Source organism: Streptomyces sp. NPDC001508 (genome assembly GCF_040298665.1).
Taxonomy (GTDB): Bacteria; Actinomycetota; Actinomycetes; order Streptomycetales; family Streptomycetaceae; genus Streptomyces.
Genome location: NZ_JBEPAP010000071.1, coordinates 1 through 49528 on the forward strand (window position 1 = coordinate 1; position 49528 = coordinate 49528).

Genomic DNA, 49528 nt, shown 5'->3' on the forward strand with positions numbered 1-49528 from the left:
CCCCTCGTCCCCATGGGGAATTACGTGACCGCGGGGGTGGGGAATTACGTGACGCAGAACCCGCCCCACCTGGGGAATTTCGTGATCGCCCACAGTCTCCACACCTGAGCCGTGCAGCAGGCGCCGGGTGACCTCCGCCTCGCCCAGTTCCTGCCGACGCTCCATATAGTCGTCAGCTGAGGCAAGAGGTGCAAGACCGAGCAGAGGGGCGCACCATCGCCTGATCGCCAGTCCCACCTGGGAGTCGAATTGGGTCATCCAGTCAGGCACCGGCCGATCCGACTCCGACAGCATCCCCTCAAACTGCCGACGGTCCGGCTCATGGCGCAATGTGCCATGCACGTGATGATCGATCAGCGGGATGGCCTCGATACCGGCCGCCAGCTCTTCGGCAAGCCGGCTGTCGTCGTGCGTCTGCTCAGTAGACATCGGCGATCCTCTCGCATCGTGCGGACAGTTCCAGATTGTCTACCTCTGCGGCGTCGGCTCGCCGCACGGCGAGATGCAGGTCAACCAGCTCCGGTGCGAACCACGACCGGGCTACGTCGTCTTCTTGCAACGCATCCAGAGCTGCCTGCGTGGAAGTGGGCAGAAGGGGGACATCGGCGTCGGTCATCGCCTCCGGCCATACACGGGGCGGGGGATAGTTCGCCTCGATTCCCTGCAGCCCGGCGGCGACCAGCGCACCGAGGGCCAGCCAGGGATTGGCGGTGGCGTCCGCTGCCCGGTATTCGAGGTTGAATTGGCGCTCGATGGGCGTCTTGGACAGGGAGGTGGTGGGACAGATACGTACGAGCGCTTCTCTGTTGCGCTCTGCCAGGTAACTTCCCGCCACGCTCCAGCGGTCCGGGGCCAGCCGGATGTAGGAAACGGGCGACGGCGCGGTCCAGGCGGCCACGGCGGAGGAGTGCTGCAGGATGCCGGCCGCGAAACGGGCGCCTACCTCTGACAGTCCGCCGGGACGGTTGGCGTCGTAGAGGACTGGCTCACCGTGTTCGTCGAGCAGGCTGAAGTGGATGTGCACGCCGTTGCCGGTTCCGCTCGGGTCGGTGACGGGAGCGAACGTGACCGGGATACCTCGTCGCCTGGCCAGGTCCCGCACGATCTCGCGCAGCAGTACCGCCCGGTCGGCAGCCTTGAGGGCATCGGTCGGCTTGAGAGTGATCTCGTACTGGCCTGCGCCGTACTCTGGCAGCCAGTTCTCCGGTTCCAGACCTGCTGCAGTCAGCAGGCGGACCAGGTCCGTTCCGAACGGTTCGGCGGCCCTGAGCCGGCCGAAGGTGAAAGGTGCGTCGGATGTCACGCCGGGCAGCATGAATTCATGCTCGAAGGAGGCCGTGAGCGTCAGGCCTGTGCGTTCGTGCAGTCGCTGGAGCACGGACTTCAGTGCACCGCGCGGACAGTAGCGCCACGGTGTCCCGTCCAGTTCTACCTGGTCGGCCAGGTAGAGGCGGATCGCGGGGGCGGCCTCGTCCGCTGGGAGATCAGCGGCGGAGCCGGGGTCCGGCAGCAGGCGCAGGTCGCCTCGAGTGCCGAAGGGATTGCCGGAAAGGATGCCGCCTGAGGAGGTGAGAGCCAGATTGGCCGGCGTCCACCCGACTCCGGTAGTCAGGGCTGAGTCGAGGGGCGTGATCGGCGTGATCGGCAGCGCTTTTCCCCGGGTGATGCCGACCAGATCGTTGGTGGCTATGAAGACGAGGTCCGGTTCTGGCATTCGGTTCTCCAGGAATGGTGAGGGTGATGCTCTCTTGACGTGAATATGTGTGGCCGCTTGCAAGCTGTTGCTGCGCAGGCCGCTTCAGGATGGGCTCGAGTCGAGTGCCGCTGCGGGCCTGGACGGCTCAATTCCGAGTTCGGCATGCAGGGAAGCGCGCATGCGGCGCAGGGCGGCCTTCGCGGACAGGGCGACAACCAGTCCGGACGGCGATGTTCTGCGCGCCCAGGTCGGCGATCGTACGCGCGATGGCGTCGGCGTCGTGCACGGGGACGCGGGCTGTCTCGGGCACGAGCGAGTCGGTGCCGTATCCCTCGCGGTTGAAGTCGAGGCCGGCGATGCTGGTGCCGTAGGCGTGCAGTCCGTGGTAGGCGTGCTCACGGCTGAGGATGATGGTCTTGGTGGGGCGTCCTTCGCGCTGCCAGTGGCGGCGGGCGAGCTTGCAGGCGACGTCGATGGCGTCCGAGCCGCCGGAGTTGAGGATGACTTTGGGATCGTCGATGGGCGACAGACCGGCCAGGCGCTCAGCCAGGGTGAGGGCCTGGTCGTTGGCGAACCTGGCGAAGATGTGGTAGGTCTCCAGCTTCAGCATCTGAGCGTGCGCGGCTTCAGCGAGTGCGGGATGACCATGGCCGATGTTCGCGTGCCACAGACCTGCGGTGCCGTCGAAGAGGCGGCGGCCGTCGGTGGTGTGAAGGTAGGAGCCTTCGCCGCGCTCGATGACCAGCTGCCGTCCCAGGACGGACGGCATGTGGGCCTGGGCGGACCACAGGGCCGGTCCGTCAAGGACGGTCGGGGTAGTAGACATGGTGCGTCCCTTCGTGGGCGATACGTTCAGGTCAGCGAGCGGTGTAGCCGCCGTCGATCGGGAGGCAGGCGCCGGTGATGTAATTCGCTTCCTCCGAGGCCAAGAAGCTGACCGCGGCGGCCACGTCGCCTGGTGCGGCGAGACGTCCGAGAGGGATGTCGGCTACAACATCGCGTTCGGTCTGCTCTGGATCCGCCTGGTCGTTCACCCAGGCGTCGTACAGGGGGGTTCGGGTCATACCGGGTGCCACGGCGTTGACACGAATGTTGCGGTCGGCGAGCTCGACAGCGGCGGCCGTGGTGAGCGCATTGATGGCGCCCTTGGTGGCGCTGTAGATACTCATGGTGGGAACGCCGATGGAGGCCAGGCGGGAGCTGATGTTGATGATGGCGCCGCCGTGGTGCATGCGCTTGGCGCCTTCCTGAAGGACGGCGATGGCAGCGAGGGTATTCACCTCGAAAACCTGCCGGATATCCTTGAGAGGGACGTCGAGCAGGTCGCCGGTGTGATCCTGAGCGGCGTTGTTGACGACGACATCAAGTCGCCCATAGGTGTCTATGGCGGCGTCCGTCAGGGCGGCAGGTGCTCCGTCGGCGGTCAGATCGAGTGCGATGAAAGTGGCGTGAGCACCGAGCTGCGCACGGACCTGCCGGCCACGTTCTTCGTCGCGGCCCGTGATGACGACATTGAAGCCGTCAGCGTGCAGGCGGCGGGCGATGTCATGACCGATACCGGAGGTGGAGCCGGTGACGATGGCGGTGCGGCGGGTCATCGGGCAGCTCCGATCGCGTCGACAGCACGCTTGAGCCGGGCGACACCCTCGTCGATGCGCTCAGGCGTGGAGGTGGCGAAGCACAGGCGAAGTGCGTCATGGAAGTTGTCGGCGGTAGAGAAAGCCGGGCCGGGAATGTACGCAACGCCCTCTGCCAACGCGGTTTCGAACAGCGCCTGGGTGTCGACCACCTTGCCAGCGAAGGTCACCCACAAGAAGAACCCACCGTCGGGATCGGTGACACGGACCGCGTCGCCGAAGTGGTGCTGCAGGGCAGTACGCATCGCGTCCTTGCGCTCGCGATAAAGTCCGCGCACACGCTCGAGATGAGGCTGAAGGTGTCCGCCGGCAAGAAAGTCGGTGACGGTCCGCTGGGCGGGCACGCTCGTGCAGGTGTCCATGGCCTGTTTGGCGTTGATGAGCAGGGACTGCAGGCCCGGGTCCGCATCAACCCAGCCGATACGCAGGCCAGGAGCGAGAATCTTGGAGAAGGTCCGCACCGAGAAGATCAAGCGATTGCCAGGGTCCAGCTGGCTCAGCGCGGGGATCGGGCGGTTCTCGAAGCGCAGCAAGCCGTAAGGGTCGTCGTCGATGATGACCGAACCCCACTGGCCGGCGAGGTCAAGAAGCAGCTCGCGGCGTCGCTGCGACAGGGTGACACCAGAAGGGTTCTGGAAGTTCGGGATGGTGTAGATCGCCTTGGGCGTTCGGCCGGCCTGTGCGACAAGGTCCGGCAGAGCCTCCACAACCAGCCCGTTGTCGTCCAAAGGCGCCTCGATCAGTTGGGCGCCGTACGACAGAGCGGTCGCATTGCCATTGGTGTAGGTAGGGCCTTCAACGATGACGAGGTCACCGGGATCGACGAAGAGCTTGCAGGCCAGATCGAGGCCCTGCATGCCGCCGGTGGTCACCGTGATCCGGTCGGCCGTGGTGGCGATGCCATGGTCGGTCTGGAGCTTGATGATCTGCTCGACGAGGTCGGGCTCGCCTTCGGTGGAGCCATAGCTGTACTTGCCGGGAACCGAGTGCGCGGAGTAGCGGTCGAGGAGCTCCACAGGCATGAGGTCATCGCTGGGGGCGCCCATGGCGAAGCGGACGATGTCGTGGGTCTGGCGTGCAAGCAGAGACGTCGAGGAGTCGATGATCGACCCGATGAGGTCGGATGCCCGATGGGCAAGGGGAAGCTGGCCCTGCGCCATGGTGTCCTCCGTTCAGGGTTGTTGCGCCTCACGGTAGGTTCGACCACGCTTCAGGAAAAGCGACGATTAGTTACCATGGAATGTAAGTACAACTGACAGGTCGGGCCGGCTTGCGAGCGCCGGCCCTGGACGCGCCGCCGCCCCTCGGCCGACCACAGCACGATCCGTGCGCGAAGCGCCACGACAGTCGGCACATCCCGCGAACCCGCCAACTTCCGCAACTCGGCCATCTGTTCAGGGGAGAGATCCAGACCGGAATGAAGGATCACAGACGCCCCGGATTCCCTAAAAAGAATCACAAGACACTAGTTGTCGACGGGACGGAAGAGTGACTCGGGATGCTGTTTTGTCGCTGGGGCTGTGGCGAACGCAGAACTTCCTTGCGGCATCCGGGCATCAGCGCGGCGTAGTTGCCGCTTCGGTATTTCCTGATCCACCGGTTCGGCCTTAACCGTGCCGGACAACACCCTGATACGGCGATTCGTGAACTGCCCCCTCGCCAGTCGCCGGCGGCGGGGACCCGGCAATCAGGGACTGGCTGTGGACAGTGTTGCCATGACCTCGCGGAGGACAGCCTGACAGGCGAGAATCACTGGTCGCCCCTGGCTTCCTTGCCGCGAGATGGCGTGGATTCCACGCGTCAAATCGTCACTGAACACCGTACTTGTGCGCAGATCATTGCTGGTTTCTTTCACGACCAGGCCAGGCAGAAATGCGGCAGCCAGGCCAGCCTCGACCATCCGCAGATGAAACAACAAGTCCGCGGACTGGTAGCGCACTTTGGGCTCAAAACCCATCTCGCGACACAGTCGCTGAGCCCAAGCGAAAGAAGCTGTGCCGCTGGGCTCCATCACCCAGGAGACCTCACCAAGATCGGCCACGCTGTCGGTGGTCCCGCCTGCCGGCAGGTATACGCGTACGGGATCGCTGCACAGCAGTTCTGCGTGCAGAGCCGACCCCACCGAGAGGGGGATGCTCGGATACTCATCGGCCACCAGCAAATCGACTCGGTTCCCAGCCAGACGTGCCAGCCCCTCCTCTGGCTCGAACTGCTCAACCTCGACATCCAGCTCGGGATACAGCTGTCGCAGCCTGAGCAGCGCTTCAGGCATCACGGTCCGTATCACGGTGCTGAACGCGGCAATTCTGACAGAGCCACGGACCTCCGCGTGCGCTGAGGCCAGGTCCGACTCGGCACGCTCCAGAATGGTCAGTACCGCCTCGGTGTGCCGGACCAGTTGCTCAGCGGCGTCTGTGAGGCGCACGCCACGTCCTGACCGTTCCAGCAGGACGACACCTGTCTCCTTTTCCAGCAGGCCCATCTGCTGGGAGATTGCCGAATGACTGTAGGAGAGGTTGCGTGCCGCAGCGCTCATGCTGCCTCGGGTCTTGATCTCTCGAAGCAGCATGAGGCGATGCAAGTCCAACATGGTTGCCTCCCGGCTCTCGCCGCCTGCGGCGCACACCCCGCCGGCGGACGGTTGCGAGCAGGATAGCCAGGTCTGCTCCCGCCAAGCGGGACCAGATCATCGATGCCTTGGCTGCTCCGGACGATGAGACGTGCAAGGGGCACGGACGGTGAGGGCTCAGCTCAGGGCACAGCGACTGCGGCGTGCGGTCCCGCATCAACTCTTGATGCGTACAAATGTACTATTTTAGCGCACACGTGTACTCGTTTTGCTCACGAGACGGCCTGCCGCAAGAAAGGCGAAGCCTCTTCGTGAGGAGCCTGCGTGGGCGGTCGTGATGTTCCGCTGCTTCTCGGGCGGAGCCGCACAGCAGGCGAGCGGCGAGCGACCTGCCTCGACTGCCGTGACCGTCATCTGCCATGACCATGCCGTCGAGGTGATCAGCCACGTGGTTGGGCGGACCGTCTGTGCCTTGGGCCTGTCGGGTGCGGGTTTACCGCTGGCCCGGATCTGCTGGAGGTGCCGGCGCACAGTCCGCTCACTGCCGGTGAAGCCGAGTTCGGCGATCTCCGCGTGCAGCCGTGCTGCGTCCGTGCATCCCTCGTTGCAACGCCGGTGGAGATAGGGCGAGTGGGCATGGCCTCGGCGTAGGCACTGGCCCGGTCCCGGCAGACGATCTCCGCTCTGGGGTGTGCGCGGAGCCATGCGGTGAGGGTGGCCGCGGTGCGGCCGGGCAGGACCTCGACGCGTTCTCCGGTCTCCATGGCCAAGATGATCGTTCCGTAGACGTGCCCCTTCTTCAGGGCGAGATCATCGACGCCCAGCACAGGCGGTGCTGTGCCGACATGCTTGTCCGGAAGCCTGTGTACGAGCCTGAGCAGGGAGTTCGCACTCGTCGGGATGGACAGGTGCGCGGCCGGCCGGGCGCCCGGACGTTCAGCAAGCGCCAGCGCGGTCTGCTCCAGCGAGCAGCGCAGCAGCGGTGTGCGTCGCGCGAACCGCTCGGTCAGCCCGTCCACCTGCTCGACGAACATGGCGGCACCTCCTGGTTCGCCTCGGCTTGATCGGCGAGCGCTTTGGGGGAGAGCCGGGGAATTGCAAGCTCAGTCTGTCTGAGAGGTTGATTCTCCGATACTGGGAAGCTAGTTTCCGACCATGGATCAGCTCCTGGTCTTCTCAGTGAGTGCTGCCGCCGGCTCTGCTTTGCTCGGCAACGGACTCGTGCGCCCCGGCACCATGGCTGGCGACTTCAACGTCGGCACAACCAGAATGCTCGCGACCTTCGCATGCCGGCAGCTTGCCGTCGTCCGGGACTGCCCGGTGCCGGTGGCCCTCTCCGTTTCTTCGGCCGTCCGGCGTCGCGCGGGGCGCCTGACCACGTCCGTGACGGCCACAGATGCACCCGGAATCAGGGCTTCCGAAGCCGCATAGAACGGAGTCAGCATGTTTCGCGTGTCAAGACCCGCAGCATTACGCATGCCCAAAGCGCCGGCGGCCTTCGACCGCCTGCGAGCCAAGGTGATCATGGTTGTCGCCCTGTGCCTGCCCGCCAGCCTCTGCCTGACCACCTCTGCGAACGCGGTGGCAGGGACGAGCAGTGGCGCCCCGGACTGGTGGTCGTACACTCGACCTGCGACGTACCAGCAGGTCGTCAGTCACATCGGTGTACCGATGCGGGACGGCACCCTCATCGGCTGCGACCTCTCCCTGCCCGGAACCTCATCCACGGATCCCGCTCCCGGCCACTTCCCGTCCATCCTCAGCAACTTCACGCCGTACTACGCGATTCGCGACACCTTCGACAGCGGCACGGCCGCGATGTTCGCGACCCATGGCTACGCGGTACAGAACCGCAGCTCCCCGAGACCAACTGCGACCAGCACAAGGCGGAGTCCGTGCTGATGGCCCACCAGCGCACCGACCACGCTGCGAGACACGACGGCTGGAGCACACCCCCGGACACCGGCATGAGTTCAGTGCGACGAGGAGAAGCAGTGACCTACACAGTCGACAAGAACGTGATGGTCCCCATGAGGGACGGCGTGACGCTGGCGACGGACCTGTACTTGCCCGACAGCGGACCCGCGCCGGCGCTGCTTGTGAGATTGCCCTACGGCAAGGACATGCTCGTCACGTTCGGCCAGCCGCTGCTGCCAAGCCCGCTGGCGTTCGTCGAGGCCGGCTACGCCGTGGTGTGGCAGGACTGCCGTGGCACATGGGGGTCGGACGGTACTTTCCGCCTTCAGGTCGATGACGCGGCCGATGGCGTCGACACCGTGCAGTGGATCCGTCAGCAGCCTTGGTGCGACGGAAAAGTAGGGTCCTATGGTGCGTCATACCTCGGCATGACCCAGTGGTCGACAGCGTCACAACACCCTGACGGCCTGAATGCCATTGCGCCCACGACCGCCCCCATCGACTTCCATCACACTCGGTACAGCCGGGGCGGCGCGATGTTCTGGCACACCACCCTCACGTGGAGCGCGAGCATGACCCAACTGCTCGCTTTGAGGTCCCTCCAACGGGGTGCGGGAGATTCGGCCGCCCTCATCCAGGCAGCAGACCTGGTTGCCGACCCTCAGCCTCATCTGCTCAAGCTGCCGGTCGGCGACCAGCCGCTCCTCAACGAACTCTCGCCGTGGTGGAGGGAGTCTTTGGCACACCCCGTGCAAGACACCTACTGGGCCGAGGTCTCCCCGAGCGAACGGATCACCGACATCACCACCCCGGCCCTGCACGTCGGGGGCTGGTTCGACTTCTTCGTGCCCGAGACAACCAAGGCTTTCATCCGCATGCGCGCCGAAGCCGCTAGCCCCGCGGCCAGGCAGAACCAGCGGCTCATCATCGGCCCGTGGGACCACCGCAACCAGGAAGGCTTCTACCGTGACCGGGCCTTCGGCCTGCGCGCGAACGCCTTGGCGGCAGATATCACTGGCGCTCACCTGCGGTTCTTCAACCACCATCTGCGCGGTGACACGGCCGCCGACGCGGGCGACGCTCCTGTACGGATCTTCGTGATGGGCATCGACCGATGGCGCGACGAACCGGACTGGCCACTGCCCGATACCCGTTACGTCGACTACTTCCTCAAGAGTTCGGGCCACGCCAATACTTCCTCAGGCGACGGCGTTCTCAGCCTCGACGCACCCGCTAGCGAGGGCGTAGACACTTACCGCTACAACCCTGTTGACCCCGTGCCCAGCATCGGTGGCCGGAGCCTCCCGCCTGGTGGCGTCGCCGGAGCCGCACTCAACGCCGGACCTCTCGACCAGAGTTCCGTCGAGATCCGCGAGGACGTTCTGTGTTTCACCACGCATGTCTTTGGCGAGCCACTCGAAGTGACAGGAGAAGTGTCTCTGGTCCTGCACGTGTCTTCCTCCGCACGCGACACAGACTTCACCGCCAAACTTCTCGACGTGTTTCCCGACGGCCGAGCCCTTTACCTCACCGACGGCATCCTACGCGCCCGCTATCGCGCTTCTCTCACCGCGCCAGATCTCCTCGAACCTGACCAGAGCCATGAGCTGACAGTCGACCTCGGTCCTACCGCCAACGTCTTCCTCCCCGGCCACCGCATCCGCCTGGAGATCTCCAGCAGCAACTTTCCTCACTACGACCGCAATACCAACACCGGCGGCGACATCACCCATGGCTCCGACGAACCCCGCATCGCCGTCAACCGGATCTTCCACGGTCCTCAGCATCCCAGCCGACTCATCCTCCCGGTCATCCAGCGCTCGTGACGAGGTGACTGCATCTGCGGCTCACCGTCTGCCACCTGTCGGCACTCCTACCTAAGGATCACACTATGCAGCTCACAGGGCGTTCCGCCGTCATCGCCGGAGGCGCGGGCGGGCTCGGCGGCGCAACCGTCCGCCGACTCAAGGCACAGGGGGTCGGCGTCGTCATACTGGACCCGGACAGCGACAGAGCCGCCGCGCTCGTGGCCGAACTGGGTGATCGGGTAGCTGTCGTCGCCGGCGACTCCAACGACGACGATGCCGTGACCGCCGCCATTTCCGTCGCTCAGTCGCTCGGCGTGTTCTCCATCGCGGTCAGCGCCACCGGGGTGATCATTCCCAGCCTGCGGCTCGTGAACGAGGACGGGTCGGTAATGGAGAAAGAAATTCTGCGCGCGAACTTCGAACTGCATGTACTCGGCCCCTTCAACCTTGCCCGGCTTTCGGCGGCGGCATTCGCTGCCAACATTCCAGATGACGACGGACAGCGCGGCGTGATCGTGCAGACCGCCTCCATCAGCGCCTTCGACGGCCAGGCCACCATGGTCCCCTACGCTGCGGCCAAGGGCGCGGTCGTCGGGATGATACTGCCCATGGCACGCGACCTTGCACCGATGGGTGTCCGGGTCTGTGCCATCGCGCCGGGCGCCATCGCCACGCCCCGTCTGTCCTCTCCCCGGGCCCAACAGATTCTCATGGGGGACATCGTTTTCCCGAAACGGTTGGGAAAATCGGAGGAATACGCTTTGCTCGCCGAGGCGATCATTCGCAACCCCTACCTGAACGCGGAAGTAATCCGCCTTGACGGTGCTGCACGTCTGTCCCCGGAGTTCGCCGCACGGTCAGGAGAGAATTCATGAACACGCACAGCGGCAAGGTCGAGCGTTATCAGCGCATCCTCGCCGAAGAGCTGTAACCGGTGGATGCCGTGGGCAGCGAAAAACGCGCAGGCCAGCCCGCCGTACGCGGCGGCACCCGCCCTGAGCGGCAGGCGCGGGGTCCCCTGCCAAGCCGTATCGAGGACCCGCCCTCCCGATTTCCGCCGGTCGCCGGGGCTGGTGTGCCGTCTCGGTGGGGTACTCGGGCTGGTCAAGGCGGAGATCGGTAGGCAGGAGCGACACCGGGGGCGAGCCGGGTTCAGGGCTGTGTTTCTCCGGCGCGGACCAGGCCGCTCTCGTAGGCGATGACGACGAGTTGGGCGCGGTCTCGTGCGCCGAGTTTGGCCATGGCACGGTTTGTGCGGGTCTTGACGGTGACGGGTGTGACGAAGAGCCGTTCGGCGATCTCGGTGTTGGACAGGCCGGTGGCCACGAGGGTCATCACCTCGCGTTCCCGGGGGGTGAGAGTGACCAGGCGGCCGGAGTCGGCGAGTACACCCGGGGACGGCTGAGCGAGGAACCGGGCGATCAGCTTCTTGGTCGCGACAGGAGAGAGCAGCGCCTCGTCCGCCGCGACGAGCCGGACGGCGTCGAGGAGTTGGGCGGGTTCGATGCCCTTACCGAGGAAGCCGCTCGCGCCCGCCCGGAGCGCCTCGACGACGAACTCGTCGACCTCGAAGGTGGTGAGGACGAGCACCTTCACTCCGGCCAGGTCCTCGTCCTGCCCGATCAGCCGGGTGGCCTCGATGCCGTCGACGCCGGGCATGCGGATGTCCATCACCACGACGTCGGCCCGCTCCGACCGGGCCAGTCGTACGGCTTCGTGGCCGTCGGACGCCTCGGCGACGACCTCCATGTCGGGTTGCGCGTCGATGAGCAGCCGGAAGGTGCCGCGCAGCAGGGCCTGGTCGTCGGCGAGCAGAACACGGATCGTCATGGGCGGCGGTTTCCTCACGGGTGGGTCAGACGGTGGTGGAGACGAGGGTGAGCGGCAGTTCGGCGCTGACTAGGAAGCCGCCCTCGGGGCGCGGACCGGCGGTGACGGTTCCTCCGATGGCGGTGGCGCGCTCGCGCATGCCGATGAGGCCGTGGCCGGTACCAGGTCCCTTCGCGGTGTGCGGCGGACCGTCGTCCGTGACGGTGACGCGCAGGGTTGTCGCGCCGTAGTCCAGGGTCACTTCGGCGTGCGCCCCGGAGGCGTGTTTGTGGGTGTTGGTGAGGGCTTCCTGGATGATGCGGTAGGCCGTCAGTTCGGTGGAGGGCGCCAGCGGCCGACGTACGCCCGTGCGGGCCACCGTCACGGACGTACCGCTGCCGCGCACGCTGCTGATCAGGGTGTCCAGGTCGGCCAGTGCGGGGGATGGGGGCCCGGGAGTCGGGCGCGTCGTCGGGCTGGCGCAGCAGGCCGACGGTGGCCCGCAGTTCGTCAAGGGCGGCACGGCTGTTGTCCTTGATGTGGGCCAGGGCCTCGTACGCCCGGTCGGGGTCGGTGCGCATGAGGTGGTGGGCCACCCCCGCCTGGGCGTTGACCAGGGTGATGTGGTGGGCGACGACGTCGTGGAGTTCGCGGGCGATACGCACACGTTCCTCGGTGACCCGGCGCCGGGCCTCCTCCTCCCGGGTCCGCTCGGCGCTCTCCGCGCGTGCCTCGACCCGGGCGAGGTGCCGGCGGCGGCTGCGGACGGCGTCACCCAGGGCGGTGGCCGCGATCGCGAAGTCGAACCGCAGCAGGCTGGTGCCCACGAGGAGCGGATCCTGATGAGCGGCGGCGTAGACCCCGGTGATCGCGACGGAGGCGGTGACACCGGTGATCCAGGCGGTACGCCGGCTGCCGCGGGTGGCGAGCGTGTACAGGGCGACGAGGCTCGCGGCCGGAGTCGAGGCGTGGCCGGGGGCCAGGGGCCATGGCGGTCAGATCGACGGCCAGAGTGAGCACGACGACCAGCAGCGGCCGGCGGCTGCGAAACACCAGGAGGACGCAGGCCAGCGCCGTCCAGGCCACGCCCGCCAGCCGCGGGGCGTGCCAGCCGGTACTTCCCGCGGCCGTGCCGACCAGGGCGATGACGATCAGCACCACCGCGGGGACCGCGTCCCTGATCCGTTCATGACGGGCCAGCCATCGCCTCATCACTGTCACCTGCATACCCTCAATGTACGGAGCGCGGGCCGATGACCGGCCGGGTCCGCTCCGGCCTGTCACCGACCCGCGTGTGCGTCGCTCTCAGTCGGTCAGTCCGGCGGGCTGCGGCTCGGGCTCCGGGTGCTGCGGCCGGGGCGGCCCGTCCGACGGCCCCTCCACGGACACCTGCGGCAGTGCCTTGTCCAGCCGGCGCGGCAGCCACCAGCTCGCCCGCCCGCACAGGTGCATGAGCGCCGGGACGACGACCATCCGGATCAGCAGCGCATCCAGGGCTACGGCGACAGCGAGGCTCACGCCGAACTCGGAGATCACCCGCGAGCCGCCGAAGACGAAGGAGCCGAAGACGCAGAACATGATGGTGGCGGCGACCGCTATCACCTTCCCGGTCTCGGCCTGGCCGACCCGCACGGCCCGTCGGCTGCCGCCGGTGTGGGCCCACTCCTCGCGCATCCGGCTGACCAGGAAGACCTGGTAGTCCATGGAGAGGCCGAACATGATGCCGACGACCAGGATCGGTACGAACGACTCGATCGGTCCGGCGGAGCCGAGCCCGAGGAGCGAGGCGCCGTAGCCGTACTGGAAGACGACGACGATCGCGCCGAAGGCGACCCCGATGCTCAGGATGTTCAGTACGGCACTCACGGCGGGGATGAGCAGGCTGCGGAAGGCGACGGTCAGCAGCACGAAGCCGAGGGCGGCGATCAGCAGGAGGAACAGGGGGAGTTTGCCCATCAGGACCGAGGCGAAGTCGTCGTTGCTGGCGGTGACGCCACCGACGTAGACCTTCATCGAGGTGCCCTGCTCCGCCTGCGGGATCACATCGGAGCGCAGGTGGTCGATCAGGTCGGAGGTGGCCGCGGACTGCGGGGAGGTCGTCGGGACGACGGAGATCACCCCGACCGTCTGCCCCTGCTTCATAGGCGCGGCGCTCACACTGGCGACGCCGTCGACCTGCCGGAGGCCGGTGACCAGCTTCGCCTCGGCCGCCCGGTCGGCGGCGGCGGGGGCCTGGACGGCGAGGACGAGCGGACCGTTGAAGCCGGGCCCGAAACCGTCCGCAATCATGTCGTACGCCCGGCGGTTGGTCGAGGTCGTGGGCAGGTTGCCGTCGTCGGAGGCGCCGAGGCGCAGTGACAGGGTCGGCAGCGCGAGCGCCGCCAGCACGGCGAGCGCGACCAGGCCGAAGGCCCTGGGACGAGCCTGCACCCGTGCGGCCCACCGGCCCCACCAGCCGGTCCCGCTCGCGTCGCCGACGGGTGCGCGGCGTTCCCTGCGGCTGAGGACCCGGGGCCCGATCATGCCGAGCAGCGCCGGCAGGAGGGTGATGGCCGCCAGCACGGTCAGCACGACGGTGAGGGCCGCGCCGATGGCCATGCCGTTGATGACGCCGACGTTCAAGGTGAGCATGCCGAGCAGCGCGACGACGACGGTCAGCCCGGCGAACACGACGGCCCGGCCGGAGGTGTTGAGGGCCTTGGCGATCGACTCGGCCGTGCCCATGCCCGCCTTCAGGTTGGCGCGGTGCCGGTTGACGATGAACAGGGCGTAGTCGATGCCCACGCCCAGACCGATCAGCGAGCCGAGGGTCAGCGTCGTGCTGGACAGCGAGATGACATGGCTGAGCAGGAGCACCGCGATCGCGGAGAGGCCGACGCCGACGATCGCCGTGACGATGGGCAGTACCGCCACCCACACCGCCCGGAAGACGAACAGCAGCACGACGAAGGCGAGCACGACACCCATGGCGTCGGCGACCGAATTCGTCGACGGGTTGACAGTGAACGCCTGCCCGTTCAGCGCGATGTGCAGGCGCGCCGACTCCGGGGCGCTCGCGAGGTCCCTGACGTGCTCGATCTGAGCGTCGGCCGCGCCGCGGTCGAACGCGACCGTGGCGTAGGCCGTCCTGCCGTCCTTGCTGATCTGCGCCTGGCCGACGGACGTGTACGGGCTGTCACGGTGGCGACGCCCGGCGCGTCGGCGATACGCCCCAGCGCGTCGGTCATCGCCCGCTCGGCCGCGGGTTCGGTGACCTTGCCGTCCTTGAGCTGCCAGACCACCCGGCCGTTCTCGCCCGCCGCGCCGTTCGAGGCATGTTGCAACAGGGCCGAGGCCTTGGCCGAGTCGGTGTTCTGCGAGGTCGAGTTGGAGCTGAAGGCGCTGCCGGCCACACCGGCCGCGGCTGCCAGCCCGATCAACAGGCCCACCCAGACCAGGACGACGGCGAGCCGGTGCCGGTGGCACCAGTGGGCGAGAGGGGACATCGACGAGCCTTTCCAGGGATACGCCATGTGATCGGGCCGCCGATTCCGGCCCACTCTCACGTTCGCATTCGTGGGATCTCTCGTCGTTGGGCGTTCGCAGACACTTCCCTCTACTGCGATCGCAGTAGAGGGGGAACTCCTCTCGACGTGCTGCTACGGGGTCCTGAAACGTGCGCCGGTGGAAACCGGTCGGGTTCTCGGCCAAAGGGCGGGGCGGCTCGGCCGCGAACGGCATGACGACGTTTGTGTCGTGCGGTCCGTCCTCGTCGCGGAACGGCGCCCGCATGGCCCACAGCCCGAACACCTGGATCGTTCGCCGTGGTCCGCGCTCCACCCGGCCGACGGACGGCGGGAGCCGGGAGACGCTGGAGCGGCCTTCGCCGACGGGTGTTGCCGCCGATCCGGCCGCTGCGTTCGCCGACCACGGCGACGACGACATCGGCGTCCGCGACGGCCGCGCACAGCGAGCAAGCCTCGGCCTCGCCGTCCCGCCCGTCGAAGGAGCCGAACGGCACGTGGCCGTCGTCACGTCGAGTTCCCGTGCCACGGCGAGCACCGTGGGCGCGACGGGGTGCAGGGCGCGGGCCAACTCCTCGAAGAGCGGCTGGAGTCGGGCCAGGAAGTGGTCACGATGTCGGTCGCGGCGAAACGGGCCGGGTCGACACCGGGCACCTGCGCGATGCGTACGGCACTGATCGCGGCCGGCATCTCGTCGGCCGCGACCGACGTGTACAGGCCGAAGCGGATACGAATCTCGTCGCAGCCCGGGCCGGTCACGAGAACCCGGGTGCGGCCCAGGCCGAGGAAGAGGGTGCCGTCGTTGTGCAGCAGCACCAGCACCATGCCGCGTTCGGCGAGCACCTGCCGGGTCCGGGCCGGCCCGGCGTGGTCTCCGGACGAACGGGGTGCCGAGCCGCGCCGCCAGTCCGGGATCCTCGCCGTACGTCTCGTGCCCCCGGCCCCAGCGTGGGTCTCGGCTGAGGCCCAGTACAGGGGGCGGCAAGGCGGAGTGCGTCCTCATGCAGTGCACACTCCAGCTGAGTGGCGTCCCGTAGGTGTGCCCGGGGCTGTGACGCGGCGTCGCTGATGAGTGCGTGGATCTGCTCCGGCTCGGGTGCAGGCGCGGGAGGAGTTGCGGGAGCCGGAAGGCCGGGCACTGGTTCATCGGTCAGGTCGAGTGTGTAGGTGGGCAGCAGGGGCGGTTCGGCACATTTGCGGTACCACGCACATGCGTGGTGGGCAGGGATGTGAACCTTTCCGCCAGGCGTCGTGCGGGTGGTGGTGACCAGCTGGTCCGTGCCAGTGGCGGGGCGGCGTGGGGTGTTCGGGGAGTCCGCGCAGCGTGGCGAAGTCGGTGGGGCAGTGGCCAGGCGTGCGGCGACGGCGTGGGTGAGGGCGGCGATGCGGCGGCACGGTGAGCTTCCACAGTCGTAGCTGAAGGTGACCTTTGCGGGCGCGGGCTGGATGGGGACGCCGCCGGTGTGGTCCGGGTTCGTCAGACATTCGGTACCCCGACGGCCTCCGCCCCGACGGGCCCGCCGGTGGAGCCTCCCGCAACGACGACCGCTGGGCCGTCGACCGCGGCATGACCGCCGGCTACACCAAGAAGAACGGCAGATGGGTCTGGCAACACAGACCCCGCTCAAGGACGAGGCATCACGCCAGAAGTACGCCGCATACCGCGCCAGCCCCAGCACCTACACGGTCCCTACCACTGCGATGCAAAGGAAGCAGCCCGAGCCAAGGCCCAGGCCCTTGCGCGAGCCAAGGCAGCGAAAGCCAGGGCCGAAGCCGAACGCCGCAAGAAAGACGGCATCTTCGGCAACATCATGAAGGGTCACTTCAGCGACGCTTGGCAGAACCTCGCAAGCGGTGGGCCGGCGGTACTGCCGGGAGTGCGGTGATCCGGTACCGTCGACGATGGCGGTGAAAGCGATGTTCTGCTCTGGTCCGTGCAGGTCACGGCATTGGTGGAAGCTTGAACAGGCCCGGGACTCTTTCGGACACCGTACCCGCGCGGGACGGTGTGGCCCTAGAGCGATTTTCATGCTCTCCTGTATGTTCCACTAGGCGACGATCCCTTAGCGAGGTAGCCGAATGGTCAGGGAAATAGAGAGCCCGTACGCTTGGATGAGTCCGCGCGATGGAGACTTAATCAAGACGGTCCTGCTCAACGCAGCCGAAGGATCGGCGCGGCGGCTGCGCGTTCTGGAATGGGGTTCGGGGCAAAGTACCTTGTCTTTTGCTCAAATTCTGGCCGCGCACGACCTTCCCTTTCAGTGGCTCGCCCTTGAATACGATCGCGAGTACTTCGACACTTTTTTGGCGCCCGCCCTGCTTTATCGGGCCGACACCATCCTGCGCTACCCAGACGACGACAGGAGCCTGCACGGACCGGTCGGAGACGGACGCGCTCATATCGAAGCGGTGTGCTGGAACCGAACCGCACTGCGCCCATCGGAGCGATCGGCGGACCGTGAGGCAGATCTCGATGACTACGTGAATTACCCCGCCGCAACCGGCCGCGATTTCGACGTAGTTCTCGTGGACGGGCGCAAGCGGCGCCGCTGCCTACTGGCGGCTGCGGACTTCATGGAGACCGACACGGTTGTCATGCTGCACGATGCCCGGCACCCGCACTATCACCCCCCGCTGGCCCGATACCCGGCCTCTCGATTCATCGGCGACGACCTGTGGGTCGGGGCACGCATCGCCGCTCGACTCGATGACGTGCTGGCCGAGAGAGCGGCGATGCCTGCCACCCTCGGGTACCGGTGGCATCTGCGCAGGGTGATGGCCGGGCGGAAGATGTTCGAGACCACCGAGTTGGCGCCGCTGTTGGCCGAGCGGGGCGTCATGTTGTCCCGTGAGCAGGTCCATCGGCTGTTCACCGGCGTCCCGGAACGGCTCAACCCCAACCTCCTGGTGGCGCTGTGCGACATCTTGGACTGCCAGGTCGGGGACCTGATCGAGCCGGCGCGGCAGGCGCATGACGATGGCGGTACCCGGTAGTTGGCTCGACGACCACTGTCGTCGAACGGCACCGGGGCCCTGGACGAACCGCAGGTAGTTCTCCAGCCGCCGGTGGATCCGGGCGGACAGGGCGTGGTGCTCGGCGAGCAGGGCGTTGGCGTGTTCGTCGATGGCCGGCTGCGCCGTAGCCTTGGTGGCCCAGGGCCCGTCGGTGCCGCTTGCGGTGACCGAGACACAGCAGTATCCCGATCGTGTCCATGGCCAGGGTCCCGCGCCGTGAGAGCACCGTCACCGAACAGTCCAGCCCCCATGCGAGCGTGCCCTCGACCCTAAATCCGGACTCGTCGAACCCGGCGACTTTTACGGGGGAGATCCGCGCGCACCAGCCCTGGTATCTCGCCCAGTTCCGCTGCCCGGGTGGCCAGGGAGGTGAGCGTGCCCGGGGCGTCGACGCGCCGAAGAACTCGCCCATGATCCCCGGCGATGCCGGCCTTGGCCAGGAACTGCCGGTGCCACCGAGTGACCGTTGACAACGGTTCGCACAATCGGCTTCTCTACCTTCACCAGTTCGCCACGTTAACTGGTCTCAGTACGACATTGGTCCGGCCAACGGCGTAAGGAGAAAACGTGTCGCTGAAATTTGCGTCCCTCCGCGGAGAATTTGTGGTGGAGGTTACAGGGGGGACCGGTAAATTTCTGGCCGACCGCGACGGAGATGCCATCAAAGAGGCGCTCACCACCTACTCGGTCGTCGTCATCCGAGGTCTGGAGTTGATCCCGGCGGAACAGGTGGCGCTGACCCGGCTGCTCGGGAAACCCGAGGTGGTCACAGACCTGCGCAACCATCACCCCGAAAGCCGGGACATCTTGGTGGTCAATAATTCGAGCGCCACCCCCGTGGTCGGAAACCGGTGCTGGCACTCGGACCGATCCTTCTTGCCCGAACCGACGCGCTACACGATGTTGCGAGCGGAAGTTGTTCCGCCGCAAGGTGGGGACACTCTGTTCGCCGACATGGTGGACGCTTATGCGCAGTCCCCGGCATCCTGGAAGGAATCGCTGTCCGACGCGGTCGGCGTGCACTCCTACGACAAGATTGCCCAGCTGCGCTCAGAGATCCACCGCAAGCCCATCGAAGAGGGTTACGAGAAGCTGTATCCGCCGGTACGCCATCCTGTGGTGCGGGCCCATCCGGAAACCGGTACTCCCGCGCTCTATCTGAGCGACTTGTGCCTGACCCGCATCGAATCCGCGAACGGGAGCCCCGTCGTTCCGCTGGACAAACTCCACACGTATGCCACCGAGGACCGGTTCGTCTACCGGCATCGCTGGCATGTGGGAGACGTCGTGATCTGGGACAACGCCAGGGTGATGCACCGGGCGGACCTGCGGCTGTGGAAGCTGCCGCGCGTCCTGCACCGCACCACCACAGCAAGCCCTCCGCCCCGCCCGGCCGCCGGGTATGTGCCGGACAGAACCCTCTGATCACCTCGCCGTGGCGAGCCCGGGCCACCAGTGCCGAGGAGGGCCGGCCTGACGCCTCGCCTTGAGGCCCGGCAGCGGTGTCAGCGCGCATGCCCCCAGTGGTGCCATCCAGAGAGGATGCCGAATGACGGTCCTACCAGATTCCCCTGGCTTTGTGACAGAACTCTCGGCTGATGACGACAGACGGTACGACCCCAAAGCGCTTCTGACGTTGTTGCGGACCTTCGCAGTAGTTGTTCTGCGGGGGATGACGCTGACTCCAGTCGAGCAGGTCGAGTTGACGCGCGGCCTGGGCGAACCACAGGTGGATCCGGACACATACAACAGGCACCCGGACCATCCCGAACTCTTTGTCGTGGACAACTCCGGTGACACACCGGTGGTCGGAAACAACCACTGGCACACCGATGGCTCATTTTTACGCCAGCCCGTCAGGTACACCATGCTGAAGGCGGTTTCGCTGCCGCAGTCAGGCGGCGACACCTTGTACGCCGACTTGCAGACCGCATACGAAAAGATGCCCCCGCAGTGGCGAGATGCCCTCGCCGGCGCGACGGGCTTGCACACCTATGATCGCATTGCGGCCGAGCGAGCCGACGCTCATAACAACCCGGCAGTGCTGGCAGCCAGTTCAACACACGCACCGGTCCGTCACCCGATCATCAGAGCGCACCCCGATACCGGGGCCCCCGTTCTCTTCGTGAACGACCTCTGCCTTGCTCGGATCGAGTCTGACGACGGAGCCCCCGTTGCACTGAGCGTGGCGGACCTGATCGCTCACGCCACCCAAGATCATTTTGTGTACCGCCATCAATGGGCGTCCGGTGACGTGGTGGTCTGGGACAACGCCAGAGCGCTCCATCGATCGGATTTCACTGCTCCACTGGCCCGGGTGCTGCATCGCACGACCACTGAGGGCGACATTCCCTCCGGATACGAGGTGGGTGCCAAATGATTGTTCTGGGAACCAAGCCGGGCCAGCATGACGCTTGCTTCGCACTGATACGGGACGGAGAGCCTCTCTTCGTTTACGAGGTAGAGCGTTTCAATCGGGTCAAGCGCGCGACCTCCACCGATCTCTCGGTGTTGTTCGAAGGGCTCGCGGAGTACTCGATATCACCTGCTGATGTAGACCTTGTCACAAACTGCATGGACCCCGGCGAACTGGGGAAACGTAAGGCGCAGATGTCGGAATACATCACTCCCGACAAAGTCGGCGGTATACATCGCTTTCTCGACTGGCATCTTCCGTCGTGGTACTTGCTGCTGCGCGAGGGAGGCTTTCCGGTCAGCCGGATCGTAAACATTCGCCACCATCTGTGTCATGTATCCGGCGTCTACTACTCGGGGCCCAGTAATGACGCGGCACTCCTCAGCGTCGATGGCAGCGGCGAGGCGGAGACCTCGATGCTCGCGCACGGTCGAGACGGCCGTATCTCCATCCTCGGGACCACTCCACACCCGCACTCGCTCGGGCATCTCTATCAAGGTGTCACGATCTGGCTCGGGTGGGGATACGGCGAGGAAGGGAAGACGATGGCCCTTGCAGCCTATGGTGACCCTCAACGTTTCAGGCGGCAGTTGGACTCGTTCATTCATGTTGACGACGAGGGCCAGTTTCGCTACCTCCCGGCCCTTCAACCTGGAACACTTCGGTATGCGTCGACGGAAATCGGGCGCATCGTCCTGCCACAGCTGGTCGGGCCAGGTCGGCGGGACGGCGAGGAAATATCGCAGTCGCACCGGGACGTTGCGGCGGCCGTCCAGGCGATATGCGAAGAGATCATGCTGAAGCGGGCAAGGTTTCTCAAACGAGAAACCGGCTCGAAGACTCTCCTTCTCGCGGGCGGCGTGGGTCTCAACTCGGTGACCAACGGAATCCTTGCGGCCGAAAGCGGATTTGACGACGTCATCGCTTATCCGCAGGCAAGCGATGCGGGGACCGCGCTCGGCGGAGCACTGTACGCGTATCACAACATCGGCGCACCCGAGCAGCCCCGCCGGTGGCACATGACGCATGCGTACTGGGGACGGAGCATCGACCTGGAAAACCTGGACGCAGCGAGCAAGACGTACCAGGTACGTGGCAGGCAGTCAGATGACATTGCCGCGGACGCGGCTGAAACGCTGGCCGCCGGCCATGTCATGGGATGGGTGCAAGGCAGGTCTGAAATCGGACCGAGGGCGCTCGGGAATCGCTCGATCCTGGCAAACCCCCTCGTGCCCGGCATCAAAGACAAGGTCAATGGCGTCAAGCGCCGAGAGCCGTGGCGCCCCTTCGCGCCGTCCGTCCTCCGAGAGGACATATGCACCTACTTCGAGGCCGACGGCGATCTGCCCTACATGACGATGGTCGCACGCATCAGGGATGAGTGGCGTCGGCCTCTTGACTCGATCGGTCACATCGATGGCACGGCGCGTGTTCAAACGGTGACGGAGGAGAGTAATCCTCTCTTCTATCGATTACTGCAGGAGTTCAAGAGCCGGACCGGAATCGGGATGCTCTTGAACACCTCACTCAATGGCCGGGGCGAGCCACTCGTCCAGACATGCGAGCAGGCACTTCGGCTCTATGTGAATTCTGCCCTCGATGCGATCGTCATCGGGGACCGGCTGTTCACCGATAAGACAGACGCACTCGTCGGGCAGAGTCTCATTCCCTACGTGTGGAACATTCGGAAGTTGCCCCGGACACGGCTCTTGGTTGTGCCGGGCGAGCTGCCGGCAAGTAAGAGTGAGCTGCTCTTCAATATCGTGCAGGACAATCCGGAAGCGCGTGTGGCTGTATCTGACGGCTCGGCAGTGGCGGAGGCCATTTCAGCCGCCGGTCAGGAATGGATCGTATCGGTCCCGGTGCTTGAGCCTGGCGATATTGCATCCTCGTACGATGCGGTGGCTTTCTACGTGCCGTTTCCTGGCGACAAGTGTGTCTTCGAGGAGGAGATATATTATTCGCCGCTTGCTGTGCTGTCGCGGCAAATCATGGAGGAAGCGGGCATCTCCGTATATTGGATTGACTCGCGAGGTGATGTCAATTCCATGCGGGATTCCCTGTACGTACACCACGACGAAACTCCTGCACTGGCGATACCATCCGCCTACCAGCGGTTCTGGACGCCCGCCGAGCGACCCTGAGCGGACGGAGCCGGCGGAAACCGGCCTGCTATGAGATCAGGTCCGAGCCGATTCAGGATCCGGATCTACCGATTGTGGACCCACACCATCACCTGTGGCCGGACAGCCCGACGAACTTCTCAGCCGTCCCCGGAGACCGGAACGCCAACGCCACGCCCTACTCGGTGCAGGACCTGCGTGCCGATACCGGGTCCGGGCACAACGTCGTTGCCACCGTCTTCGTGGAGTGCTCCACCAACTACTACACCGAGGGGCCGCAACACCTACGGCCCGTGGGAGAGACGGACTGGGTCGCGAGCCAGTCCGTCTCCGACGGATTGCTCAGCGGCATCGTCGGCTACGCAAACCTGATGGAGGAACCGTCTGAACTCGCCGAAGCCCTGGACGCGCATACCGAAGCAGGGAACGGCACATTCAAAGGGGTTCGCCACACAGTGGCCTGGGATGCGAATCCGGGTGTGTTCGCTTCCATCCGCAGGCCGCCCTCGGGGCTCCTTCTCGACAGCACCTTCAGGAGAGGCGCATCCGAACTTGCGCGGCGCGGCCTCGTTTATGAGACCTGGACGTACTTTCACCAACTCCCGGAGCTGTGCGACTTCGCACGATCCCATCCGAACCTCGTGGTGGTCCTGAACCATCTCGGCGGCCCCGCAGCGACCGGGCCGTACGCCCAGCGGAGAGACGAAGTGCTTGAAGAATGGCGCGTCGGCGTTAAGGCGCTGTCGCACGTTCCCAATGTGGTGATGAAGCTCGGCGGGATCGGCATGCCCGCGTTCACCCCCGTCGAATTCATCGAGTCGACCCCGATGACATCCACTGGGATCGCCGACTACTGGGGCCTGCAAATCCGCTACTGCATCGAGACCCTGGGCCCCGAACGATGCATGTTCGAAAGTAACTTCCCGGTGGACAGAAGGCTGTGTGACTACGTCACCCTATGGAACGCGTTCAAACTGATCGCTGCACCCTACTCGATCGCCGAACGTGAATCCCTCTTCGCCGGTACTGCTCGTCGGAGCTACGGTATTGGACGATGAGAAAGAACCGCACCACACCACCGGTGTGCCCTTCGGCACGGGGAATCTCCCCGCCGCCTTCACCAGGTCGATTCGGTTGGTGCTGCAGTGGAGCTTCCGCAAGGAGCGTCAGCCCTTGATGTGGCCATGGCCTGCTCGCCGAGGCGCGATACTCACCCGAAAAGGTCGATGGCCACTGCCGCAGTACAAAGGAGCAGCAGCAGGCTGGAGCCGACGGTGAGTAGGAAGGCCGTCCTGCCGGTCGTCATCTCGGTCGGCGTCAGGACGTTGCTGAGGTCCTGCGGGTCGTGGATGACCTCGACGCTGCCGCCGACAGAAGCAGGGGCCCATTTGAAAGGACCGACAGACGCCCTCTTGGTGCCGGCCTCCGTCGAGAACTGGACCAGGAGCTCGGTTCCACCGTCGTCGCTCCGCGAACTCACGCATCTGGCCCGGGTGCGAATCCCGCGCGACCGCAACGCGCGCCCACGTCGGTAGATCCCCGAAGAGAAAAACAGCACGAATCCTGCAATAACGGCGATCGGAATAGCTGGACCAGCCATACCGCCCCCTCCTACGGCCGATGACCCGAATCCTTTTATCACGCTTAGGGGTAGCGCGGACAGGCGCGGTTGGGGCCCCGGTACCAGAACGGGCCCAGATCCCGGTGACCATGGGAGTTGCGGCGCTCTGTGATCGCTGAGGAGAGCTGTGCCCGCGCTGCCATCATGGCTGACCGAACCGCTCTGGGACCAATTCGTCGCCTTGCTTCCCGAGCGGTCGGAGTACCACCCGGAGTATCCACTCGGCTGCCACCGCCGACGCATCAGCAACGGGGTCATCTTCGACACGATGCTGCAACTGCTGCGCTTCGGCTGTTCTTACGAGGCGATCGCCGACACGACCTGCTCGGCCACCACGATCCGCAGCCGTCGCGACGAGTGGATACGACTGGACGTGTTCGCCCGGCTCAAGCAGATCGCGTTGGAGTCCTACGACCGGATCGTCGGCCTCGTCCTCGATCAGATCGCCGTGGACGGCTCCATCACCAAGGCGCCCGGAGGCGGCGAGGCGGCCGGTCGCTCACCGGTCGACCGCGGCAAACAGGGTCCGAAACGCTCCGGCATGACGAGCGGGTACGGGATTCCCCTGGGACGTGTCCTGGCCGGTGCCAACCGCCACGACTCCCCGTTGCTCGCCCCGACCCCGGACCGTCTGGACGACCTGGAGCCGTTACCCGACGACATCACCGTGTACCTGGAAGCAGGCTACGACTCGGACAAGATCCGCACGCTGCTCAGCGAACGCGGCCTGCACGTACGTATCGCACACAAAGGGGAGAAGGTGCCCATCCAGGCCAGTCAGCGGTGGCATGTCGAACGCACCCACGCCTGGCAGAACGCATCCCACCGCCTCGCCCCCTGCTGCGAGCGGCGTACCACCGTCATCGACACCTTCTTCGACCTCGGCGACACGATCATCACCGGCCGTAGCCTGATCCGGCAGACATGGACCACCCACCGCTGGGAGGAACGCCGCCGACGCCGACCATGACCTGCCGCCCGTCCGCGCAGCCTCCAAAGACCATAGTCAGGGCGCCCGCGCGGGAAGATGGGTATCGGCGGAGGACCAGTACTCCAAGCGATCTTGATGTCAGCCGGAGGGTATGTCAGTGCGCCTCCCTGAGTGCCTGCTCGTAGGCTGCCTGAAGGAGTTCGGAGACGCAGGGGTGGTCGGGGTTCGGGTGGGGAACACCCAGGTGCACCTCGCGGAGTTCGTCCATGAGGTCCTCCCAGAGATGCGGGCCGCCGTCCTCCAAGAGGCGAGCGCGGACGCTGAGTTCGGATGTGGTCGGGCGGTGCCGCATTCCCCAGGAGCCGAGCGCGACCATGACGGGGAGTGTCTGGATGCCCGCTTCTGTGAGGCTGTAGGTCGCTCGACGTCCTCGTTCGGCCTGCTCCTGTGTGAGGAGACCGCCGGCGACGAGGGCCTTGAGACGGCTGCTGAGGATGTTCGACGCGATCCCCTCCTCGGAGTGGCTGAGCAGCTCGCGGAAGTGTCGGCGTCCGCCGAACATCACGTCGCGCAGGACGATGAGGCTCCACTGGTCCCCGAGTGCCTCCACCGCCGCGTTGATCGCGCATCCGGACCGCGGTTTGTCTCGCATGCCCACCTCCAGTGATTGCATTCTGCCATCACCGAGTCTAGGCTCGCCCACGGCTAGTGATTGCAGTTCGCAATCACATCGCTTCGAAGGCAGGAGTCCGTGCAATGTCCCGTGTGAGGGTCCACAACTTCTCCGTCTCTGTCGACGGATTCGCCACCGGTGAAGGGCAGAGTCTCGACGCCCCGTTCGGTCACGCCGGCACGCGGCTGCATGAGTGGTTCTTCCCGACCAGGACCTTCCAGCAGATGCTGGGCGAGCCGGATGGGAGCACCGGGGTCGATGACGCCATCGCCGGCACCTGGGATGTCGGCATCGGAGCGGAGATCATGGGCCGCAACAAGTTCGGCCCCCAGCGCGGGCCATGGGAGAACGACGACTGGAACGGCTGGTGGGGGCCCAACCCGCCCTTCCACACACCGGTGTTCGTCCTGACGCACCACCCCCGCCCCTCGGTGGAGATGGAGGGCGGCACCACATTCCACTTCATCGACGCCACGCCGCAAGAGGCACTCCGTCAGGCGCGCGAGGCCGCAGGCGCCCTGGACGTGAGGATCGGTGGCGGGCCGACCACGATCCGCGAGTTCCTCGTTGAAGACCTCATCGATCAGCTGCACATCGCCGTCGTCCCGATCGTTCTGGGCCGAGGCGAGCGCCTGTGGGACGGACTCGAAGGACTCGAGAAGCGCTTCCACGTCGAGTCCGTGACAACCCCCAGCGGCGTCACGCACATGACCTTCACCCGGCCGTAGCGACCGCCTGCACAGGCGGCGATCGGCCTCGGTCTCCCACTCCGCACGCTCCGAAGGCTGGCAGGACGGACATCACTTCCAGGGGCGGCACCACGTTCGCCGTCGACACGACCGGCCGGGGCGCGCCGCCGATCCTGATCGACAGCGCCTTCAACGACCGCGGCCGTGGCCGAGTTCGCCACCCTGATGGCGTCGCAGGCACAGGATCTTTGGTGGTCACAGAGCGTCGCAACTCCCGGTTCACGGAATCTGTGCTTGCCCCGTCTGCCAATGGGCCCCGCCCGTGCCTATCGGCGTGGCCTCTTGTTGGGCCCTTTCCGAGCTGTCGGTGCTGACCGCGAGTTGGACTGTCCGGCGCAACGACGAAGCTTCTGGTGGACGGGTTCTCGACCATGATCACTCATGTCCCGCCAGGGGCTTCACACGCTTGTCTACCCGTCCCGATTGATCTGTCGAGCCGAACCTTGCGGTTCCTGGCCGGACGGCTACCAGCGCGGCAGGAGAAGATCGGGACGCGCCGGCGGTGCCTGCCGGTCGGCCGCCAGGCACTCCTTGTTCTGGCTCACCTGCGATGCGGTGACACCTACGTCCAGCTGTCTGCCGGGTTCGGTATCGGGCTCGCGATTGTTTTCCGCTGCATACGCGAAGCCGTCGACGTCCTGGCCGCCCTCGCTCCGTCTCTATGCGAGCCGATGACGACGATCCGGGAGAAGTCGTTCGTCATCCTCGGCGGCACTCTCCTGCCGATCGTCCGCATTGCCGCCTACACCCCGTTCTACTCCGGGAAACGCCAACGCCACGGCATGAACGGTGGGTTCTGGCCGATCTGTTCGGACGACTGCTTTGGGCCTCGCCGACTCTGCCCGGCTTTACCCACGCCCTTAAGTAGCTATCCGTCATCAGAAGCTTCCAGTGCCCTCTCATCGTGGTCGCGGAGCATCCGCATGACGGGGGCCGCTGACGGGTGCCGGCCTTTCTTCTTCCCGGTGGAGATGACGAGCCGCTCGGCGATCTCCCGCAGGCTCAGTTCCTGGTCGCAGAGGTGGAGCGCGACGGCGAGCACGGCGTCGTCCGTGACGGCGGCCCCGCCGATCGACTGCTGCCGCCGATCGTCTCGTCTGAGCTGTCCGGCAGAGCGCTGAGGCTGTTCAGCACTACGGCAGCGTGCGGGGCCGGCAGCTGCCAGGCCGACCACGTCGGCGGGTCCTCGAGGTCCCCGATCTCCCCGGCGGCTTCTGCCGCGGCCTTCAGCAGGCGGGCGGCCACTTCCGTAAAAGCCGGTCCGGGCCAGATGCCGGCGGCTGGTGTCGCGTACCAGCGGGTGCAGCCGCGCGACCGGCAGCGCGCCCAGCCCGGCCGCGGAGTGCCAAGTCAACTTGACACTTCCTCCCGTCGCCGGTCATCGCTGGTTGTGGCCGGCAGGGCGTTGTCGATGAGGACGGCGGCGATGGCGGCGGCGGCGGGGAAGGCGTCGGCGTTGAGGACCCGGGTGCGGGCCGCGGCGCCGTCGATGAGCAGCGCGAGCTGCTCGCCGAGCTGTTCAGGGTCGGCGGCGCCGGCTTCGCGGGCGGTGTCGGCGAGCCGCGCGGCGACGGCCTGCTTGTAGTCGCGCGCGTACTGGGATGCGGGGTGCTGGGGATCGTGGAGTTCGACGGCGGCGGCGATGTAGGGGCACAGGGGGGTGGTGGGGGGGATGTCGAAGGCGGCGAGGAGCCGTTCGCGGGGCGTGAGGTCGGTGCGGTCGAACACGCCGGACAGAACGGAGGGGTCGAACCGGCGCAGGTACTCGGCGACGAGTTCGTCCTTGCCGGTGAAGTGCTGGTAGGCCGTGCGCTTGGACACCTGGGCCGCCGCGCAAAGCTGGTCCATGCCGGTGCGGTTGATGCCCTGCTCGCGGAACAGCTGCTGGGACGCGCTGAGGATGCGCTCGCGGGCGCCCCGGCCGCGGCGGCGGCCCTTGGGGCCCTTCTCCAACTCCGTCATGGGTCCATGGTACCCGAGCTGGGTAACGGCCGGTGTACATAGTTTGCGTCCCGGCCGCCCGCCCCGTACTGTAAGCACACAGATCGGTGTACATAACACTGTCACCCCAGGTGCGCACGGCACCACCGACCCGAAGGAGAGACCGTGGGAAAGCTCGACGGCAAGGTCGCGGTCATCACCGGCGGCACCACCGGCATGGCGCTGGCCGGCGCGAAGCTGTTCGTCGACGAAGGAGCGCACGTCTTCATCACCGGACGCCGCCAGGACGCCCTGGACGAGGCCGTGAAGCAGATCGGCCGCAATGTCACCGGCGTCCAGGGCGACGCCGCCGACCTGGACGACCAGGACCGCCTGTACGACACCGTCAAGCGGGAGAAGGGCAGCCTCGATGTGCTGTGGGCCAGCGCCGGCGTGGGCGAGCCCGCCCCGCTCGGCGAGATCACCGAGGCCCACTTCCACGCCGCGTTCTGGCTCAACGCCCGCGGCACCCTGTTCACCGTCCAGAAGGCCCTCCCGCTCTTCAACGACGGCGGCTCCATCCTCATGACCGGCTCCAACGCCTCCCTCGGCGCCTTCCCCGGCTGGAGCGTCTACGCCGGCAGCAAGGCCGTCCAGCAGGCCTGGGCCCGCGTCTGGCTCAACGAACTCAAGGACCGCCGCATCCGCGTCAACGTGCTCACACCCGGCCAGGTCGCCACCGCCAAGCAGGAAGAACTCTTCGACGAGGCCACCAAGCGCCAGTTCGAGTCCCTCATCCCCCGCGGTCAGATGGGCCGCCCCGACGAAATCGCCACCGCCGCCCTCTTCCTCGCCTCCGACGACTCCAGCTACGTCAACGGCATGGAACTCGTCGCCGACGGCGGCACCACCGCCATCTAGACCGAACAACACACAACCAGGGCAGGACATCTCATGAGCAACATCAGCATCATCGGCACCGGGAACATGGCCCGCACCATCGGCGCGCGGGCGGTAGCGGGCGGCAACACCGTCGAGGTCATGGGCCGCGATCAGTCCAAGGCTGCTGACCTGGCCAAGGCTCTCGGCGGCGGCGCCACGACGGGAGAGTGGGGCACCGCCCCGGCCGGGGACATCGTCATCGTGGCCCTGTTGTACGACGGTGTCGTGCCGGTCGTCGCCCAGTACGGAGACGCTCTCGCGGGCAAGGTCATCGTCGACATCAGCAATCCCTTCAATGCCACGTTCGACGGGCTGGCCCACCGCGAGGAGACCTCGATCGCGCAGGAAGTCGCCAAGGCGGCCCCGGCTGGCGCGAGCGTGGTGAAGGCGTTCAACACCATCTTCCGTCATGTCCTGGAGAAGGGTCGGCCCGACGTCTTCATCGCTGGCGACAATGCGCAGGCCAAGGCAAGTGTGGAGGCGTTCATCGAGAGCCTCGGGCTGCGCCCGCTGGATGTCGGCGGCCTGAAAATGGCGCACTGGCTGGAAGGAGCGGGCGTGGTCACGGTGGGCCTCGCCAACCACGGGGTGGGGAACTTGGACTTCGCCCTCAGCATCACCGAACTTGCCGTCTGAGCAAAACGGTTGACGGATTACCGAAAGGAGAGCGCCCGCCGCGGAAGTGCCCGCCGCCGCACCACGGCGACGGGCAGTAAGCGGCACCCAGGCAGGAGATGGAGTGCGAGCATGGAGACCTCGGCGTGCTCGCGGTCGGCGCCGGTGAGGACGCGCCTGTGCCGTGCGCGCGCCGAACTACTCGCGCGAGGCCCGGACCAGGCCGGACTGGTAGGCCCGTACCACCAGTTGGGCCCGGTCCCGGACATCGAGCTTGGCCATGGCACGCTGCACGTGGCTGCGGACGGTCAGCGGACTGACGTGCAGCTTTTCCGCGATCTCGTCGTTGGAGAGTCCGCCCGCGACCTCGGCGACCACTTCCCGCTCGCGCACGGTGAGTTCGGGGAGCGGGCCCCCGGCGACGGCCACGGGCTCATTCGCGGGGCCGTCGAGGAAGCGGGCGATCAGCGCCCGTGTGGCGAGGGGCGACAACAACGCTTCCCCGCCGGCCACGGTTGTGATGCCCGCGAGGAGTTCCTCCGGGCCGATGCCCTTGCCGAGAAACCCGGATGCGCCCGCGCGGATGGCCTCTGCGACGTACTCGTCGGTCTCGAACGTGGTGAGGACAAGGACCTTCGTCGCGCGCAGGGTCTCGTCCGCGGTGATCTCGGCCGTCGCCGCGAGCCCGTCGAGGACCGGCATGCGGATGTCCATGACGACGACGTCGGGGCGGGTGGCGCGGGCCAGGTCGACGGCTTCTCTGCCGTTGGCCGCGACCCCTACGACGTCGAAGTCCTCGCTGAGATCGATGAGGATGCGGAACGTTCCGACGACGAGGGCCTGGTCGTCGGCGAGCAGTACGCGAATGGTCACTTGTGCGGTACCTCCGCTGGGTGAGGATGCTGTGCCGTCTTGTGCATCGGCAGCCCGAGCGCGACGGTGAACCCGCCCTCCGCTCCGGGCCCGGCCTGCAGTCGGCCGCCGACGGACTGGGCGCGCTCCCGCATGCCGATGAGCCCGTAGCCGGGCACCCGGCCGGGACGAGGAGCTTGGGTGTCGGGGCGGCCGTCGTCGACGACGGTGATCGTCACCCAGCTTCGGGTGTACGCGAGATGCACCCCGGCATGGGCGGTGTGCGCGTGCTTGGTGACGTTGGTCAGCGCTTCCTGGATGATCCGGTAGGCCGTCAGATCCACACCGGGCGACAGCGGCTCGACGTCCCCCTTGGTGGTGACGTCCACCTTCAGACCCGCACGCTCGAAGGACGCCAGCAGGTCCGGGAGCTGGGCGAGTCCGGGGGCGGGGGCGCGGGGGGAGTCGGTGTCGCCGGTCTGGCGCAGCAGGCCGACGGTCGCCCGCAGCTCGCGCAGCGCCTCGTCGGTCGAGTCGCACAGATTCTCCATCACCTCCGGCGCGCGCTCCGGATGGTGGCGCATGAGATACGTGGCCGTACGAGCCTGTGTGGCGGCGAGCGAGACATGATGGGCTACCACGTCGTGAAGCTCACGAGCCATCCGCATACGTTCCTCGCTGACGCGCCGCAGGGCCTCTTCCTCCCGTGTGCGCTCGGCGAGTTCGGCCCGGGCCTCGGCCGCGGCCAGGTACTCGGTGTGGCTGCGCACCGCATCCCCGAAGGCCCCGGGCAGCAGCGTCCACGAGACCAGTCCGACGATGACGAACCCCCAGGGGAATTCGGGGTCCTGGGTCAGCGAAGCCACGAGTAGTGTCACGGTGGCCGTGACCGCTCCGGTCCGGGCCGTACGCCGGTCCGTGCGGACGGCGAGGAGGAACAGCGACGCCAGACACGATGCCTGGAGCAGCGGGGTGAGCTGAACACCAGCCAGGGCCAGAACCAGCGCACATGCTGTGGTGAAAGCCGTCGTCAGCCGTGGGCGAGCGCGGTGCAGGAGCAGGGCCACCGACGCGGCGGCGCAGATCACCACCACGAATGTGTCGGGCACGCGCACATGCGCGGGACTGTCGGGTTTCACGGCGCTCCCGATGACGCCGAGGACGAAGGCGGCCATGGCCAGGGCGCCGTCAGCCACACGCGGGTGCCGACGGTAGGTGTCCCGGCATTCGCTGATCATGCTGTGTCCCTCTGCCGTGGCTCTTGCGCGTTCCCTCGTCCCACCAGCATCGCCGATGTCGGCCATGACCCGCAGTGGAGCGGTAGGCGCGCTCCGCAAGGGGGCGGCCTACCGCTCAGTACGAGAGCGGCCGATCAGACGCGGCTCGGCTCGTGCTCCGCTTCCCTGATCTCGCAGGCCGAGGCGGCTTCGAGGGGCCGGTTCAGCTTCTCGCCCTCGACGTCCACGTTCGGCAGGATCCTCCCCAGCCGGCGCGGCAGCCACCAGGCCTTGTCTCCGAGGAGAGCGAGCAGGGCCGGCACAACGGTCATGCGGACGAGGAACGCGTCGAAGAAGACGGCCGACGCGAGGCCGAGGCCCATCATCTTGATCATCGACTCGCTCATCCCGATGAACCCGGCGAAGACCGACATCATGATCACGGCAGCGGCCACGACCACCTTGCCGCTGTGGCGGAAGCCGGTGACGATCGCCTGCCCGGGCCGCTCACCGTGGACGTAGGCCTCGCGGATGCGCGTGACCAGGAAGACCTCGTAGTCCATGGCCAGACCGAACACCACGCCGATCAGGAAGATCGGCATCATGCTGGAGATCGGGCCCACCGATTCGACTCCGAGCAGATCGGACAGCCAGCCCCACTGGAAGACCGCCACGATCACACCGAACGAGGCACACACGGAGAGAAGGAATCCGAGCGCCGCCTTCAACGGCACGAGGATCGAGCGGAAGACCACCATCAGGAGCAGGAAGGCAAGACCGACGACGAGCGCGAGGTAGGGCAGAAGCGCGCTGGTGACCTTGTCGGACAGGTCGATGTTCACCGCGGTGTTGCCACTGACCAGCATGTCTGCCCCGGTGTCGGCCTTGATGCCGTCGGCCTCCTCACGGATCGTGTGCACGAGGTTCTTGGTCTCGGTGGTGCTGGGACCGGTCGACGGTGTGACCTGGACCATGGCGGTGTCGCCGGCCTTGTTGAACATGGGCTGCGACACACTGACGACGCCGTTCGTCGCCTTGAGGTCGTCGACGATCGTGCCGGCCGCGGCCTTCGGATCGTCGGCGCCCTTGGCATCCACGACAATCGTCAGCGGACCGTTGAAACCCGGGCCGAAGGCGTCGGACAGAGCGTCGTACGCCCGGCGCTCGGTGGTCGACGTGGACTTCGCCTCGTCACCCGGCATGCCCAGTTCGAGGTCGAGCGCCGGCACCGCACACGTGCCCAGGGCCACCACACCGAACAGGAGCACAAGCAGCGGTCGACGGATGACAAAGCGAGCCCAGCGGGTGCCAAGCCCAGCCTTGTCGGGCTTGTGTGCCACAGGCTCTGGCGTCTTGACCGCCCCCTGCTTCTTCTCCTTCTTCCTCTGTTTCTCCTTCTTGCGCAAGGCCCTGGGCAGGACGGCCCTTGGGAAGAAGCCCAGCAGCGCGGGCAGCAGCGTCAGGGCGATCAGCACCGCGATCAGTACGGTGAACGCCGCGGCCAGACCCATCTTCGAGAGCATCGAGAGGCCGACGACGGACAGGCCGACGAGCGCGATGATCACCGTGAGACCGGCGAACACCACCGCCGAGCCCGCAGTGCCGGCGGCCCGGCCGACGGCTTCCTCAGGATCCCGGCCCTCCGCCCGTTCGGAGCGGTAGCGCGAGACGATGAACAGGGCGTAGTCGATGCCGACGGCGAGTCCGAGCATCAGCGCCAGTGTGGTGGTCGTGGACGAGAAACCGATGGTGCCGGCCAGCGCCGTGATGATGGCGACGCCCGTACCGATGCCGAGCAGCGCGGTGATCAGCGGCAGTCCCGCTGCCACGACGGAACCGAAGGTGATCAGCAGGACGACCGCTGCGGCGGCGATACCGATCAGCTCGGTGGAGGAGGACATCTCCATCGACTGCAGCGCATCACCGCCGATCTCCACAGTCAGGCCGGCATCGCGTGCGTCCTGCGCCGCGTCCTTGAGCGCGGTGGTCGTGGAGTCGGTGAGGTCGCTGCTCGACTCTTCGTAGGTGATGGTGGCGTACGCGGTGGTGCCGTCCTTGCTCACGGCGTGTGCCGTGAAGGGGTCGATGGCACTGTGCACCTGGGCGCCGTCGGCGAGTTCGCTCACCGTGTGCTCGATCGCGCCCTTGTTGTCGGTCGCGGTGATCTTCTGCCCGTCGGGGGCGACGAAGACGAGCCGGGCGGTAGCTCCGTCGGAGTTCCCGCTGTCGGGGAAGCGCTCGTTTATGAGGTCGAAGGCCTTCTGGGACTCCGTCCCCGGAATGGTCATGGAATCTTCGGGCGCGGCTGGTGCCTTCGCCGCGCCGAAGACGGCCGCGGCGAGTACCGCCGCCCAGAGCAACAGAAACCAGCGCCGTCTACGGAACGACATCCGGCCCAGTCGGTACAGGAAGGTGGCCACGAAGGAGACTCTCCAGTCTGGATCTCGGCAGGGGGCGGCCTGCCGAGCGCGCGGCTCGGCAGGCCACCGGAGCAGAGGGAAGCAGCGCCACCGTCTGAGCGGCGCGTATGTATGGGGCCATCCTTCGTGGAGCGGTGCCTCATCGGCATCGTCGCCCGGCACGCATTCGCGTCTAGTGCTGTGGCATGAGATTCAGCCTCGTCCAGCGAAGCTCATGTACTCCCACAGGAGGACGGGACCTTCGAGCGGGGCGCCGGACAGCGGATCGATCTTCCTTCTATCCGGGCTGTGTGATTGCTCAGCGTTGCAAACGGCCAGCAGCACAATTTCTCACGACGGTTCGACGATATGTGGCATGCGTGCCAGGCCCGCGGAGACTCGTGAGGGACGAGGCGTTTGTACTGGGTGATCCTGCGTCATACGTCGGCGCGGGTCAGTCGGTGTCGTCGGGGGTGGTGCCGGATAGGGGGGAGGCGCGGCTGGGCAGGTGTATCTCCACAAGAGTGGTGCCATCGGCACCCTCGCCGGGGCACGCGGTCTCGGTCATCGCCAACCTCGCTGGCGCCCCCGCAACGTGCGCGCCAGCGAGGCACAGCGGGAGGATGTTCATCCCGCCGACGAACGACGCGACGAACTCGGTGGCGGGATCGCCGTAGACCTCCTCTGGTGTGCCTGCCTGCTTGATGCGGCCCGCGCGTATGACGACCAACTGGTCGGCGAGCGACATGGCTTCCACCCGGTCATGGGGCACCAACACGACGGTCATGCCGAGCTGCCGCTGCAGGGCCAGCAGCTCCGCGCGCATGGCCGCCCGAAGTTCGGCGTCGAGGTTGGACAATGGCTCGTCCATCAGCAACACCGAAGGGCGGCGGACAAGAGCGCGGCCGATGCCGACCCGTTGCCGCTGCCCGCCGGACAGCTCGACCGGGCGGCGTTCCAGCAGTCCGCCGATCTTGAGCAGGCCGGCCACCCGGGAGGCCCGTTCGTGCCGCTCGGTCTTGGGCACCCGGGCCATCCGGAGGGGGAACCCGATGTTGGCCCGGACGGTCTTGTTCGGATACAGCGCATAGCTCTGGAACTCCATCGCCACGCCGCGATCCTCTGCCGCAAGACCGCGTCTCACGGTTACGACGCCGACAGCCAGCTCCTAACGACTACCGACTGTGGCGGCAAGACCGTCACCTACACCTACGACGACGCCGGCAACCTCTCCTCCGAGACCTCACCGCTGGGCAACCAGACCACCTACGCCTACGACGACAACCGGCGCCTCATCACAACGGGAGCCGCGCGGCAACGTCTCCGGCGCCGATCACGCGCAGTACAGGTGGAGCAGCGCCTACGATGCAGCCGGCAACATCCTGAGCCGGACTGACCCCAACGGGAAAAAGACCCTCACCAACGCGTACGACGGCGACGGCCGCCTCGTCGAACGCACCGACGCGCTTGCTCAAGGACGGTGACCCGTCCACGATCGAGAGGATCTGCCCTGGAGCGCGAACGCCACCGTTCCCTGAGGCCTCAGGCCGGATGGGGCCACCCGTGGTCACGCAACGGGCCGACGTCGTAGCCCCGTTGACCGCAGGTGTCGAGGATGCGGGGGAGGGCGCCCAGAGCCGAGCGCCAGGCACCGGGAGCGGACGTGCAGTCGGAGTCGTGAAGGAGGATGGTGCCGCCGCCGTGCAGGTCGGACGTGACGGTGCGGTGGACGGACTTTGGCGTGGCGCGGGCGGTCCAGTCCTCGCCCCAGCAGGTCCACAGCACCGGGGTGAGCCCGAGTCGGCGGGCGGCCAGGTGGGCGGCGGTCGACATGACCCCGTAGGGGGGCCGGAACAGCGTCGGCCGGCGTCCGGTGATGTCGGCGACGGTGTCACGGGCGCGGGCGAAGTCGTCGTACGCGGCGCGTGGGCCGCGCAGCAGCAGCGGGCGGTGGAGCCAGCCGTGGATGCCGATCTCGTGGCCCGCCGCGTCGATCTCGCGGACCAGGCCGGGCGCGCGGTGCGCCTCCCGGCCCAACAGGAAGAAGGTCGCCCGGACTTGGCGCTGGACGAGGAGGCGCAGAAAGTGCGGGGTGGACGTCGGGTCGGGGCCGTCGTCGAAGGTGAGTGCGATGTGATCCGGGCGGCCGCGGCCCGCCAGGCGGGGCATGGTGCGGTTGCGCAGCGGTGCGAAGGTCGAGACGACGGGTGCGGCATGGGCGGCCATCAGCGCGGGCAGGGCGGCGAGAGCGGCGGTGCGCAGCAGTCGGGTGGTGGTCACGAGTGGTGTCCTTCCGGATGCAGGCCGCGGTTCGGGTGTGGGTCGTCCAGGTCCAGTCCGTGACCGATGGCGTGCAGTACGCCCGGGCCGTCGTACGCCGTTGCGATCCCTGTGCCGACCGCGCACGCCCATACGGCGCAAGCGGCGGCGGTGGTGGTGACGAGTCTTTGGGCCGCGGGGCGTTGCCGTCGCGTCGTGAGGCGCGCCGGCAGAGGCGGCAGCCCCAGACTGTGGACGCGGGCTATCTCGGCGGCCGGCCCGTCATCGGGACCGACGGCGAAGAGGGCGAGTCCGGCCGCGCGTTGGCGCTGTCCGAGCGGGCCGTCGATCAGGTCGGACAGCACGGCCTTGAGCTGGGCCGGTTCGCGGATCCAGACCGCCGCGCCGGCCTCTTCCAGGGCGGCGGCGTTGGCCAATCCGTGGCCCGCTATGCAGCCGTAGCTCGCGACGGGCAGACCCAGGGCGAATGCCTCCAGGGAACTTAGCCCGCCGGCGTTCTGGACCAGGACGTCGGCGGAGTGCATCAGGCCCGGCATGTCGTCGACCCAGCCCAGTGCGTGCTCGATGCCGTCCGCCCGCAATTGTGCGGCCAGCGTCTCGTTGCGGCCGCAGACGACTACGGGGACGGCGGCGCCGCAGTGACGCACTTCCAGGGCGACCTGCCGGACTGGTCCTACGCCCCAGGAACCGGAGACCAGCAGTGCCAGCGGGGCGTTCTCCGGCAGCCCGAAGCGGCGCCGGGCCGCGACCCGCTCCCGTGCATCGCCGGGACGGAACCGCGGATCCGCCACCGGCCCGCACACCCGGACGTCCCGTGCCCCGGCGGCCCGCGCCTGGGCGGCGGGCACCGCGTGTGCGGCGAGGTGCACGTCCACGCCGTCGGCCACCCAGAGCGGGTGCACGGAGAAGTCGGTGAGATAGGTGAGGACCGGCACGGTGAGTCGTCCGCCGAGCCGCAGGCCGCCCAGGACGCGGCTGGCTCCCGGGTAGGTGGAGACGACCGCGCCGGTGCCGGGATGCAGCGCGTCCAGCATGCGCGCCTCGGCGGTGCGCAGCACAGCCCTCGCAAGCGGCCCTCCGCCGCCGGCGCGTTCGGTGCCGGCGTAGATCCGCTGGTAGGCCCATGGCGCCTGGACCAGCATGCGGTGGTACCCGTCCCGTACGAGCCGTCCGAGATGGGCCGGCAGCAGGTCCAGCAGATCGAACCGGTCGACGGCGAGCCCGCGGGCCGTGAGCCCGCGGTCCAGCTCGGCGGCGGCGCCGTCATGGCCGGCCCCGATGCTCGCCGACACGATCGCGACACGGTCGGCCCGCGCCGTCGCCGGGACCGGCTCCGGACGCAGGGCGGCAGTCGCCAGGGCGCGCAGATGCACCGAACTTCCGAGATAGGGCATGGGGCTTGTTCCTCCGCAGATGGAGTGGGCGGCCGCACTCTACAACATGTAGTAGTTAATCTCGTACGAGATGTAGTAGCTCCTGTGATGGCGGCCCGCCTCGCGTTCTACAGGTCGTAGTAGCTCCCGGTAGGGTGGGCAGCCGAGTGGGAAGGCGGTGCACAGGTGCGCGACCACAGGAGCGAGAAGAGCGGCGCGGTGACCGGTAGAAGGGCGCGTGGGGAGTTGGAGAGCAGCGTCCTCGCCGCCCTGTGGGCCGCCGAGGAGCCGCTGACCGCACGACAGGTCCTGGAACGACTGTCAGGGAACCTTGCCTACACGTCGGTGCTGACGATCCTGTCGCGCCTTTACGGCAAGGGGATGCTCGTACGCCATCCCGCGGGCCGGGGCAACGCCTATGCGCCCGTGCGGGACGAGGCGACCGAGACCGCCGTACGGATGCACAGCCTGCTCGAGCGTGGCTCGGACCGGGAGGCGGTGCTGTCCCGCTTCGTGTCCGAACTGTCGCGGGAGGACGAGCAGTTGCTGCACCGTCTACTGGGCGAGCAGGACACCGGCCGCGACGACGACGGGCAGTGAGCCGGTGAGGATCAGCGTCTACGTCCCGCTCGTGGTCGCCGTGGTCCTCGCGGTGCTCGCGCCTCGGGTGGCTCGGCAGCGGGCACCGCGGCCCGCGGCCTGGTTGCTGGCATGTGCGGCACTGGTGACGGTGACCGGCTGGCTCGGCTCGCTGGCCTTGCTGGCGTTCACCGGGTTCGCGCAGATCCCGGTAGTCGCGGAGGAGGGCCATTGGTCGGTGGCCGCGCTGCGCACTCAGGACCCGGTGTTCTTGTCCGTCGCGGCCGTCAGCGCCCTGGCCTTGGCGGCGGGGCTGGTGTCGCTGGGTGTGGCGGCCCTACGGCAGGCCCGTCACATCCTGTGGGCCCGCCGGGAATGCGGCCGGGTGCCCGGGGACACCGAACTGGCGGTACTCGACGACGAGGCCCCGCAGGCGTTCGCGCTGCCCGGGTCGCCGGGGCGGATCGTGGTGTCCCGGGGGATGCTGCGTTGCCTCGGTGATGCGGAACGCGAGGCGCTCCTGGCGCACGAACGGGCGCATCTCCGCGGCCGCCACCACCTCTTCCAGGCCGTGTGGCGGCTCACTGCGGCCGTCAACCCGCTGTTTCGCCCGCTGGCCGAGGCGGGCGGGTTCGTACTGGAGCGGTGGGCCGACGAGGAGGCCGCGGCCCGCGTCGGCAGCCGTAGGGTCGTCGCCCGGGCGGTCGGACGGGCGGCCCTCGCGTCCGCGGCCGTGGCACGCCCTGCCGCCCTGGCCGCGACCGGCGGGGCGGTGCCCCAGCGGGTACAGGCTCTGCTGGCCCCGCCGCCCCCGCGCCGCACCCTGCCGTTCGTGGCGGGTGCCCTTCTGCTCACCCTGTGCTGTGCCAGCCTGGCCAACGCCGCCTCGGACAGCGAGCGCCTGGTCGACAGCGCGGAACGCGCCCAGTGCGCGGCGGACGCCGAGGCGACGGGTGGGGCCTGGGTGGGGCACCCTCCGCGGGGGCGGGATGCTTGTTGCGGCCATCTTGCAGTCGACGATCATGGGCGACACCTCAGGTAGCCACGTAGCGCCGCGGTACTACGTGGTCAAAACGAGATGCTGCACAGCCTCACCGAACTCCTGCGCCACGAACGGGACTTCACCGCCAACGACTCGCACCGGCCACGCACCCCGCCGGCCGGACTGCAGCTCACCCTGGAGGCGGGACTCGCCCAGGGCGACGACGCGCGGCTGCGCCCGGCGCTGGAGGAGGGGCCGGCCACCACCCGCCGCCTGCACGGAACGGTGGAGGAGGTGCTACGGCTGTCCCGTTCCCCTGGCCTACCTAGCAGCCAGGCCCTGTCCGTGCCGGTCGTACGCGATCCGGCCGTTCGAGCGCGGACACACCGGTGACGGAGAGGGCGAGGGAGCCGGGGCGGCCCTGTCCGGCTTCTTCGTCCTTGGCTACTACAACATGTAGAGGCAAGATGGACACTTCAGGTTCGTCCAGAGGAGGTGGTCATGGGAAAGCGGTCCGGTGTTCAGGGAGTGCCCGCACCCACCGCGCGGGCGACATCATCGGAGAGGACCTTGTGAAGCCCGCACTCTCGGACGGACCCGCCCGGGGGTTCTCGCCGTGGCGCTTCGTGATGGCGTTCGGAGGCGTCAGCCTGCTGATGGACTTCGTCTACGAGGGCGCTCGTTCCGTCACCGGCCCACTGCTCGCTCATCTGGGCGCCTCCGCTGCCGTGATCGGTGTCGTCACCGGGGCGGGCGAGGCCGCCGCGCTCGGACTGCGCCTGGCTTCGGGCCCGCTGGCCGACCGCAGCCACCGCTTCTGGACATGGACGATCGCCGGATACGTCCTGACCGCCGTCAGCGTTCCGGTGCTCGGTCTGACGGGCGCGCTGTGGGTGGCCTGCACCCTCGTGATCGCGGAACGCGTCGGCAAGGCGGTGCGCTCCCCAGCCAAGGACACGCTGCTCTCGCACGCCACCGCCGCCACTGGAAGGGGCCGCGGCTTCGCGGTGCACGAGGCGATGGACCAGGTCGGCGCGCTCCTCGGTCCGCTCACGGTGGCCTGAATCCTCGCCCTCACCGGCGACGACTACGCCCCGGCGCTCGGGGTGCTCGCCCTGCCCGGCGTGGCCGCCCTCGCGCTGCTGGTCTGGTTGCGCGCCAGAGTCCCCGACCCGGTCGCCTACGAGACGAGCCCCGACACGGCGACTCCCGACGACACGAACCCCGCCGTAACCCGACACGGGCCACTGCCGCGCGCGTTCTGGGCCTATGCCGCCTTCACCGCAACGACCCTGACCGGCTTCGCCACCTTCGGCGTGCTCTCCTACCACCTGCGCCCCACTACCTCGGCGATCGACCTGGCCACCACCGACGGTGCCGAGGCGGCGGCGCGTCCCCGGGCGGGCGCATCCTCGCCCGCACCGACTGGGTCGACTCGCACAAAGACGCGACTCAGAAGGTCGTCGACGCGCTCGTGGCCACCATGCACGGGATCAACACGCACAGCGCGGCCGACATCGCGGACAAGCTGCCCGCGTCGTTCGTGCGGAACCAACTGGTCACCAAGGCCGACCACATCACGGCCCTGACCGAGGACAAGGGCCGGTTCCCGCCGGACGGGATCATGCCGGCCGGCGGCCCGAAGACCGCGCCGGCCCACCGAGAAGCTGGTCGGAAGCGTCACCTCGTCGGTGGACCTGAGCAAGACGTTCACCAACGAGTTCGCCCTCATCGCGAACAAGGAGGAGGGCTTCACCACCACCACGACACCAGCCGGTGCCAACGGCTGACACACCGGCGCTCACGGTGCCGCCCCGGGGCGGCACCGCGCATTCCGCACCCCCGCGCCCGGACGCCGCCCACGGCCGAAGCACAGCGCTCGCGCGCACCGGCCGGACCGACCGTGCCGACCGGGCACGTGGTCCGACGGAGGCCATTGCCAGGCCGTGGCGCGCTGTGACGTTGTCCCGAGCAGGGCGGACAGACCGAGCGTCAGGTGGCTGATCAGGGCAGATGGAGAATCGGGACGCGAGTATTTAGGGTCAGCACGTGGCTTTCATCATGGTGTGCGAAGACGACGCGGCGGTCCGCGGCATCCTCAGGCGTGCCCTGGAGCACGACGGCCACACCGTCTCCGTCGCCGCCACGGCCGACAGCCTGCTGCGGCAGCTCGCACCGGCGCCCCAGCTGGTCGTCCTGGATCTCGGGCTGCCGGACGCCGACGGCCGCGACGTCTGTCTGGCCCTGCGGGCTCGCGGCCTGGACGCGCCGGTGTTGATGCTCACCGCCTTGGACGGCCTGCATCACAAGGTGGGCGGCTTCGAGTCCGGCGCCGACGACTACATGACCAAACCCTTCGACATCCCGGAACTGCTGGTGCGCGTCCGAGCGCTGCTGCGCCGGGCCACCGTGGTGCCCGCACCGCACGACGTGGTCCTCGATCCGGCCAAGCACGTGGTGATCTGCGATTCGGTGACCATGAGCCTGACCCCGACCGAGTTCCGGCTATTGGGCCGCCTGATCGCCTCACAGGGCGAGGCGGTACGCCGTCACGCCCTCGTCGCCGCCGGCTGGCCGCACGGCGCGCAGGTCAGCGACAACACCCTCGACTCCTATGTGCGCCGGCTGCGGACCAAGCTCGGTCCGCTGGGTGTGGCCGAGCGTCTGGCGACCGTCCGTGGCGTGGGCTACCGATGGCAGTGACGGGGTTCCGCAGCAGGGTCGTCGCGCTCACCGTGCTGATCGCCACCGCCGTAGTCGCGATCCTGGTCGTGGTCTCGCACGTGCTGCTGAGCCGGGTGACCGACGCCGACGCGCACGATCTGGCCCATGCCCGCGCCGAGGCGGTCGCGGCGAACGTCACCGCCAAGGGTGGCCGGGTCATGCTCACGGAGAACGGCAGCGAGGCGCTGGACGAGGTCGCCTGGGTGTATGCCGACGGCCGCCTGATCGACGGGAACGTGCCGGCGAGCATGGTCGGGCGCGTCGAGGAGCTGGCGGACTCGGGGCGATCGCAGACCGCGTCGGTCGGCGATCACCTCCTGTACGCGCGGCGGGTCCCGATCGACGGCCACCACGTCATGGTGATCGTCCGGGTGGACCTCACGCCCTACGAGACATCCGAGCAGCGCAGCCTCACCTTGTCCCTGGTGCTGGGCGGCCTCACGATCCTCCTCGCCGGCGGTGTCGCGCACCTCGTGGTACGCCGCGCGCTGCGGGTCGTGCACGAGATGGCCGCCCTCGCCGACGACTGGGGCCATCACGAACCCGGGCGCCGCTTCGACCTCGGGGTCCCCCGCGACGAGTTCGGGGAACTGGGACAGACCCTGGACCGCCTCCTGGAGCGCGTCGACAACGCGCTGGCGGACGAGCGCCGGCTCACCGATGAGATCGCCCACGAGCTGCGGACACCGCTCACGGTCCTGCGGGGCGAGGCGCAGCTGGCTCAGCTGTCCGGCGATCCGGTGCCGCCGGAGGCGGTGCTGAGCGAGGTCGACCGCCTCGATGCGGCGATCACGACGATTCTGCGCGCCGCGCGCGCACGGACGGACGAGGGGACCCGGTGCGATCTGCGCTCCGCCGCGCGGCAGGCGATCGGCTGCCGCGCGGTCGAGGTCGCCTTTCCCGCGAAGATCGAGGTGGCCGTGGCGCCCGACGTCGCCGTGTCGCTGCTGTCACCCCTGCTGGAGAACAGCCTGCGGCACGCGCGGTCCCGTGTGTGGATCACCGCGCGCGACCAGGGCGACGCCGTCGTGGTCGACGTTCTGGACGACGGCCCCGGGTTCGATCCCGCGGACGTCGAGCGGGTCTTCGAAGCGGGCGTGACCGGCGGCGACGGGTACGGGCTGGGCCTGCCGGTGGTCCGGCGCATCGCCGCCTCGGCCGGTGTGGAGGTCCGCGCGATCGCGGACGGCCAAGGGCACGTCGAAGTGACCCTCCCGGCCGCACGTGCGGCCACGTAGTCAGGTTGCTTGCAGGTTCCCCGCGTAAACCTCCTGGCATGACAACGACAACGGAAGCGCGCACGCGCAGCGGGCGCCTCATGCTCAACAAGGTCCCCGAGGTCACCATCTGGTTCTGGGTGATCAAGATCCTGTGCACGACCGTGGGTGAGAGCTTCGCCGACTGGATCAACATGAAGCTGGGCGTCGGCCTGGTGAACACGGCCTGGATCTTCACCGCGGTGTTCGTGGTGGTGCTGGCCGTGCAGCTGCGGCTGAAGCGGTACGTTCCGTTCCCCTACTGGCTGACCGTGGTCGTTGTCAGCGTCACGGGCACCCTGTACACGGACATCCTGACCGACCAGTCGAACGTGCCGCTGTGGATCAGTTCCGCGGTCTTCTCCGTGCTGCTCGCGGTGGTCTTCGGCGCCTGGTGGCTGCGTGAGCGCACGCTGTCGATCCACTCGGTCACCACGTTCTCGCGGGAGTCGTTCTACTGGCTGACCGTCCTGGTCACTTTCGCGCTCGGCACCGCTACCGGCGACTGGACGCTGGAGCTGACCGGATGGAGCCCGGGGGCCTCGGTGTTGCTGCCGCTCGGCCTCATCGCGGCGATCACGGGGCTGTGGAGGTTCGGTGCGAACCCGGTGCTGTCCTTCTGGCTCGCCTACATCCTGACCCGCCCGCTGGGCGCGAACATCGGCGACTGGCTCGCCTCCCCCAAGGTCGCCCAGAGCCCCGGAGACCCGACCGGTCTCGCCCTGGGCACGTTCACCACCAGCCTGATCTTCCTCGGCCTGATCTTGGCGACGGTGGTCTACCTGGCGGTGACGCGCTCGGATGTGACTGAGACCTACGAGGCGGCCCACGCCGCACACCCCACCGGCGACCCGCGCAAGGAGCGCACCGCGCTGGCCGGCTTCGGAACGCTGGCCGTCGCCACCGCGGCCCTGTTGGTCTGGGCCCACGGTCAGCCGCACGTCGGCCCGGCGCCGGAGACCGACGCCACCTCCGCCGTTCAACTCGCCCCTGGCCAGGCCGTGAAGAAGTTCCCGCCCGCGAAGGTCGACGCACTCAAGTCACTCGCATCGACCTCACTCACGGACGCACGGTCGAAGAACGCGTCCGGGGCCCACGCAGCTGCCCAGTCATTGCGCGACCTCTGGGACGCCGACCAGGCCTCGTTGCAGCCGTTGGACAACACCGGCTGGACGTTCATCGACGCCCAGATGGACCGCGTCCTGAAGACCTTCGGCATCGACCACCCGAACCCGCCGATGTCGCCGGCCCAGCAGGAGGCTGAACTCAACACCCTCCTCACAGACATGCGCTGACGGACCTGATCGGCGGCGACTCCCCTGAGGGACGCCGCCGTCGATCACGCTTTCGCGGTGCTCCGGTGCTCGGGATCAGTGACGCAATGGCCGCTGACGCGCCCACTGTCGACCAAGCGCTGCCCGAGCCGCTGCGTGTCACCGACGGGCGCACGGTGTCGGCGCGCAACGAAGACCTGCGACCGCACCATGATCCTTCAACTGGTGGTAGCGCCGTGGTCGATGCTCTGGTGCACGGCCCTCGCCTGGGTGCTGGCTGTCCTGGGCCGCCAAGGCCACCTCACCCGCCACCTCATCATTACCACCGGCGTCCTGGCCCTGCTCCACAACAGCGGCGGCCACGGCTGGACTTGGTGAACGACGCCGCGGTTGACGGTCGAAGTCGGCTCGTCGTAGTCAGACCCGTAGTGGCTGGGCCAGGTCATGGGTGGCTGGGCCCCACCATCGCTGTCGGCCATGGTGGCGCCGTAGTTTTTTGGCCTTCGTCCTGGCGTCTTCCAGCCGCCTTGAGCGGCCTCCTGCGCTGGCACCGCCGGTAGGAGGTCACCTTGGAGATCCGACCCCTGCCGCCATGCCTCGCCATTCGGCGTGGGCTGTGATCTTCCCGGCTGATGATGACCGTTCCCCTCTTGTCACAGGGCCCGGTGAGAGATGGTGAGCAGGTAGGTGCCGTAGAAGAGGCTGACGCAGCCCGAGGCTGTGAGCAGGACGGTGATGGTGCGTAGGCGGCTGCGTGCGAGGTGTACGGCGAGGGGGAGCAGCAGGGGGAAGGCCGGGAGCAGGAACCTGGGCTTGCTGCTGAAGAAGTGGGTGCCGCCGACTGCCATCACGATCAGGACCGCGCAGTACGTGAGCAGCGGCAGGGGCGTCTTGTCGAGGACGCAGAAGAGGAAGAGCAGCAGGGCGCCGAGGACGATCGCGGCGGTGACGTAGACGACGAGGGTGTCGTGGCCGACGATCAGGTGCTTGAACGTGTGGGCCGTGTAGTGGCCGAAGTCGAACCGTGAGCCCCACAGACTCTGCACGTGGAAGTAGCCGAGCGGGTTGTGCGTCCTGAGCCCCACCCAGCCGATGTAGCCCAGCCATCCGAGGGGTGCCGCTGCGGCGGCCGCCCAGGCGCACGGAGCGGTGGGCATGCCGAGACGGCGCAGGTGCCACAGGTGAGCGACGGCTCCGGCGATGACGGCGGCCGCCACGGCGACGCCGTTGGGACGGCACAGCCCGGCCAGCACCGCCAGCGTTCCCGCCGTCAGCCAGCGACGGGTCAGCACGGCGTAGAGCGACCAGGCGGCGAAGGCCGTCATGACGGGCTCGGTGTACGCCATCGTCAGGATGATCGCGTGCGGCAGCAGCGCCCACAGCGCCACCAGGACGATCCCGACACGTCGTCCGTGCAGCAGTTCGCCGACCGCGTACACGCCCCAGGCGGCCACCAGGGCGGCAGTCCACGCGATGAGCAGCGCCACGTTGACCGAGCCGATCGGCAGCACCGTGTCCACTGCGCGGATGAGGCCCGGGAAGAGAGGGAAGAAAGCCAGGTCGTTGAAGACGCTGTGGCCCCATGGGGGGTGGACGATCAGGCCGTAGCCGTACTGGGAGATGTGCCAGTACCAGTGGCCGTCCCATTCCAGGCCGAGCACGCTCCGCGGGTGCCTGCCGACGTGCAGCGACCACAGGGCCGCCATGATCACCCCGGTCAGCCGCACCGAGGCGAACAGCGTCAGTGCCGGCAGTGCCTTCCTCAGCTCGAACCACCACGGCTGCCGCTGAGGTGATGGATCGAGTCTGGGCACGAACCGCTGCCTGAGCGGGCGGTTCGCCGTCGCGGGGCTGTTGCCCATCGTGGCCTCCTTCTCTGACGTGCAGGAGGGTGCGGTCGGAGGCCAGGTTCCATTGATAAGAAATCTCTTACTTCATGAGAATCAGTGACGTTCGGTATTAGCGGCTCATTGTGCAAGTTTTACTTCGTCGTCCTTCAGGGAGCGGATGCCGGCTCGCGGCACCCGGCGGCGTACGACACGGTTGGCGGCCGTCTTCTGCAGGAGCCCATAGGCGAGGACCGGCAGGAGCAGGTGCGGTTTGTCGGGCAGCGTGGTGGTGATGAGCACGGCGCTGGCGCTGCTGTTGTTCATGCCGCAGGCGAGGGTGAGGGAGGAGGCGGTGGGGGTGTCCAGTTTGAGCAGAAGGGCAGCGCCGCGGCCGGCGGTGAAGGACAGCAGGCACACCAGGGTGGCCACGGCCAGGGCGGCGGCGAACAGCAGCGGGCGGGGGTGGGCCAGGAAGGAACCGAGGGCGCCGCTTGCGTTGGTGTAGGTCAGGACGAGCGAGCCGATCAGCGTCACTGGCACCACGACGGACAGGACTCGGAACAGCCATGACGGGGGCAGCGCAAGGCGGCACAGCAGGCCGATGGCGCAGGGCAGGACCACGCTGGTTAGGGCGAAACCGCCGTGCGCGGTGTGTTCGGTCGTGGCGAGGCCGGCCGCGTAGCCGTCGTCCAGGAGGGGCAGCAGGGCTCTGATGACGATCGGGATCGTGATCGGGCTGAGGAGCGTGGAGACGAGGACGAGGCCCACCATGGTGGGCTGGTCGCCGTCCCCCTTGCCGGTCCAGACGGTGGCTCCGGCGGCTACGGGCATCGTCACGATGAGGATCATCGCCGAGATCAGACCGCTGCCGCCGTCGCTGTCGGGCGTGCGGTGCAGCAGGAACGCGACGACGGGGATGACCAGAAGCGGGATCGCCAGGTGCAGCAGGAGCCCGGCGACGAGGGCTTTCGGGCTGCGCAGCAGCCCGCCCAACGCCTGGACGGGAACCTGCAGTCCAGCTGAGAAGAGCACCAGGGAGAGCAGGATCGCGGCCGAGCGCAGAGGCACGTGTGGCATCTCGCCCAGCGGCAGGGTGTGCGGCCGGCGCAGCCACAGGCCGGGGCCCGGCCAGAGGACGGCGGCCGCGTAGGACAGGATGACCGCCCGGCCCAGCCGATGCCGCAGCCAGGCGGTGGCGCGGTCAGCAGGCGGATGGTCGGTGGGGCGTTCGGTGGTCAAAGCGGCCTTCTTCCGTCAGTGAGGCGGGGGCGGGACGAAGGGCCGCTATACGGAGGCGGGGTGCGTCGACGTTCATGATTTCTATGGTGCTCGACTGTGACTGGTGGTGCAGACGATGCCGCGCGGTAGTCAGGATGTGTTCAGGTATCCCGTGGCATGGTCGTGGATCATGACTCAGGAAATGTCTGAGACGTTCGGTGGTTGCCCTGGTGTCGGTCGTCATACGGACCGGGAGCAGAGCCCGGCCGACCGCGAGCGGGGAATGCACGTAGGGCGTGTTTCGAAAGTAGCGTCGTCCGCCCGGAGGGCGGGTCAGACGGGACTTTCGAAACACGCCCTAGCTGCGGGCGAGCATGACGGCATTCAGGACGAGGGAACAGCAGTGGCTTGGCGGATCTCACATGCGGGCGCGTGCCCAGTGCCGTGACCACGCTAGCGGCGTCGCGCCACTTGGTCCTGTTCTGCATGGATGTGGGGAAGTTCAGCGAGTGGTTTCGTCGTTCTGGGCCTGGGCCTGCCTGTTTGGGCCGTGTTCACGCCTGCTGATCGCCGACAAGGGCTTCGCCTCCAAGGAGTTCGAGAACGGCCGGGTCATGCGCGGTATCGAACTGCTGCGGCCCAAGCAGGAGAAGAAGCGCAAGGGCGAGCCTCTCCTCAAGTCGGTGCGGCAGCTGATCAGCTGATCGAGTCTGTGAACGACACCCTCGAAGGGCAGCTGGACCTCGAACAGCACGGCGGACGCACCTTTGAGGGCGTCGCCGTCCGCGTCGCTCAGCGAGTTCTCGCGATGGCCGCCCTGATCTGGCGAAACCGCAAGACCGGCGCACCGACCATGCGGTCGCTGGTCGCCGGCCTGGGAGACGGTCAGCTGGCGCATGGCGAAGTCGTCGAGGATGAGCAGGTCGGGCGGATGAGTTCGCGCATGCGCTTGTCTCGGGTGCGGTCCGTGCCATCGGCCGATGCCGCCAGCTCGTACCAGGGGCTCGCGCGCGTCGGTCCGGAGAGCCCGGGGCCGCTTTCCTGGCTTGGTCGCGCCGTCAGCCCGCTGCGCGGGCACAGGCCGTCGCCGCGGTGATCGGTCTCGGTGGTACCGCCCCTGAGCTGGATGGAGGACGATGTCGAGCAGCGGGTCACCAGGCAGGTGGTCGCCCACCTCAGACGGCTGCACGAGCGTCTGGCTCTCGTGTTCGACCGGCGGCGGGCCGCTCTCGCAGTGATTGCAGCCACCGATCTTCTGCAGCACCCGGTTACCGGCAGCACCCCAGAGACGACGCGGCCTGCCGGAGCCGTTGCCCCGGCAGCCGGAGGCGCTGCACCGCTGACGGTTGCGGCGTGAACACCGGTGTGCGTGCGGCCAGTTGCCTTGTTACCGAATGCGGACAGATCCGGCGGAACGACGCCTGCCATGGCGTCATCTCATGGGGTGCAGTGAAACAGCGATGCGGCCGGTCCCCCTGCCGGAGCAGGGGGAGTGGCCGTGCCTGGCCGACCATGGGGGAGTTTTCATCATGACCACGTACCGTGCCCGCCGTACCGCCCGTTCCGCCGCCCTGGCCGCCGTCACCGCCGCGCTGGCGCTG

Annotated in this window: 44 protein-coding genes and 5 pseudogenes; 25 read left to right on the plus strand and 24 right to left on the minus strand. The window is 67.7% G+C overall.

Going from position 1 to position 49528, the window contains the following annotated elements; all coding sequences use genetic code 11:
* The 7 genes and pseudogenes from ABT245_RS38745 to ABT245_RS38775 form a co-directional block, all read right to left on the minus strand.
* Positions 1-429 (minus strand): annotated as a pseudogene (locus ABT245_RS38745) (hypothetical protein); the annotation flags it as partial.
* Positions 419-1714: a glutamine synthetase family protein gene (locus tag ABT245_RS38750; protein ID WP_351743609.1), complete on the minus strand. Its 1296-nt coding sequence runs from the start codon at positions 1712-1714 to the stop codon at positions 419-421. The gene ABT245_RS38750 and the pseudogene ABT245_RS38745, both read right to left, overlap by 11 nt.
* A gap of 127 nt (positions 1715-1841) precedes the next feature.
* Complete coding sequence (locus ABT245_RS38755) at positions 1842-2522, minus strand: aminotransferase class III-fold pyridoxal phosphate-dependent enzyme (protein ID WP_351743612.1); 681 nt, start codon at positions 2520-2522, stop codon at positions 1842-1844.
* A 31-nt stretch (positions 2523-2553) separates the two neighbouring features.
* Positions 2554-3294: an SDR family NAD(P)-dependent oxidoreductase gene (locus ABT245_RS38760; protein ID WP_351743614.1), complete on the minus strand. Its 741-nt coding sequence runs from the start codon at positions 3292-3294 to the stop codon at positions 2554-2556.
* On the minus strand, positions 3291-4493 hold the full coding sequence (locus tag ABT245_RS38765) for an aminotransferase-like domain-containing protein (protein WP_351743617.1): 1203 nt from the start codon (positions 4491-4493) through the stop codon (positions 3291-3293). The genes ABT245_RS38760 and ABT245_RS38765 overlap by 4 nt, the downstream gene beginning before the upstream one ends.
* Before the next feature lie 527 nt (positions 4494-5020).
* Positions 5021-5923, minus strand: a complete 903-nt coding sequence (locus ABT245_RS38770) for a LysR family transcriptional regulator (protein ID WP_351743619.1) — start codon at positions 5921-5923, stop codon at positions 5021-5023.
* A gap of 419 nt (positions 5924-6342) precedes the next feature.
* A complete protein-coding gene (locus tag ABT245_RS38775; RefSeq protein ID WP_351743620.1) occupies positions 6343-6936 on the minus strand; it encodes a transposase in 594 nt (197 codons plus the stop codon).
* A gap of 121 nt (positions 6937-7057) precedes the next feature.
* Here ABT245_RS38775 and ABT245_RS38780 point away from each other — a divergent pair, with 121 nt between their 5' ends.
* The 4 genes from ABT245_RS38780 (at position 7058) to ABT245_RS38795 (ending at position 10502) form a co-directional block, all read left to right on the plus strand.
* On the plus strand, positions 7058-7333 hold the full coding sequence (locus ABT245_RS38780; RefSeq protein WP_351743623.1) for a hypothetical protein: 276 nt from the start codon (positions 7058-7060) through the stop codon (positions 7331-7333).
* A 45-nt stretch (positions 7334-7378) separates the two neighbouring features.
* Positions 7379-7804, plus strand: coding sequence for a hypothetical protein (locus tag ABT245_RS38785; RefSeq protein WP_351743626.1), 426 nt, complete (start codon positions 7379-7381; stop codon positions 7802-7804).
* A gap of 92 nt (positions 7805-7896) precedes the next feature.
* A complete protein-coding gene (locus tag ABT245_RS38790) occupies positions 7897-9645 on the plus strand; it encodes a CocE/NonD family hydrolase (RefSeq protein WP_351743629.1) in 1749 nt (582 codons plus the stop codon).
* Positions 9646-9710: 65 nt separating this feature from the next.
* Entirely contained in the window at positions 9711-10502 is a 792-nt protein-coding gene (locus ABT245_RS38795) for an SDR family NAD(P)-dependent oxidoreductase (protein WP_351743631.1), read from the plus strand.
* Positions 10503-10779: 277 nt separating this feature from the next.
* On the opposite strand, the gene ABT245_RS38800 is transcribed toward ABT245_RS38795, so the two are convergent.
* From ABT245_RS38800 to ABT245_RS38810, 3 genes and pseudogenes are all read right to left on the minus strand, one after another.
* Positions 10780-11457: a response regulator transcription factor gene (locus ABT245_RS38800; protein WP_351743633.1), complete on the minus strand. Its 678-nt coding sequence runs from the start codon at positions 11455-11457 to the stop codon at positions 10780-10782.
* A 25-nt stretch (positions 11458-11482) separates the two neighbouring features.
* Positions 11483-11959, minus strand: coding sequence for a sensor histidine kinase (locus ABT245_RS38805; protein WP_351743635.1), 477 nt, complete (start codon positions 11957-11959; stop codon positions 11483-11485).
* A gap of 7 nt (positions 11960-11966) precedes the next feature.
* Positions 11967-12101, minus strand: a pseudogene (locus ABT245_RS38810) (histidine kinase); the annotation flags it as partial.
* On the opposite strand from ABT245_RS38810, the gene ABT245_RS38815 reads away from it, so the two are divergent.
* Positions 12063-12452, plus strand: coding sequence for a hypothetical protein (locus tag ABT245_RS38815; RefSeq protein WP_351743637.1), 390 nt, complete (start codon positions 12063-12065; stop codon positions 12450-12452). The pseudogene ABT245_RS38810 and the gene ABT245_RS38815 overlap by 39 nt on opposite strands.
* Positions 12453-12741: 289 nt before the next feature.
* Here ABT245_RS38815 and ABT245_RS38820 read toward each other — a convergent pair.
* Together ABT245_RS38820 and ABT245_RS38830 are read right to left on the minus strand one after the other, a co-directional pair.
* Positions 12742-14921, minus strand: a pseudogene (locus ABT245_RS38820) (MMPL family transporter).
* Positions 14922-15446: 525 nt separating this feature from the next.
* The gene (locus tag ABT245_RS38830) at positions 15447-15782 is read right to left on the minus strand and encodes a hypothetical protein (RefSeq protein ID WP_351743640.1); all 336 of its coding nucleotides are present in this window, start codon (positions 15780-15782) and stop codon (positions 15447-15449) included.
* Between the two features lie 1269 nt (positions 15783-17051).
* On the opposite strand from ABT245_RS38830, the gene ABT245_RS38835 reads away from it, so the two are divergent.
* From ABT245_RS38835 to ABT245_RS38855, 5 genes are all read left to right on the plus strand, one after another.
* Positions 17052-17933 carry a helix-turn-helix domain-containing protein gene (locus ABT245_RS38835; RefSeq protein ID WP_351743643.1) on the plus strand — a complete coding sequence of 294 codons (882 nt, stop codon included), beginning with the start codon at positions 17052-17054 and terminating at the stop codon, positions 17931-17933.
* A gap of 588 nt (positions 17934-18521) precedes the next feature.
* Positions 18522-19379 (plus strand): TauD/TfdA dioxygenase family protein, encoded by an 858-nt coding sequence (locus tag ABT245_RS38840; RefSeq protein WP_351743645.1) that lies wholly within the window; start codon positions 18522-18524, stop codon positions 19377-19379.
* 154 nt (positions 19380-19533) lie between these two features.
* A complete protein-coding gene (locus ABT245_RS38845) occupies positions 19534-20334 on the plus strand; it encodes a TauD/TfdA dioxygenase family protein (RefSeq protein ID WP_351743648.1) in 801 nt (266 codons plus the stop codon).
* Positions 20331-22514, plus strand: a complete 2184-nt coding sequence (locus ABT245_RS38850) for a carbamoyltransferase family protein (RefSeq protein ID WP_351743651.1) — start codon at positions 20331-20333, stop codon at positions 22512-22514. Before ABT245_RS38845 ends, ABT245_RS38850 begins: the two co-directional genes overlap by 4 nt.
* 74 nt (positions 22515-22588) lie before the next feature.
* Entirely contained in the window at positions 22589-23551 is a 963-nt protein-coding gene (locus ABT245_RS38855) for an amidohydrolase family protein (protein ID WP_351743653.1), read from the plus strand.
* Positions 23552-23703: 152 nt separating this feature from the next.
* On the opposite strand, the gene ABT245_RS46340 is transcribed toward ABT245_RS38855, so the two are convergent.
* On the minus strand, positions 23704-23973 hold the full coding sequence (locus tag ABT245_RS46340; protein ID WP_502982271.1) for a hypothetical protein: 270 nt from the start codon (positions 23971-23973) through the stop codon (positions 23704-23706).
* Between the two features lie 268 nt (positions 23974-24241).
* Between ABT245_RS46340 and ABT245_RS38865 the strand changes: the two genes are divergently transcribed.
* Positions 24242-25084: an IS5 family transposase gene (locus tag ABT245_RS38865; protein ID WP_351743656.1), complete on the plus strand. Its 843-nt coding sequence runs from the start codon at positions 24242-24244 to the stop codon at positions 25082-25084.
* Positions 25085-25199: 115 nt separating this feature from the next.
* Here ABT245_RS38865 and ABT245_RS38870 read toward each other — a convergent pair whose 3' ends face one another.
* Entirely contained in the window at positions 25200-25697 is a 498-nt protein-coding gene (locus tag ABT245_RS38870; RefSeq protein WP_351743659.1) for a winged helix-turn-helix transcriptional regulator, read from the minus strand.
* 104 nt (positions 25698-25801) lie between these two features.
* Here ABT245_RS38870 and ABT245_RS38875 point away from each other — a divergent pair, with 104 nt between their 5' ends.
* Together ABT245_RS38875 and ABT245_RS38880 are read left to right on the plus strand one after the other, a co-directional pair.
* Positions 25802-26446 (plus strand): dihydrofolate reductase family protein, encoded by a 645-nt coding sequence (locus ABT245_RS38875; RefSeq protein ID WP_351743661.1) that lies wholly within the window; start codon positions 25802-25804, stop codon positions 26444-26446.
* Between the two features lie 402 nt (positions 26447-26848).
* Positions 26849-27332: pseudogene (locus ABT245_RS38880) on the plus strand (transposase family protein); the annotation flags it as partial.
* Positions 27333-27335: 3 nt separating this feature from the next.
* Here the strand turns inward: ABT245_RS38880 and ABT245_RS38885 are convergent.
* The gene (locus tag ABT245_RS38885; RefSeq protein WP_351743664.1) at positions 27336-27641 is read right to left on the minus strand and encodes a hypothetical protein; all 306 of its coding nucleotides are present in this window, start codon (positions 27639-27641) and stop codon (positions 27336-27338) included.
* A 176-nt stretch (positions 27642-27817) separates the two neighbouring features.
* Positions 27818-28429, minus strand: coding sequence for a TetR/AcrR family transcriptional regulator (locus ABT245_RS38890; protein WP_351743667.1), 612 nt, complete (start codon positions 28427-28429; stop codon positions 27818-27820).
* Between the two features lie 144 nt (positions 28430-28573).
* On the opposite strand from ABT245_RS38890, the gene ABT245_RS38895 reads away from it, so the two are divergent.
* Both ABT245_RS38895 and ABT245_RS38900 read left to right on the plus strand, forming a co-directional pair.
* Complete coding sequence (locus tag ABT245_RS38895) at positions 28574-29308, plus strand: SDR family NAD(P)-dependent oxidoreductase (protein ID WP_351743670.1); 735 nt, start codon at positions 28574-28576, stop codon at positions 29306-29308.
* A gap of 33 nt (positions 29309-29341) precedes the next feature.
* Entirely contained in the window at positions 29342-29965 is a 624-nt protein-coding gene (locus ABT245_RS38900) for an NADPH-dependent F420 reductase (RefSeq protein WP_351743673.1), read from the plus strand.
* 177 nt (positions 29966-30142) lie between these two features.
* Here ABT245_RS38900 and ABT245_RS38905 read toward each other — a convergent pair whose 3' ends face one another.
* From ABT245_RS38905 to ABT245_RS38940, 6 genes are all read right to left on the minus strand, one after another.
* Positions 30143-30817, minus strand: coding sequence for a response regulator transcription factor (locus ABT245_RS38905; RefSeq protein ID WP_351743676.1), 675 nt, complete (start codon positions 30815-30817; stop codon positions 30143-30145).
* A complete protein-coding gene (locus ABT245_RS38910; RefSeq protein ID WP_351743678.1) occupies positions 30814-32034 on the minus strand; it encodes a sensor histidine kinase in 1221 nt (406 codons plus the stop codon). Before ABT245_RS38910 ends, ABT245_RS38905 begins: the two co-directional genes overlap by 4 nt.
* Positions 32035-32168: 134 nt before the next feature.
* Positions 32169-34433: an MMPL family transporter gene (locus tag ABT245_RS38915; RefSeq protein WP_351743681.1), complete on the minus strand. Its 2265-nt coding sequence runs from the start codon at positions 34431-34433 to the stop codon at positions 32169-32171.
* A 433-nt stretch (positions 34434-34866) separates the two neighbouring features.
* Entirely contained in the window at positions 34867-35556 is a 690-nt protein-coding gene (locus ABT245_RS38920) for an ABC transporter ATP-binding protein (protein ID WP_351743684.1), read from the minus strand.
* 398 nt (positions 35557-35954) lie between these two features.
* Positions 35955-36692 (minus strand): polysaccharide deacetylase family protein, encoded by a 738-nt coding sequence (locus ABT245_RS38935; protein ID WP_351743686.1) that lies wholly within the window; start codon positions 36690-36692, stop codon positions 35955-35957.
* Positions 36689-38086, minus strand: coding sequence for a glycosyltransferase family protein (locus ABT245_RS38940; protein WP_351743689.1), 1398 nt, complete (start codon positions 38084-38086; stop codon positions 36689-36691). The genes ABT245_RS38935 and ABT245_RS38940 overlap by 4 nt, the downstream gene beginning before the upstream one ends.
* A gap of 165 nt (positions 38087-38251) precedes the next feature.
* Here ABT245_RS38940 and ABT245_RS38945 point away from each other — a divergent pair, with 165 nt between their 5' ends.
* The 8 genes from ABT245_RS38945 (at position 38252) to ABT245_RS38980 (ending at position 45258) form a co-directional block, all read left to right on the plus strand.
* On the plus strand, positions 38252-38665 hold the full coding sequence (locus ABT245_RS38945; RefSeq protein ID WP_351743692.1) for a BlaI/MecI/CopY family transcriptional regulator: 414 nt from the start codon (positions 38252-38254) through the stop codon (positions 38663-38665).
* Positions 38666-38669: 4 nt separating this feature from the next.
* A complete protein-coding gene (locus ABT245_RS38950; protein WP_351743694.1) occupies positions 38670-39686 on the plus strand; it encodes a M56 family metallopeptidase in 1017 nt (338 codons plus the stop codon).
* Positions 39687-39722: 36 nt separating this feature from the next.
* Entirely contained in the window at positions 39723-40019 is a 297-nt protein-coding gene (locus tag ABT245_RS38955) for a hypothetical protein (RefSeq protein ID WP_351743697.1), read from the plus strand.
* Between the two features lie 179 nt (positions 40020-40198).
* Positions 40199-40690 carry an MFS transporter gene (locus tag ABT245_RS38960; RefSeq protein WP_351743699.1) on the plus strand — a complete coding sequence of 164 codons (492 nt, stop codon included), beginning with the start codon at positions 40199-40201 and terminating at the stop codon, positions 40688-40690.
* A 985-nt stretch (positions 40691-41675) separates the two neighbouring features.
* Positions 41676-42329, plus strand: coding sequence for a response regulator transcription factor (locus ABT245_RS38965; RefSeq protein ID WP_351743702.1), 654 nt, complete (start codon positions 41676-41678; stop codon positions 42327-42329).
* The gene (locus ABT245_RS38970; protein ID WP_351743704.1) at positions 42320-43588 is read left to right on the plus strand and encodes a sensor histidine kinase; all 1269 of its coding nucleotides are present in this window, start codon (positions 42320-42322) and stop codon (positions 43586-43588) included. Before ABT245_RS38965 ends, ABT245_RS38970 begins: the two co-directional genes overlap by 10 nt.
* Positions 43589-43626: 38 nt before the next feature.
* Positions 43627-44901 (plus strand): COG4705 family protein, encoded by a 1275-nt coding sequence (locus tag ABT245_RS38975; RefSeq protein WP_351743706.1) that lies wholly within the window; start codon positions 43627-43629, stop codon positions 44899-44901.
* Between the two features lie 189 nt (positions 44902-45090).
* A complete protein-coding gene (locus ABT245_RS38980) occupies positions 45091-45258 on the plus strand; it encodes a hypothetical protein (RefSeq protein WP_351743709.1) in 168 nt (55 codons plus the stop codon).
* 275 nt (positions 45259-45533) lie between these two features.
* On the opposite strand, the gene ABT245_RS38985 is transcribed toward ABT245_RS38980, so the two are convergent.
* Both ABT245_RS38985 and ABT245_RS38990 read right to left on the minus strand, forming a co-directional pair.
* Positions 45534-46742, minus strand: a complete 1209-nt coding sequence (locus ABT245_RS38985; RefSeq protein WP_351743712.1) for a hypothetical protein — start codon at positions 46740-46742, stop codon at positions 45534-45536.
* Between the two features lie 105 nt (positions 46743-46847).
* On the minus strand, positions 46848-47948 hold the full coding sequence (locus tag ABT245_RS38990) for a bile acid:sodium symporter family protein (RefSeq protein ID WP_351743714.1): 1101 nt from the start codon (positions 47946-47948) through the stop codon (positions 46848-46850).
* Positions 47949-48487: 539 nt separating this feature from the next.
* Here ABT245_RS38990 and ABT245_RS38995 point away from each other — a divergent pair.
* A pseudogene (locus ABT245_RS38995) lies at positions 48488-48798 on the plus strand (IS982 family transposase); the annotation flags it as partial.
* A 255-nt stretch (positions 48799-49053) separates the two neighbouring features.
* Positions 49054-49284 (plus strand): hypothetical protein, encoded by a 231-nt coding sequence (locus tag ABT245_RS39000; protein WP_351743717.1) that lies wholly within the window; start codon positions 49054-49056, stop codon positions 49282-49284.
* Positions 49285-49528: the final 244 nt, after the last annotated feature.

Coding starts and splice junctions, on each gene's coding strand:
- ABT245_RS38770 (WP_351743619.1), bottom strand. CDS start 5,923: ATGTTGGACTTGCATCGCCTCATGCTGCTTCGAGAGATCAAGACCCGA.
- ABT245_RS39000 (WP_351743717.1), top strand. CDS start 49,054: ATGGAGGACGATGTCGAGCAGCGGGTCACCAGGCAGGTGGTCGCCCAC.
- ABT245_RS38940 (WP_351743689.1), bottom strand. CDS start 38,086: ATGCCCTATCTCGGAAGTTCGGTGCATCTGCGCGCCCTGGCGACTGCC.
- ABT245_RS38985 (WP_351743712.1), bottom strand. CDS start 46,742: ATGGGCAACAGCCCCGCGACGGCGAACCGCCCGCTCAGGCAGCGGTTC.
- ABT245_RS38970 (WP_351743704.1), top strand. CDS start 42,320: ATGGCAGTGACGGGGTTCCGCAGCAGGGTCGTCGCGCTCACCGTGCTG.
- ABT245_RS38775 (WP_351743620.1), bottom strand. CDS start 6,936: ATGTTCGTCGAGCAGGTGGACGGGCTGACCGAGCGGTTCGCGCGACGC.
- ABT245_RS38765 (WP_351743617.1), bottom strand. CDS start 4,493: ATGGCGCAGGGCCAGCTTCCCCTTGCCCATCGGGCATCCGACCTCATC.
- ABT245_RS38795 (WP_351743631.1), top strand. CDS start 9,711: ATGCAGCTCACAGGGCGTTCCGCCGTCATCGCCGGAGGCGCGGGCGGG.
- ABT245_RS38910 (WP_351743678.1), bottom strand. CDS start 32,034: ATGATCAGCGAATGCCGGGACACCTACCGTCGGCACCCGCGTGTGGCT.
- ABT245_RS38755 (WP_351743612.1), bottom strand. CDS start 2,522: ATGTCTACTACCCCGACCGTCCTTGACGGACCGGCCCTGTGGTCCGCC.
- ABT245_RS38780 (WP_351743623.1), top strand. CDS start 7,058: ATGGATCAGCTCCTGGTCTTCTCAGTGAGTGCTGCCGCCGGCTCTGCT.
- ABT245_RS38955 (WP_351743697.1), top strand. CDS start 39,723: ATGCTGCACAGCCTCACCGAACTCCTGCGCCACGAACGGGACTTCACC.
- ABT245_RS38975 (WP_351743706.1), top strand. CDS start 43,627: ATGACAACGACAACGGAAGCGCGCACGCGCAGCGGGCGCCTCATGCTC.
- ABT245_RS38850 (WP_351743651.1), top strand. CDS start 20,331: ATGATTGTTCTGGGAACCAAGCCGGGCCAGCATGACGCTTGCTTCGCA.
- ABT245_RS38785 (WP_351743626.1), top strand. CDS start 7,379: ATGCCCAAAGCGCCGGCGGCCTTCGACCGCCTGCGAGCCAAGGTGATC.
- ABT245_RS38750 (WP_351743609.1), bottom strand. CDS start 1,714: ATGCCAGAACCGGACCTCGTCTTCATAGCCACCAACGATCTGGTCGGC.
- ABT245_RS38890 (WP_351743667.1), bottom strand. CDS start 28,429: ATGACGGAGTTGGAGAAGGGCCCCAAGGGCCGCCGCCGCGGCCGGGGC.
- ABT245_RS38800 (WP_351743633.1), bottom strand. CDS start 11,457: ATGACGATCCGTGTTCTGCTCGCCGACGACCAGGCCCTGCTGCGCGGC.
- ABT245_RS38875 (WP_351743661.1), top strand. CDS start 25,802: ATGTCCCGTGTGAGGGTCCACAACTTCTCCGTCTCTGTCGACGGATTC.
- ABT245_RS38835 (WP_351743643.1), top strand. CDS start 17,052: ATGAGTCCGCGCGATGGAGACTTAATCAAGACGGTCCTGCTCAACGCA.
- ABT245_RS38760 (WP_351743614.1), bottom strand. CDS start 3,294: ATGACCCGCCGCACCGCCATCGTCACCGGCTCCACCTCCGGTATCGGT.
- ABT245_RS38980 (WP_351743709.1), top strand. CDS start 45,091: ATGATCCTTCAACTGGTGGTAGCGCCGTGGTCGATGCTCTGGTGCACG.
- ABT245_RS38870 (WP_351743659.1), bottom strand. CDS start 25,697: ATGCGAGACAAACCGCGGTCCGGATGCGCGATCAACGCGGCGGTGGAG.
- ABT245_RS38900 (WP_351743673.1), top strand. CDS start 29,342: ATGAGCAACATCAGCATCATCGGCACCGGGAACATGGCCCGCACCATC.